The following is a 46,439-nucleotide window of genomic DNA, read 5'->3' on the forward strand; positions in this document are numbered from 1 at the left end:
CCCCGCTGTGGTGTGCTTTTCTCGGTGGCTTTCGTTCTTGCCCCCTTCCCCCCCCCCCCCCCCCCCCCCCCCCCCCCCCCCCCCCCCCCCCCGCCGGGGGAGTGAACCCCGGCCCCCGCGGCGGCGTTTTGCCCAGTCGTGACGCGTGCCGAGGACTGCCGACCGCCCCGCGGGTGTTTACGTGGTGACGACATTCCGGGATTCCTCGTCACGGAGGTGTGCACCATGTCGGACGCCGCGCCGCGGCTGAAGGGCCTCTTCGAACAGCTGCTGGACGCCCCCCTCCCCGTGCGCGTCCGCGCCTGGGACGGATCGCAGGCCGGCCCCCCGGGCGCGCCGGTCCTGATCGTGCGCAACCGGCGCGCCCTGCGCCACCTGCTGTGGAAGCCGGGCGAACTCGGCCTCGCCCGCGCCTGGGTGGCCGGCGACCTCGCCGTCGACGGCGACCTGTACACCGCCCTCGACCTGCTCTCCGGCCTCGTCTGGGAGCGCGGCGACGACGCCCGCACCCTCGCCCAGAGCCTGCGCGACCCCCGGTTCCGCTCCGCCGTCCGGGGGCTCTTCGTGCTCGCCGGCCCGCCGCTGCCGCCCGCCCCGCCCCCCGAGGAGGCCCGCCGCCCCCGCCGCGGGCTGCACACCCGGCACAGCGACCGGCGCGCCATCAGCCACCACTACGACGTCGGCAACGACTTCTACGAACTCGTCCTCGGCCCGTCCATGGTGTACTCCTGCGCCTACTGGTCGGCCCCGCCCCCGCGGGGCACCCTCGAACAGGCCCAGCACGACAAGCTCGAACTGGTCAGCCGGAAGCTCGCCCTGAAGCCCGGTCAGCGCCTGCTGGACGTCGGCTGCGGCTGGGGCTCCATGGCCGTCCACGCCGCCCGCGACCACGGGGTGGACGTCGTCGGCATCACCCTCTCCCAGGAGCAGGCCGCCCACGCCCGCAAGCGCGTCGCCGAGGAGGGCCTGACCGACCGCGTCGAGATCCGCGTACAGGACTACCGGGACGTCGCGGACGGGCCGTACGACGCCGTCTCCTCCATCGGCATGGCCGAGCACGTCGGCTCCGAGCGCTACCTGGAGTACGCCACCGCCCTGCACCGCCTCCTCAGGCCCGGCGGACGGCTGCTGAACCACCAGATCGGCCGGCGCCCGCAGCGGGACGAGTCGGCGTACGACCTGGACCCGTTCATCGACGCCTACGTCTTCCCCGACGGGGAGCTCGCCCCCCTGGGCACCACGGTGTCCCTGCTGGAGCGCTCCGGGTTCGAGGTGCGCGACGTGGAGTCGCTCCGCGAGCACTACGCGCTCACCCTGCGCCGCTGGGTGGCGAACCTGGAGGCCGGCTGGGACCGCGCGGTGGGCCTCGCCGGTGCCGGCCGGGCCCGCGTCTGGCTGCTGTACATGGCCGCCTGCGCGCTGGCCTTCGAACGCGGCGGCATCGGCGTCAACCAGGTCCTGGCCGTGAAGATCCCCGAGTCCGGCGCCTCCGGCCTCCCCCTGCGCACCCGCACCTGGAACTGACGGCGCACCACCCGCGCGGCCCACGGCCCCGCCGCACGCCGACGGGCCCCGTTCCGTCCACCGGAACGGGGCCCGTACCGTCCCCGGGCGCGCGCGTGCGCCGCCGCGCCGCTACTCCGCCTTGATCGCCTGCAGCATGTTCAGCCGGGCCGCCCGCCGGGCCGGCCACAGCGCGGCCAGGACGCCCACCAGCGCGGCCAGCAGCAGGAAGACCGCCATCCGGCCCCACGGCAGGACCAGTTCGTACGTCTCCATCCTGGTCCCCAGCAGCTCACCGGCGGCCCAGCCGAAGAACACGCCCAGGCCGATGCCGAGCACCCCGCCGAACAGGGAGATCACCAGGGACTCCAGGCGGACCATCCGCTTCACGCCCCGGCGGTCCAGACCGATCGCGCGCAGCATGCCGATCTCCTGCGAACGCTCGAACACCGACATGGCCAGGGTGTTGACGACACCGAGGACCGCGACGACCACCGCCATCGCCAGCAGGCCGTAGACCATGTTCAGGATCAGGGTGAACATCTGCGCGATCTCGTTGGAGAGGTCCTTCTTGTCCTGGACCTTGATCGCCGGGTTGGTGCCGAGTGCCTTCTCCAGCCGGTCCTGGACCGCGTCGGAGGCGCCGCCGGAGGTCTTCACCATGACCAGCATGTCGGCCGGCTCCGGGTTGTGCGGGGCGAGGGTCGCGAGGTCGATCAGGATGCCGCGGAACATCTCGTTGGACTCGTAGACCCCGGCGACCGTCAGCTCCTGCTTCTGCCCGTCCTCGTAGGCGACGGTGAAGTCCGAGCCGGCCTTCCAGCCGTACGAGGTCGCGGTGTCCCGGTCCACGACGACCCGGGTGCCGCCGATCTCGAAGGCGCCGTCCTCGACCTCCAGCTCGGTCAGCTCGCCGAACGTGCCGCCGTCGACGCCGGTCAGGAACTCGGTCTCGCCGTCGATGCGGGAGGGCGCGTTGCGCATCGGGCTGGTGGCGGTGACGTCGCCGGCCTCCTTCAGCTTCCGCTCGACGTCCGGCGAGAGCTGGTTGCCGTTCGCCATGGTGACCACGTAGTCGGCCTCGATCGCGGCGGCCGCCATCTTGTCGATGGACTTCTGCAGGCTGCCCGCCATCACGGTCATCCCGGTGATCAGGGTGAGGCCGATCATCAGCGCGGACGCGGTCGCCGCGGTGCGGCGCGGGTTGCGCACCGCGTTCTGCCGGGCCAGCTTGCCGGAGACCCCGAAGAGGCGCAGCACCGGGGCCGCCGCCGCGATCAGCGGGCGGGACAGCAGCGGGGTCAGGACGAACACGCCGATGATCAGCAGTACCGCGCCGAGGCCCATGGGGGCCTGGCCGTCGGAGCCGTCCATCCCCGTGGCCGCGAGGACCACCGCGACACCGGCCGCCGAGAACAGCGCGCCCAGCGTGTTGCGCAGCACCAGCGACTTGGTGGTCGCCCGGGCGTGCACGGCGCTCATCGCCGCCACCGGCGGGATCTTCGCGGCCCGCCGGCCGGGCAGCCACGCGGCGAGCATGGTGACCAGGATGCCGACGGCGAACGCGGTGGCGACGGTGCCGGGCGAGATCACCAGCGGCCCGTCGGGCACGGTCGCCTCCAGCGCCCCCATCAGCGAGCGCAGTCCGGCGCCGATGCCGATGCCGGCGACCAGTCCGGCCACGGCGGCGACCGCGCCGACCACGAACGCCTCGATCAGCACCGACCGCGTCACCTGCCGGCGGGAGGCGCCGACCGCCCGCATCAGCGCCAGCTCCCGGGTGCGCTGGGCGACCAGCATGGTGAAGGTGTTGGTGATGATGAAGGTGCCGACGAACAGCGCGATCCCGGCGAACACCAGCAGGCCCTGCTTCATGCCGCTCATCGAGGAGGCGATCATCCGCGCCTGGTCGTCGGCGAGCTGCTGCCCGGTGGTGGTCTCGACGGTGTCGGAGGGCAGCGCCTTCTCCAGCTGCGCCCGCAGCTCGGCCTCGCTGACGCCGTCCTTCGCCTCGACGGCGATCTCGTCGAAGGCGTCCGCCTTGCCGAACAGCTTCTGCGCGGTCGCCGTGTCGAACAGGGTGAGGCTGCCGCCGGCCGCGACGTTGCCGTCGTCCGTGGTGAAGACGCCCGTGACGACCGGCTCCAGGACGGGGCCGTCGACCGAGAGCCGCACGGTGTCGCCGACCTCGTAGCCGGCGCGCTCCGCGGTCTCGGAGTCGATGAGGATCTCGCCCTCGCCCTTGGGCGCGCGGCCCTCGACCAGCGGGTAGCGGGGGTCCTCGGCGCCCCAGTAGTTGCCGCCCTGCGACTGGAAGCCGCCGCCGACGAGCTTGCCGTCCTTGTCGGCCATGGCGGTGAAGCCGGTGACCACCCCGATGGCCCGCGCGGCGCCCGGCACCCGGGCGCTCTCCTCGACCAGGGCGGGGGTCAGCGCGTGGTACGCGCCGACCCGGTCGCCCTCGGCGTCCTTCCACCGGGGGGTGACGGCGACGTCGACGTGGTCGAAGCCCTTGGCGGACTGCTTCTGCAGGGCGTCGGAGAGGGTGTTGGTGAAGACCAGGGTTCCCGACACGAAGGCCACGCCGAGCATCACGGCGAGCACGGTCATCAGGAGCCGGGCCTTGTGCGCGAACACGTTGCGCAAGGCGGTACGGAGCATGGGTGTCTTCTCGAGTCCAGACGTGGGAGGGGGAACGGCCGCGGAGGGGGCCGTGGTGGGGGCCGGGGAGGGGTCAGCTGGTGCGGCCCTTGGCGTCGAACCGCTTCATCCGGTCGAGCACCGAGTCGGCCGTGGGGCCGTCCATCTCGTCCACGATCCGGCCGTCCGCCAGGAAGACCACCCGGTCCGCGTAGGCGGCGGCCACCGGGTCGTGGGTCACCATGACCACCGTCTGCCCCAGCTCGCGCACGGAGTTGCGCAGGAAGCCCAGCACCTCGGCGCCGGAGCGGGAGTCGAGGTTCCCGGTGGGCTCGTCGCCGAAGACGATGTCCGGGCGGGACGCCAGCGCCCGGGCCACCGCGACCCGCTGCTGCTGGCCGCCGGACAGCTGCGCGGGCCGGTGGCTCAGCCGGTCCGACAGCCCGACCATCCGGATCACGGTGTCCAGCCACTGCCGGTCCGGCCTGCGGCCCGCGATGTCCATCGGGAGGGTGATGTTCTCCAGCGCCGTCAGCGTCGGGAGCAGGTTGAACGCCTGGAAGATGAAGCCGATCTTGTCCCGGCGCAGCCTGGTCAGCTGCTTGTCCTTCAGCGGGCCCAGCTCCGTGTCGCCGATGCGCACGGAGCCGGAGGAGAAGGTGTCCAGGCCGGCCACGCAGTGCATCAGGGTGGACTTGCCGGAGCCGGAGGGGCCCATGATCGCGGTGAACTCGGCCTGCCGGAAGTCGACGGAGACCCGGTCCAGGGCGACCACCTGGGTCTCGCCCTGGCCGTAGATCTTCGACAGGTCCGTGGCGCGCGCGGCCACGGCGGTGGTCCGGTCGGCGGTGGGTGCGGTGGTCACGGGATGGGTGCTCCTGTCAGGACGGCGTGTGCTCGGAAGGGCTCCCGCGGGAGCTCCCGGAGGAACTCGCGGAGGAGTTCCCGGAGGCGCTCGCGGAGGAGTTCTCGGGGGACGTGCACCATCGTTCCGTCCGTTTGCCGCCGTGCAGTCAGCCGCTGCTCCGGTTCCGGGGGGAGACTTCGGGCGGACCGCCGGGGGGCGTGTCATACCTGGGGATGAGGGCGGACCCCGAGTGCCGCGGTGGCGGGAACGGGTGGAGTGCCCTTGTTCGGACGGTGAAATTCCGTCAATCCGCGTGCGCGGACGGTCACCGCACGCAAGGCTGTCGGTACGCGCTGACGGCGCGTTCCCGGTGCTGATGCTCCCTCAGGAGCCAATAAAATAAGACAAGATCGGTCCATCCCGCCGCCGCGCGGCGAGGGGCCCCGATAGGCTCGGAAGCTCGAAGCGGAGCCCATGGCCTGCCCGGATGGTGGAATGCAGACACGGCGAGCTTAAACCTCGCTGCCCCTGAGCGGGCGTGCCGGTTCAAGTCCGGCTCCGGGCACCACCACGCCTCCCGTCCCTGATCACCGACGACGTCCCGGCCGCGGCCCGGGCGCGCGTCGCTCTTCACGCGTGCACACGCCCGGCTGCCGGCCCGCCCTTCCGGACGACGGCACGGGCCGGCCGTCCCGCACGGGCGGCCGCGGACCGTCCCCTCCCCGCCCGTGACCGGCCCCGCGCAGGCCCCGACCGCCGCGCCCGCCCGCGGGACGACCGGGAGCCGACCGCCCCGCCGGTCACGGGGGCGCCCCGCTGCCCGGACGCCCGGAGCGGACCGGGAGCGGCGCGAGCCCCGAGCCGTCCCGGGGCGGGGCGGGGCGCCGCCGTGCTGTCGCCGTCCGGGCGCGGCGAGGCGGACCGGACCGAGCCGTGCGCGGGCGCCGGCGCGTCCCCGGGCAGGGGGCCTCCGCCCGGCCGGTGCGCGCCCCCCGCCCGGCCCGGCGCCGGACGTCCCGGGCCCTCGCGCGGTCGTCCGGTCGGGTGAGGGGCCGGCAGGACGTGCCGCCGGCCGGGCGGCCGGCCCCACCGGGCCGGACGGGTGGTCTCCGCCCGGTACCGGACGGGTACCGGACCGGTCATGGTTCGGTGCCCGCTGATGAGGGGAATCACGAAGCCGCGTAGCGTGTTGCGCAGCACCACGAGGGAAAGATCCTCCCCAAGCATTAGGGTCATTCCTTTGCCTACCCATTACTCTTGAGCCAAGGCCGCACTGTGCGGCCATGGAGGAGTGAAATGAGGAGCAGAAACCCGGTCTTCTCGCGACGGGGGTTCAGCCGCGACAACGGCTACGCGGGCTTCAACACCGCGCCGCAGGCCGGGGGCCCCGCTGTCGCCACCCAGGGCAACCCGTACGCGCAGCCGGCGGCGGGCAACCCCTACGCGCAGAACCCGTACGCGCAGAACCCGTACGCGCAGCAGGATCTGCAGCACGGCGCGCCGCCGCAGGCCCCGGCCACCACCGGCCGGATGACCATCGACGACGTCATCGTGCGCACGGCGAGCACGCTCGGCCTGCTCGTCCTGACCGCCGCGCTCTCCTGGGCGCTGCTGCCGGTCGACGACGCCAACATCGGCCGGTCCTACGGCATCGCCATCGGCGCCGCGCTGATCGGCATGGTCCTGGCGCTCGTCCAGTCCTTCAAGCGCAAGCCCTCGCCGGCGCTGATCCTGACGTACGCGGCGTTCGAGGGCGTCTTCCTCGGCGTCGTCTCCAACGTCGTCGACAACCGCATCGCCGACGGCGCGGCCATGCAGGCGGTGCTCGGCACCATGGCGGTCTTCGCCGGTGTGCTGGTGGCCTACAAGGCGGGCTGGATCCGCGTCAACCGCCGCTTCTACGGCTTCGTGATGGCGGCCGCGCTCGGCTTCATCCTGCTGATGGCCGTGAACCTGCTGTTCGCGGTGTTCGGCGGCGGTGACGGCCTCGGCTTCCGCAGCGGCCCGCTCGGCATCGTCTTCGGCGTCGTCGGCATCATCCTCGGCGCCTGCTTCCTCGCCCTGGACTTCAAGCAGGTCGAGGACGGCATCGCCTACGGTGCCCCGCGCGAGGAGGCCTGGTTCGCGGCCTTCGGCCTGACGCTGACGCTGGTCTGGCTCTACCTGGAGTTCCTGAGGCTCATCGCGATCCTCAACAGCAACGACTAGCCGGCCGCACGGCGGGCGCCGACACGCGCGAGGGCCCCGGGTTCGCCCGGGGCCCTTCGTCGTGCCCGGCGGGCGGAGCGAGCGCGCCCGGCGCCGCGACCGGAAGGTTCGCGCGCGGCCCCGCGCGGGTCGTGCGCGTGGACGATCGCCCCGGCGTGCCCGGGCGCGCGCGTGTTGGCGACAGTCCCGCCGGGCCGCGTACGCTCGCCGCGTGGTTGATACGACGCCCCTCACCCGTGCCGTGGATCATTTCGCCGACCGCCTGCGGGCCGCGCCGCAGAGCCGGCTGCAGCGGGGCGCGGCCGCCGAGGCGCTCGCCCTGGCCAGGGAGCTGGCGCGGTGGACGCAGCGCGTCGAGGAGCCGGGCACCGAGCCCCGCGAGATGCCCGACGCCGGGATGTTCGCCTCCGCCGACCAGATCACCGTCGCCGGCCACGACCTGGCCCTCGTCCTGACGTCCGAGGACGAGGTGGAGGAGGCGACGCGGCTGGTGGAGGAGGCACAGAAACGCGCCGGCGTCTGACGGCGTCCGGCACGTGAGCGGCCGGGCGGGGACGGGGCGGCGGGGGCCCGGGCCCCGGACGGGTCCCTAGAGGGACGCGATGACGCGGTCCGCCAGGATGTAGACGTTCCCCCCGCCGCAGGAGAAGGTCAGCGCGTACGCCCCCGAGACGCCCGAGCCGCCCAGCAGGAACGGGGTCTCGCCCGCCCGCAGGGCCGCGGCCAGGCGTTCGGCGGTCTCACGGTGGCCCGGGGTCATGCACAGCGTCGTCCCGTCGGCGAACACGTAGACGTCCAGCGTGCCCAGCGGACCGGGGCGGACGTCGGTCAGTTCCACCCGGGAGGCGGCCAGCTCCTCCAGCACGGCCACCGTGCGCTCGTGGTCGTCCACCACCGGCGACGGGTTCGGCACGAAGTCCGGGTGCGAGGGGTGGCGGCGGCGGGCCGCGGCCAGCTCCGGGGAGTCCCCGGGGTGCTCGTCGGTGTCGGCGGCCGGCTCGCCCACCGGCTCCAGGCCCGCGAAGTCGGACTGACGGGGCAGGAACAGCTCACTGTCGGGCAGGCCCAGCAGGGAGGAGGGCGCGTCGGACGCCTCCCGGGCCTCCTGCGCGGCCCAGAAGGCCCGCGCCTCGGCGAGTTCCCGCTCCCGCTCCTCGGCGAGCGCATCCGCCACGGCCGCGCGTATCTCGTCGGTGCCGGCGCGGGCGGAGGGAACGAGCCCGCGCGCCGCGGCGGCGCGGTGCTCGGTCAGCTCGGTGTGCAGGGCCGCGACCTGTCGGCGCAGCACCATGATGCTGCGCAGGACCGCGACGCCCACGGCGCCGGTGGCGGCCGTGGTGATCAGCAGGGCGATCGGCATGGCGCTCACTGACGTACTCCCGGTTCAAAGTCGACCCCCCGACTTCCTACATCAGCTTGAAGGGCGGACTAACCATCTGTCAGTGCGTAACGTCACCAAACGGACGGGGGTGTGGCGCCGGGCGCGGCGAGCGGACGTCCCTGACCTGCGGGGATCCCCCCGGCGGGGGAGATAGGTCACATCCTGGGGGAGATTGGATCACGGAACGGCCCGGACCCCCGGAACGACCGGGAGCCCGGGCCCACGCCTCACGGACCGTGCCGCGACGGCTACGGTGCGGCCGGGGGCGGTCAGCTCAGGCGCTCGATGACCATCGCCATGCCCTGGCCGCCGCCGACGCACATCGTCTCCAGGCCGAACTGCTTGTCGTGGAACTGGAGGGAGTTGATCAGCGTGGCGGTGATCCGGGCGCCGGTCATGCCGAAGGGGTGGCCGACGGCGATGGCGCCGCCGTTGACGTTCACCTTCTCCAGCGGGATGCCGAGGTCGCGGTAGGAGGGGATCACCTGGGCGGCGAACGCCTCGTTGATCTCGACCAGGTCGATGTCGTCGACGGTCAGGCCGGCGCGGGACAGCGCCTGCTTGCTCGCCTCGACCGGGCCGAGGCCCATGATCTCCGGGGAGAGGCCCGAGACGCCGGTGGACACGATCCGGGCCAGCGGGGTCAGGCCGAGCTCGCGGGCCTTGGTGTCGCTCATGATGACGAGCGCGGCGGCACCGTCGTTGAGCGGGCAGCAGTTGCCGGCGGTGACCAGGCCGTCGGGGCGGAAGACGGGCTTCAGGCCGGCCACGCCCTCCATGGTGACGCCGGGGCGGGGGCCGTCGTCCTTGCTGATCACGGTGGAGTCGGGGAGCGTCACCGGGGTGATCTCGCGCTCCCAGAAGCCGTTCTTGAGGGCCTCCTCGGCGAGGTTCTGCGAGCGGACGCCGAACTCGTCCATCTCCTGGCGGGTGACGCCCTTGAGGCGGGCCAGGTTCTCGGCGGTCTGGCCCATCGCGATGTACGGGTCGGGCAGCAGGCCGTCCTCGCGCGGGTCGTGCCAGGTGGAGCCCTCCGACTCGGCGACGGCGGCGGTGCGGGCCTCGGCCTCGGCGAACAGCGGGTTGCGCGTGTCCGGGAGGCTGTCGGAGTTGCCCTTGGCGTAGCGGGAGACCGTCTCGACGCCGGCCGAGACGAAGACGTCGCCCTCGCCCGCCTTGATGGCGTGCAGGGCCATCCGGGAGGTCTGCAGCGAGGACGAGCAGTAGCGGGTGACGGTGCAGCCCGGGAGGTGGTCCATGCCCATCTGCACGGCGACGATCCGGCCGAGGTTGTTGCCCTGCTCGCCGCCGGGCAGACCGCAGCCGAGCATCAGGTCGTCGATGTCCTTCGGGTCCAGCTCGGGGACCTTGGCGAGGGCGGCCCGGACGATCGTGGCGGTCAGGTCGTCCGGGCGCACGTCCTTCAGGGAGCCCTTGAAGGCGCGGCCGATGGGGGAGCGGGCGGCTGAGACGATCACGGCTTCGGGCATCACGGCTCCTGAGGGAGGGGGCGGCGCGCAGCGCCTCGTCGGGGGGTGGTGACCGGGCGACGGGGCGCACCGGGTCGGACAGGGCTGCTTGGGAAGTTACCCGTACGTATGCACGGGGTCACGGGTCCGTCGGTGTGAGATGGGCCGCAACTTTCTAAGCGCTTGCTTTCCCGTGCCGCCGGGCGGGCGGGACCACCCGGCGGCACGGCTCCCCGCGGCTACGACGGCTGCGTCGAGGGCTCCGGCTCCGGCACCGGCAGCCGGCGGCGCCTGCGGCGCTTGAGCAGGGCCCATGGGCCGCGCGGCCCCGCGGGCATCGCGGCGGTGACCTCCGTGCCGGCCTCCGACGCGGCCTCGGCCGCCGCCCGCGCGACCGGGAGGAAGCCCTCGCGGCGGGCGGCGTCGGGACGCTCCTCCTCGGCCGGCCACAGGCCGAGGGCGGCGCAGACGGTCGGCAGCACCGCCATCGCGGCCGTGGCGTACCCCTCCGCGGAGGGGTGGTAGTTGTCCGGGCCGAAGAGCTCGCGCGGGTTGGCGGCGAACTCCGGACCCAGCAGGTCGCCCAGCGACACCGTGCGCCCGCCCTGCTCGACCACGCCGATCGTCTGGGCCGCCGCCAGCTGGCGGGAGGCCCGGCGGGCCAGCCAGCGCAGCGGCTGCCGGACGGGCTCGATCGTGCCGAGGTCGGGGCAGGTGCCGACGACGACCTCCGCGCCGGCGGTGCGCAGCCGACGGACCGCCGAGGCCAGGTGGCGCACCGAGCGGGTGGGCGGCATGCGGTGGGTGACGTCGTTGGCGCCGATCATGATCACGCAGATGTCGGGCACCCGGGACGGGTCCGCGAGGGCCAGGGTCACCTGGCGGTCCAGGTCGTCGGAGCACGCCCCCGGCAGCGCGACCGTGCTCAGCCCCACGGGCCGTTCCGCGAGCGCGGCGACGCCCGACGCCAGCAGCGCGCCCGGCGTCTGCCCGGCCCGGTGCACGCCCTGGCCCGCGGCCGTGGAGTCGCCCAGCATCGTCAGCCGCAGCGCCGGCTCGCCGGGCACCGTGTAGGCGGCGCCGTACAGCCCGTCCGCGTTCGGTACGTGAGGAGCCACGCCGTTGCCCACCCGGCGCCGCGCCAGCTGGGCCTGGGCGACCAGCAGGCCCACGGTGGCCGCGCCGGCCAGCCCGATGCCCCCGCCGCCGTACGCCGCGCCGGCCGCGATCCGCCGGGCCGTCCTCGCCCTCGCCATGCTCGTCATGCCTCGCCGCCACCTCCTCGGAGCCGTACACCCAGTGCTTGCCCCGTACGGACCGTGCTCCAATCTCGACGGGCGGTGAACGACCCCGGCCGGGGCGGGGGCGGGAGGGCCTAGGCTGGCGTCAACGTCATCACCACATCCTTTGCGGTTTCCGGAGACAACGGTGCAATTCCACGACTCGATGATCAGCCTCGTCGGCAACACCCCGCTGGTGCGGCTCAACAGCGTGACCAAGGGCATCAGGGCGACCGTCCTGGCCAAGGTCGAGTACTTCAACCCCGGCGGTTCCGTGAAGGACCGCATCGCCCTGCGCATGATCGAGGCGGCGGAACGGAGCGGCGAGCTGAAACCGGGCGGCACCATCGTCGAGCCGACCAGCGGCAACACCGGTGTCGGGCTCGCCATCGTGGCCCAGCAGAAGGGCTACAAGTGCATCTTCGTGTGCCCCGACAAGGTCTCCACGGACAAGATCAACGTGCTGCGGGCCTACGGGGCCGAGGTCGTGGTCTGCCCGACCGCCGTGGCGCCCGAGCACCCCGACTCCTACTACAACGTCTCCGACCGGCTGGTCCGTGAGACGCCGGGCGCCTGGAAGCCGGACCAGTACTCCAACCCCCACAACCCCCTCTCCCACTACCACTCCACCGGCCCCGAGCTGTGGGAGCAGACGGAGGGGAGGATCACCCACTTCGTGGCGGGCGTCGGCACCGGCGGCACCATCTCCGGGACCGGGCGCTACCTGAAGGAGGCCAGCGAGGGCCGGGTGAAGGTCATCGGCGCCGACCCCGAGGGGTCGGTGTACTCGGGCGGCTCCGGGCGGCCGTACCTGGTGGAGGGCGTCGGCGAGGACTTCTGGCCGACCGCCTACGACCGCACCGTCGCGGACGAGATCGTCGCCGTGTCCGACAAGGACTCCTTCCAGATGACCCGGCGCCTGGCCAAGGAGGAGGGCCTGCTGGTCGGCGGCTCCTGCGGCATGGCGGTCGCGGCGGCCCTGAAGGTGGCCGAGCGGCTCGGCGAGGACGACGTCGTGGTGGTGCTGCTGCCGGACGGCGGGCGCGGCTACCTCAGCAAGATCTTCAACGACGAGTGGATGGCCGACTACGGCTTCCTGGAGGACGAGGGCCCCAGCGCCCGCGTCGCCGACGTGCTCGACCACAAGGAGGGCGGCTCCATCCCCTCCCTCGTCCACATGCACCCCGAGGAGACGGTCGGCCAGGCCATCGAGGTGCTGCGCGAGTACGGCGTCTCGCAGATGCCGGTCGTCAAGCCCGGCGCCGGTCACCCGGACGTGATGGCCGCCGAGGTCGTCGGCTCGGTGGTGGAGCGCGAACTGCTGGACGCGCTGTTCAGCAAGAGTGCCTCGCTCGACGACCCGCTGGAGAAGCACATGTCCGCGCCGCTGCCGCAGGTCGGCTCCGGCGAGCCCGTGGCCGACCTGATGGCCGTCCTGGGCGGGGCGGACGCGGCGATCGTCCTCGTCGAGGGCAAGCCGACCGGGGTGGTCAGCCGCCAGGACCTGCTGTCCTTCCTGGCCAAGGGCGGCAAGTGACCGCCGGGCCGGGCGCGGCCGCCGCGGTTCCCGCGGACTTCGCGGCCCCCGCGGACTTCGCGGAAGCGGTACGCGCGCGTCACGTCCGCGCAGCACGCGCTTAACACGCGTCCGGCACATTGGTGGGTGTCGGCGGAACGGCGGAGGCACCTCCCGGGCGCTCGTCCCGGGAAGACTCCCCGTCCCGGCCGGCGACCCAGCGGCGTCGAGGACCTCCGGAGCGGCTCCCGGACCTCCACGGACGCCCCGGACGCGCACCCCGGCCCCGGCCGGCCCGCGTCCCCCGCGGGGACCGCCGTCGTCCCGCCCCCCGGTGACGGGGGTGCGGCGGTCCCCGCGCACGAACCCCCTCGCGCCCACGCCGCTCCCGCGGGTGCGGCCGCCCGCCGCCGCGGTTCCCCGGTCACGGGGCGCGGCCGCCCTGGTGCGCGGGCGCGGTTCAGTCCCCCTCCCAGCCGTCGCCCCCTCCGGCCCCGCGGCGGCCGAACAGGCCCGGGTTGGTGCGGGCGGCCTGCACGACGTTGACGCCGACGATGCCCGCCCAGGCGACCAGCAGGCCGCGCAGGCCGGCCACGCCCCCGCCGATCGCGGACAGCGGCACCGCGAGGACCAGCGAGACGATCCCGAAGCCGAAGCGTTCGCCCCAGGTGTCCGTGGCCCCCGGCGACCGCGCGTCCCGGGCCACCGTCATCCGCTGCTCGGCGAGCTGCCGGCGGACCCGGCGCTCCACCGCGCCGTCGATGCGCTGGTCGACCTTCTCCAGGAACGAGTCGACCAGCGCGGACTCGTACTCCTCGCCCAGTTCCCTGCGGGTCCGCAAGGTGGCGTCGAGTTCCTTCTTCAGGTCGGCGTCCCGCGCGTCCATTCCGGTCATGCGGCCCACGGTAGGCGGGCGGGGCGCCGGGGGCACTGGGGTTAGCCCCCCTCCCGTTCCTCGGGTTCGCCCGGGGCCGGGACCGCCGGGACCGGTCGAGGTCGTGCGCGCCCGCGTGCGCCTGTATAACGGCATGCAGGGACGACGACGGGTGAATGGGTCGAGGGGGAGTCACGTCATGGGTGTCACCGACAGCCCTGCGGCGCGCCTGCAGGCGCTCTTCGAGGGGCACCGGCTGACGCCGACCCAGCGGCGCATCGCGCACAGCATGGTGCGGCGCGCCGCCGACGTGCCGTTCCTGTCCAGCGTGGAGCTGGCCGAGCTGGCCGGGGTCAGCCAGCCCTCGGTGACCCGGTTCGCCGTCGCCCTCGGCTTCGACGGCTACCCCGCCCTGCGCCGGCGCCTGCGCGAGGTCATGCCCCCCGAACCGGCCGTGCCGGCCGGAGCGCACAACGCGTACCAGCGGGCCGTCGAGGCCGAGATCGAGAACCTGCGGCAGCTCGCCCGGGCGCTGGCCGATCCCGAGCCCGTGCGACGGGCGGGCGGGATCCTCGCGGACAGCCGGCCGCTCCCCGTGCTCGGGCTGCGGGCGGCGGCGGCCCAGGCGCGCGGCTTCGCCTATTTCGCCGCCAAGGTCCACCCCGACGTGCGGCTGCTCGACGAGGGCGGCACGATGCTCCACGACCGCGTCGACGCCGCCGTCCGCGCGGGGGCGAGCGCCCTGCTGTGCTTCGCGCTGCCCCGGCACCCCCGGGAGACCGTCGACGCCCTCGCCCACGCCAAGGAGGCCGGGCTGACCGTCGTCACCGTCGCCGACTCCGCGTTCGCGCCGGTCGCCAAGGTGTCCGACCTGCTGCTGCTCGCCGCCGTCGGGACCGGCCTCGCCTTCGACACGGCGTGCGCGCCGATGCTGCTGGGACGGGTGCTGCTGGAGGCGGTGTGCGACGGCCTGCCCGAGGCCCAGGCGCGGCTCGAGGAGTTCGACGCGCGGGCGGCGGCGCGCGGGCTGTTCGTGGAGTGACGCGGCGGGGCGGGCGGTGCGGGTCCGCCGGGCCGGCCGCGCTTTCTCAGAATCGTCTCACCTTGCGTCACTACCGTGGGCCCGCGGTGTCCTTCGGCCGAGCGCCGGGCACCGTTCGGACGCTCCACTGACGACGTGAGACGGGAGGCTGGACGTGACACGCGGAGGACAGGGGCTGGCTCGGGTGGCCGTCGTCGTACGGGCCGGGGCCGCGCCGCTGTGGTGGCTGGGAGTGTGCGCGGCGGGCGTCGGGCTGCTGGTGCCCGGGCTGACCGGACGCCGGATCGGCGTCCTGGCCGGGGCCGCGGTGTTCCTCGTGGCGGCGGCCGTCGTCGGGTACGGGCGGCGGGGCCGGTACCGCGCCCTGGCCCGCGCGGCGGCCCGGGCGGGCCGGTACGACGTGCTCCAGGACCGCGCCGTGACCGTGCGCAACTGGCGCCGCGGGCACCGCTGGCGGCTGCTGCTCGCCTTCCTCGCCGCCCTGGGCAGCGCGCTCGCGGCGCCGGCCGTCGCCGGTCTGCTGCTCGCCGGGTGCGGCGCCGGCCTGTGGCTGAAGGCGGCCTGGGTCGGCCGCCTGGAGCAGGCCGAGGAGGTGCTGCTGTGGGTGCGCGTCGACTGGCTGGACGGGGGCGCGGGCCGTCCGGCCGGCAAGGCGGTCAAGGCCTACCGCACCACCGGCATCGCGGCGGGCGACGCGGCCCCGGGCGGCGCGCGGCGCCGGACCCCGGCCCTGGTCTGAGGCTCCCGGACCGCCGGCCACCCTGCGGAGCGGCTCCCGGGAGCGGGCCGCCGGCGGGGCGGGCGCCCCGCCGGCCGGTCCTCAGGAGGAAAGGCCCGACGTCAGCGCGTCGGCGTGGTCGCCGCCCGACTCGGCCACGATCTCCTCGACCGTCTGGGCGCGCCGGACGACCGCGAAGGAGACCCCGCCCGACCCGTCCGGGACGAAGCCGTACACGCCCGGGCGGGGGAGCGAGTTGTACGCGTAGTGGTGGGCGAAGTAGTACGCGCCCGTGTCCAGCACCGCCGCGTGGTCCCCCTGCTCCAGCAGCGGCAGGGCCTGCTCCCGGGCGAGCAGGTCGCCCGCGAAGCAGGCCGGCCCCGCCACGTCCTGCACGACCGCGGGCCCCTCCTTGGGGCGCCCCTCGGCGTCGTAGGCGGCGATCCGCAGCGGCCACGCCCCCGGCGCGTACACGGTCCGCGCCGCCACCTGCACGCCCGCGTGCGTCACCGCGACCGGCCGCCCGCCCGCGCTCTTGGCGTACTCCACGCGCGCGACCATCGTGCCGTGCCTGGCCAGCAGCGACCGGCCGAACTCGGTGACCAGCCCGTACCGCCCGTCGAACAGCCCCGGCACCGTCTCGCTCAGCAGCCGCGCGTACCGCGCGTACGTCGGGCCGGCCGCGTCGGAGGCGAAGTCGACCGGCAGTCCGCCGCCGATGTCGAGGGTGTCGATCCGCTGCCGTCCGGCGCGCCGGTTGACCTCCTCCGCCAGCGCGTACGCCTCGGCCACCCCGCGCGCCATCAGGGACAGCGCGATGCCCTGGGAGCCGGTGTGGACGTGCAGCCGGGTCAGCCACGGCCGGTCCAGGTACGCCCGCACGACCCACTCCCGCGCCCCCTCGTCGCGCAGCGCCACCCCGAACTTCGAGGTCGCCGTGGCCGTGGACAGCGCCTCGATGGAACCGCCGCCGATCTGCGGGTTGACCCGGATGCCGACGGGCGAGCGGGTCCCGGCCGACCGCATCAGGGCGTCCAGGCGCGCCAGCTCCTGCGGGTTGTCCGCGTTGACGGCGACGCCCAGCGCCAGCGCCCGGCGCAGCTCGTCCGGTGTCTTGGCGGGCGAGTCGAGGACCATCCGCTCCGGCTCCACGCCCGCGGCCCGCGCCAGCGCCAGCTCGCCCGGGCTCGCCACCTCCGCGCCGATGCCCTCCTCGCGCAGCAGCCGCAGCACCGGCACCAGCGGGGAGGCCTTCACGGCGAAGGCGTGCAGCACGGGCGTGCCGGGCGGCGTCACCGCCTCGAACGCCGCCCGCAGCTCGGCCGCCGACGCGCGGATGCCGGTGACGTCGAGCAGGGCCACCAGGGGGCTCTCGGGACCGAGCAGCCCCTGCTCCACGGCGGCCCGCACCGCCCGGTCCCGCCGTGCCGCCCGTTCCGCGCCCCGCGGGTCCCTCCCGCCCGTCGGGCCGTCGCCGTGCACGGCCGTCTCCCCCGTCCCGCCGGTGTTCTCCGTGACCGGGCTGACCGGGCCGGCGGAGTCGGCCGAGGTGACCGAGTCGGCCGGGGTGTCCGAGATGTTCGAGGTGTTCGAGGTGTTCGAGGTGTTCGCGCCCATGCGTCCAGCCAAGCATCCGCGGGACGCCCGCGCCGACACCCCCGGTATTGACTAGCCCTATTCAGAGGGCAAGGATGTGAATATCTGCAGTAACCGTGGGGCCGCCCGGTCCACGGCACGAGCCGGGAGCACGCACCAGGAGGCAGACCATGTCCGGACCCCGCACCGTCCGAGCCGCGCGCGGCACACGGCCGAGCGCCCGGGGATGGCCGCAGGAGGCCGCCCTGCGGATGCTGCAGAACAACCTCGACCCGGAGGTCGCCGAGCACCCCGAGCGGCTCGTCGTCTACGGCGGCACCGGCAAGGCGGCCCGCGACTGGCGCTCCTTCGACGCCATGGTCCGCACGCTGCGGACCCTGGAGCAGGACGAGACGATGCTGGTCCAGTCCGGCCGCCCGGTCGGCGTCCTGCGGACCCACGAGTGGGCCCCGCGCGTCCTCATCGCCAACTCGAACCTCGTCGGCGACTGGGCCACCTGGGAGGAGTTCCGCCGCCTGGAGGCCCTCGGCCTGACCATGTACGGGCAGATGACCGCCGGCTCCTGGATCTACATCGGCACCCAGGGCATCCTCCAGGGCACCTACGAGACCTTCGCCGCCGTCGCCGCGAAGCGGTTCGGCGGCACCCTCGCCGGCACCCTCACCCTGACCGCCGGGCTCGGCGGCATGGGCGGCGCCCAGCCCCTCGCCGTCACCATGAACGGCGGCGTCGCGCTCTGCGTCGACTGCGACCCGCGCGCCCTCGACCGCCGGATCGAGCACCGCTACCTCGACGTGCGGGCCGACTCCCTCGACCACGCCCTGCGCCTCGCCGTCGAGGCCCGCGACGCCCGCCGCCCGCTGTCGGTCGGCGTCCTCGGCAACGCCGCCGAGGTCGTCCCGCGGCTGCTCGCCCTGGGCGCCCCCGTGGACGTCGTCACCGACCAGACCTCCGCCCACGACCCGCTGGCGTACCTGCCCGTCGGGACGGCCTTCGAGGAGATGGCCGAGGCCGCCGCGAAGGACCCGGCCGGCTTCACCGCCCGCGCCCGCGAGTCCATGGCCCGGCACGTCGAGGCGATGGTCGGCTTCCAGGACGCCGGCGCCGAGGTCTTCGACTACGGCAACTCGATCCGCGGCGAGGCGCGGCTCGCCGGGTACGGCCGCGCCTTCGACTTCCCCGGCTTCGTCCCCGCCTACATCCGCCCGCTGTTCTGCGAGGGCAAGGGGCCCTTCCGCTGGGCCGCCCTGTCCGGCGACCCCGCCGACATCGCGAGGACCGACCGCGCGGTCCTCGACCTCTTCCCGGAGAACGAGTCCCTGGCCCGCTGGATCCGCCTGGCCGGGGAGCGCGTCCGCTTCCAGGGCCTGCCCGCCCGCATCTGCTGGCTCGGCTACGGCGAGCGGGACAAGGCGGGCGAGCGCTTCAACGACATGGTCGCGAGCGGGGAGCTGTCCGCACCGGTCGTCATCGGACGCGACCACCTCGACTGCGGCTCCGTCGCCTCCCCCTACCGGGAGACCGAGGCGATGCTCGACGGCTCCGACGCGATCGCCGACTGGCCGCTGCTGAACGCCATGGTGAACGTGGCCTCCGGGGCGTCCTGGGTCTCCGTCCACCACGGCGGCGGGGTCGGCATGGGCCGCTCCCTGCACGCCGGGCAGGTGACCGTGGCCGACGGCACCGCGCTGGCCGGCGAGAAGATCCGCCGGGTGCTGACCAACGACCCCGGCATGGGCGTCATCCGGCACGTGGACGCCGGGTACGGCCTCGCGGAGTCGGTGGCCGCCGAGCGCGGCGTGCGGGTGCCGATGCACGAGGGTGAGCGGGCGTGACCTTCCACCGCATGTGGACGGAGCTGCTGCCGGTCGGCCGCAGCTCCGCCTCCGGCGGCTACCGCCGCTTCGCCTGGACACCGGCCGACGCCGACTGCCGGGCCTGGTTCGCGCAGCAGGCCGCCGCGCGCGGGCTGCGGCTCGAGACGGACCGCAACGGCAACCAGTGGGCCTGGCTGGGGGACCCGGCCGACGGGGACGCCGTCGTCACCGGGTCGCACCTGGACTCCGTGCCGGACGGCGGCGCCTTCGACGGCCCCCTCGGGGTGGTCTCCGCCTTCGCCGCCCTCGACGAACTGCGCGGCCGGGGAGCGCGGTTCGCCAAGCCCCTCGGCATCGTCAACTTCGGCGACGAGGAGGGCGCCCGCTTCGGGCTCGCCTGCGTCGGCTCCCGGCTCACCGCCGGGCTGCTCACCCGCGAGCAGGCGCACCGGCTCACCGACGACGACGGGATCACCCTGCCCCGGGCGATGGAGGCCGCCGGGTACGACCCCGACGCCCTCGGCCCCGACCCCGAACGGCTCGCCCGGATCGGCGCCTTCGTCGAACTGCACATCGAGCAGGGCCGCGCCCTCGACCTGTCCGGCGACCGGGTCGGCGTCGCCCGCGCCATCTGGCCGCACGGCCGCTGGCGCTTCGACTTCACCGGCGAGGCCAACCACGCCGGCACCACCCGCCTCGCCGACCGCCGCGACCCCATGCTCCCGTACGCCGAGACCGTGCTCGCCGCCCGCCGGGAGGCCGAACTCGCCGGCGCCGTCGCCACCTTCGGGAAGACCGCCGTCGAGCCGAACGGCGTCAACGCCGTCCCCTCCCTGGTGCGCGGCTGGCTCGACTCCCGCGCCGCCGACCGGGCGAGCCTGGACCGGGTGGTCGCCGGGGTGGAGGAGGCGGCCCGCGCGCACGCCGACGCCCACGGGGTCGGCCTGGACGTGGTCCGGGAGTCGTTCACCCCGGTCGTCGAGTTCGACCGCGACCTGCGCGGCGAACTCGCCCGCATCCTGGGCCGGGACGCCGGCCTGAAGGTGCCCGTCCTGGGCACCGGCGCCGGACACGACGCCGGGATCCTCTCCGGACGCGTCCCGACCGCCATGCTGTTCGTGCGCAACCCCACCGGCGTCTCGCACTCCCCGGCCGAGTCCGCCACCGAGGACGACTGCGCGGCCGGGGTGACCGCGCTCGCCGACGTACTGGAAGGACTGGCGTGCACGTGACGCGGGACGGCACCACACGGACGTACTGGCTGGAGCACGCCTGGACCGGCACCTCCCCCCGGGCTCCCGGCTCCGCCCGGGCGGGGGGGACCCCCGTCGAGCCGGGCGTCGCCGTGGACGTCCGGGACGGCCGCGTCGCCGCCGTCCGCCCGGACACCCCCGCCCCGCCGCCCGGCGCCGAGATCCTGCGCGGACTGACCCTGCCCGGGCTGGCGAACGCCCACAGCCACGCCTTCCACCGCGCCCTGCGCTCCACCGTCCAGGTGGGCTCCGGCACCTTCTGGACCTGGCGCGAGGTCATGTACGCCACGGCCGGCCGGCTCACGCCGGACACCTACCACGCCCTCGCCCGGGCCGTGTACGCCGAGATGGCGCTGGCGGGCGTCACGACGGTCGGTGAGTTCCACTACGTCCACCACGCCCCCGGCGGCACGCCCTACGCGGACCCCAACGCCATGGGGGAGGCGCTCGTCGCGGCGGCCGCCGAGGCCGGGATCCGGATCACCCTCCTCGACACCGCCTACCTCTCCTCCGGCTTCGGCCGGCCGCCCACCGCCCACCAGCTCCGTTTCTCCGACGGCGACGCGGACGCCTGGGCCGAACGCTGCTCACTGCTCGAGGAACGGGAGCACGCGCGGATCGGGGCGGCGATCCACTCCGTCCGGGCCGTACCGGCGGAGCAGCTGGCGACCGTGGCGCGGTGGGCCGGGGAACGGCGGGCCCCGCTCCACGTGCACCTGTCCGAGCAGACCGCCGAGAACGACGCCTGCCGCGCGGCACACGGATGCACCCCGACCCAGCTCCTGGCCGCGCACGGGGTCCTCGGACCGCGCACCACCGGCGTCCACAACACCCACCTCACCGCCGGGGACGTCTCGCTCATCGGCGGCAGCGGCACCGGCACCTGCATGTGCCCGACGACCGAACGGGACCTCGCCGACGGCATCGGCCCCGCCGCGGCCCTGCAGGACGCGGGCTCCCCGCTCTCCCTCGGCTCCGACAGCCACGCCGTGATCGACCTGTTCGAGGAGGCGCGCGCGATGGAGCTGAACGAGCGGCTGCGCACCCGCACCCGGGGCCACTGGACGGCCGCCGCCCTGCTGCGGGCCGCCTCCGCCGACGGTCACGCCGCCCTCGGCTGGGACGGCACCGGCAGCATCGAGCCCGGGGCGCGCGCCGACCTCGTCACGATCGCCCTCGACTCGGTCAGGACGGCGGGGCCGCCGCCCCGGCTCGGCGCCGAGACGGCCGTGTTCGCGGCGACGGCGGCGGACGTCCGCCACACGATCGTGGGAGGCCGGCACGTCGTGCGCGACGGGGCGCACACGCTCGTCCCCGACGTGCCCGGAGCCCTCGCGCAGGCAGTCGAGGCACTGCGCGCCTGACGACCCCCCGTGAGGACACCATGAGCAGCACCGTCATCAGCAACATCGCCACGCTGGTCACCAACGACCCCTCCCCGGGCGGCCGTTCCCCCCTCGGCCCGGTCCGGGACGCGGCCGTCGTCATCGAGGGCGACCGCGTCGTGTGGACCGGTGCGTCGAGCGGCGCACCCGCCGCCGACGACCGGGTCGACGCCGGGGGCCGGACGGTGCTCCCGGGCTTCGTCGACTCCCACTCCCACCTGGTCTTCGCCGGCGACCGCACCGAGGAGTTCAACGCCCGCATGTCCGGCCGCCCCTACGGCGCGGGCGGCATCCGCACCACCGTCGCCGCCACCCGGGCCGCCACCGACGCGGAGCTGGAGGAGAACCTCACCCGCCTGTTCGCCGAGGCGCTCCGCCAGGGCACCACGACCCTGGAGACCAAGTCCGGCTACGGCCTGACCACCGAGGACGAGGTCCGCGCCCTGCGGCTGGCCGCCCGCCACACCGACGAGGTCACCTACCTCGGCGCCCACGTCGTCGCCCCCGAGTACGCCGAGGACCCGGCCGGCTACGTGGACCTCGTCACCGGCGCGATGCTCGACGCCTGCGCCCCGCACGCCCGCTGGATCGACGTCTTCTGCGAACAGGGTGCCTTCGACGGCGACCAGGCCCGCGCGATCCTGACCGCGGGCCGGGCGAAGGGCCTGCACCCGCGCGTCCACGCCAACCAGCTCTCCCACGGCCCCGGCGTCCGGCTCGCCGTGGAGCTCGACGCGGCCAGCGCCGACCACTGCACCCACCTCACCGACGCCGACGTGGACGCGCTGGCGAGCGGCGCGACCGTCGCCACGCTGCTCCCCGGCGCCGAGTTCTCCACCCGGGCCGCGTGGCCCGACGCGCGCCGGCTGCTCGACGCGGGGGTCACCGTCGCGCTGTCCACGGACTGCAATCCGGGGTCGTCCTTCACCTCCTCGATGCCGTTCTGCATCGCCCTGGCCGTCCGGGACATGGGCATGACGCCGGACGAGGCCGTCTGGTCGGCCACCGCGGGCGGCGCGGCGGCCCTGCGCCGCACCGACGTCGGCCGCCTCGTCCCCGGAGCCCGCGCCGACCTGGTCCTCCTCGACGCCCCGAGCCACGTCCACCTGGCCTACCGCCCCGGCGTCCCGCTGGTCGCGGGAGTCTGGCGGGGCGGCGTCCGCGTGGTCTGAGCCGGAGTCTCAGGCCGCCCCCGCCCGCCACCGCTGGTCCGCCCGCCCCGTCTCCCCGGCGAGGGCGAGCGCGTCGCCGCCGGCCGGCGTCACGGCGTGGTCCGGCGCGATGGCCGGGCGGATCACCCCGCGGGAGTCGACGGCGAACCGCAGGTTCTGCCCGTTGCGCCCGTCCACCGAGTCGCACTCCCAGATGCCGAGGCCCCGGTCCACCGCGCCGCGGCTGTCCAGGCAGTAGTCCGGGTCGGCGGACGACCGCAGCACGCCCAGCGCGGCGTCGAACCGCCACCGCTGGGCGGGTGAGGAGGTGCAGCGGGCGGTGACCACGTCCGTCCGTTTCTCCAGGGGGCCGTCGATGCTCAGGCACAGGCCCGAGGCGAGGTTCACCACCTGCGCGGAGGTGCCGCCCGGCGGCCGAGGGGGCGGCGCGGCGCGGGTGGGGGACGGGTGGGCGGTGCGCGACGGGCCGGGCTCCTCGGCCGCCGGGGACGAGGGGGGAGGGGACTGTCGTGTCGGGGACGCGGTGGGCACCGGGGACGGCGTGGCCGTCACCGTCACCGGCGGGGGGACGGACGGGGACGCGGGCGGCCGCTCGGCCCGTCCGGACGGTGCGTCCGCCGGGGACAGCAGGAGGAACAGCAGCGGCACCACGGCCACGCCGAGCGCCGCCGAGGCCAGCGCCAGGCGCCGCGACCGGAGCCGGGGCCGGGCAGCGGTCGCGGAGCGGGCGGCCGGCCCGGCCGCGACCGGATCCGGGGCGGCGGCGTAGGCCGCGCCCGCCCAGGGCAGCAGGCCCTCGGCGAGTGCGGTGCGCGGGTCGTCCCACAGCGCGCGCTGTTCCTCGTACGCCGCGGTGCAGTGCGCGCAGCGCGCCCGGTGCGTGTGCAGGTCGGCGCTCTCCCGGGGGCTGCCGGGCCGTACGGCCTCCTCGATGAGCCGGCGGAAGTCGCCGCACCGCGGGTCGTCCGAGGCGGCCAGCCGGGACCGCAGGCAGGCCCGGCCCAGCGCCCGCAGCGCGGAGTCCGCGCCGTGGACCACGTCCTCGCGGGTGAGGCCGAGGAACGCCGCCGTCCGCTGCGCGGGCTCCTGTTCCACGGTCCCGTACCAGAGGATCCCCTGGGCCCGGTACGGCAGCGTCCGGAAGGCGGCGAGCAGGGGCGGGACCGGGCCGCCGGGCCCGGCGGAGCTGAGGACGAGGTGCAGCGCGGGATCGAGCCCGCCGGCCCGTCCGTCCGCGGCCCAGGACGCGGCGGCCCGGACGGTCAGCATCAGCAGGTGGTGGCGCAGGGGACCGCCGGGGTCGGTGCCGCGCGCGGTCTGGCGGGCGGCGAGCGTGAGGGCCTGCGCGGCGAGCTGACGCGCCGTGGACTCGCCGGTGGCACACCTGCGCGCATAGGCGAGCACCGAGGGGCCGTGCCGGGCGCGGAGTTCCCGCAGGGCCGCGTACGCGGCCGAGGTGTCGGCGCGCAGCGCCTCCGTCAGCCGGAGGTCGGACGCCCCGGCGTACATGTCTGACGGGTCGTCACCGGCCGTGTCGCCACCGGCGATCTCCTCACCCCGAGCCATCCACCACCTCCTGGCGCCCCGGGCGCGGTGCGGCGCCCGGTCCGGCTTCCCGACCCACCGGTCGGTTCGGCGTGCCCATGGTGGAGGAGGAAAGCGTCCGGGGAAAGGGGTGACCGCGGGTAACGAAACGCGTCCCGCACCCGGCCGGCACCCGGCGCCCGGAAGGGCGTCCGGCACCGGCCGGGCGCGGGACGCGCCCGGCGTCACTCCTCGACGGTCAGCCCCTTGCGCAGCTTCACCAGCGTCCGCGACAGCAGGCGCGAGACGTGCATCTGGGAGATGCCCAGCTCCTCGCCGATCTCCGACTGCGTCATGCCCGCGACGAAACGCAGGGAGAGGATCTTCCGGTCCCGCGGCGGCAGTTCGGCGATCAGCGGCTTCAACGACTCGATGTACTCGATGCCTTCGAGCCCGTGGTCCTCGTACCCGATCCGGTCGGCCAGCGCGCCCTCGGCGTCGTCCTCCTCCGGCTGGGCGTCCAGCGAGGAGGCGGTGTAGGCGTTCGACGCCGCCATGCCCTCGACGACCTCGTCGTCGGTGATGCCCAGGCGCTCGGCCAGCTCGGCCACCGTCGGCGCGCGGTCGAGCTGCTGGGCCAGCTCGTCGCCGGCCTTGGCCAGGTCGAGCCGGAGTTCCTGCAGCCGGCGCGGAACGCGCACGGACCACGAGGTGTCACGGAAGAAGCGCTTGATCTCGCCGATGATGGTCGGCATCGCGAAAGTGGGGAACTCCACACCGCGCGACAGTTCGAAGCGGTCGATCGCCTTGATCAGGCCGATGGTGCCGACCTGGATGATGTCCTCCATCGGCTCGCTGCGCGAGCGGAAGCGGGAGGCGGCGAACTTGACCAGGGCGAGGTTGAGTTCGACGAGCGTGTTGCGTACGTACGAGTATTCGGAGGTGCCTTCGTCCAGCGACTCCAGGCGCTCGAAGAGGGTCCTGGACAGGGCCCGTGCGTCGACCGGGCCCACCTCGTCGTACGGGGGGATGTCCGGAAGTCCGGCGAGTAGGTCGTCGGGGACGACGCTCATGTCGTCCTGCTCGATGGGATCCAGATGTTCCGGAGGGAGTGTCGACGTCGCTTTCGGGGTACGCGATGCGTCGAGCCGGGGTGACATGATGTCCTCCATCGTTCTCGGCATATGGCTGCCGAAGCCGATACGTGCACTGCGGTGTGCGGCGCCTCCAAAGCCGGCCGTGTCGGGTACGTGTTCTTACTAGGCCTACCCGCTCCCCCGAGCCCACCGCAAGTGCGTTCCGTTCGGATATGTCCGTTTGTGCGCGATTGTTCGGGTGTCGAAGCGCGGCCGGAGGGCGTAATGTTCGAGGTCGTCAGCAAGCAGCCACGACGTCGGGAGAGAGAGACGGCATGGACCGCGGGACGGTCGGCAGCGCACAGTCGGGCCGGCTTCTGGTCGAGGTGCGAGAAGAGGGCCCCAGTGCCGTCGTGACTCCGGCGGGTGAGTTGGACCACCACACCGCCGACCTGTTGCGTGAGCCACTGGAGGAATGCCTCGCCAAGGGATTCAAGCGGCTTGTCATCGACTGCTCCCGGCTGGAGTTCTGCGACTCCACGGGACTGAACGTGCTGCTCGGTGCCCGACTGAAGGCCGAGGACGCCGGTGGCGGGGTACACCTCGTGGGGATGCAGCCCGTGGTCGCGCGCGTATTCGAGATCACGGGGGCGGACGCGGTGTTCGCCGTCCACGACACGCTCGAGGAGGCCCTGGCCGACGATTCCGCGTGACCCGCGCGGAGGGGGCGCCGGGGTGGGTCCCGGTCCGCCCCGCGGCCGGTCCCCCTTCCTCGGGCCCCCCGGGCTTTTCGTTCGAACACGGGGGTGTCCCGCCGGTCCGCTCGGGCAGGAGACAACCTGGGTGCGCCGGTCGGGTTGGTCGCCGGGGAGTCGAGAACCGAACGCGCCGCGCGCGCGTGACTGAACTGCGTACCGAACTTTTTGGATTGTGAACTGGTGAATCGGTGAGGTGAAGCGCTGATGAGCACCACCCGGCCCTTCCCGCCGGGCGACCGTGGTCCGGAGCCCAGCGGCGCTTCCGGGGTGCCCGGGGGCGGCGTGCCGACGGCGAGTGCGCCCGACACGGGCGTGGGCGTGACCGCGCCGTCCGGGTTGCCCGCGCCGGCGGAAGGCGATCGGGTCCGCCGGCTGAGCTTCGACGACCAGAGCGGCGTCGTCCCGCTCGCCCGCGACTTCACCCGTCAGGCGCTGTACGCGTGGGGCTGGCTGCCCGCGGACACCGCCGACCAGCGGGCCGCCGCGGAGGACGTCCTGCTCGTCGTCTCCGAGCTGGTCACCAACGCCTGCCTGCACGCCGAGGGGCCGGACCACCTGGCCATCACCCGCAACAACAAGGCGATCCGGATCGAGGTCACCGACCGGGGCGCGGGCCAGCCCGCTCCGCGCACCCCGCACCGGGCGGGCCGGCCCGGCGGCCACGGCATGTTCATCGTGCAGCGGCTCTGCCTCGACTGGGGGGTCGTACGGGCCCCGGGCGTCGCGGGCAAAACGGTCTGGGCGGACCTCGGGGCCCCCGCCTAGGGCCTTTGGCCCGGATCGGGCCGGACCCCGCGAGCCCGGCCCGATCCGAACGAGGGGTCCTGGCCCTCCGCGTGCTCCCCGCGGGCTCGCAGCCCTCCACGCGCCGGATCGACGGATCCGGCGCGCCGTGCCGTCCCCGCCTGCCGCTGCCCCGGCAGGCGGCGTGGCCCCGTCGCGGCGCCGGCACGCTCCCCGGGCCCCGCGGGCCGGGGCACACCCCAGGACCCCAGGACCCCGCTCCCGACGGGCGGACACCGCCCCCCGGCACCCCCCTCTCGCCCGGCGCCCCGTCCGGGAACGCGCGAGGGCCCGCGTCCGGTCGGACGCGGGCCCTCGGCCGACGCGCGGTGCCGCCGGAGCGGCGGGGCTCAGCGGACGTCGCCCATGAGGCTCTTGACCTTGCCGCGGTACATCCACACCGCGACACCGGCGACCACGGCGAGGGTGGCCTCCAACGCGACGATGCCCGTCCTGTTCAGGTCGACGCCGGCGATGGAGAGCAGGCCGGTCGTGGCGTCACCGGCGGTGACGGCCAGGAACCAGACGCCCATCATCTGCGAGGCGTACTTCGCGGGCGCCATCTTCGTGGTGACCGACAGGCCGACGGGGGAGAGCAGCAGCTCACCGACGGTCTGCGTGAAGTAGATCGCCACCAGCCACATCGCCGCCGCCTTGTGACCGCCCTCGGCGATGGTCAGCGGGGCCAGGAAGAGGAAGAAGGACGCGCCGACCAGCACCAGGCCGGAACCGAACTTCACGATGGTGCTGGGCTCCTTGCCGCGCCGGTTCAGCGCCAGCCAGAACCAGGCGAAGACCGGGGCCAGGGCCATGATCAGGACCGGGTTGACCGACTGGTACCAGGAGACCGGGAAGTCCCAGCCGAGGATGCTGTTGTCGGCCGACGAGTTGGCGAAGATCGACAGGGTCGAACCGCCCTGGTCGTAGATCATCCAGAACACGGCCGCGGCCACGAAGAACCAGATGTACGCGGACATCTTCGACTGCTCGGCCTGGTCGAGGTCCCGGTCGCGCTTGATCCGGACCAGCACCAGCACCGGGATGATCACGCCGAGCAGCGTCAGCGGGACCAGGACCCAGTTCAGCGTGTAGTGGCCGGAGAAGCCGAGCGTGGCGTAGGCGACGACGGCGATGCCGGCCCAGAGGGCGGCCTTGCGCAGGGTGGAGGACTTCTCCGCGGCGGACAGCGGCTTGGGCACGATGCTGGAGTGCGCGGCGAGGTGACGGCTGCCCAGCAGGAACTGGAGCACGCCGAGCCCCATGCCGGCCGCGGCGAGCGCGAAGCCCAGGTGCCAGTTGACGCTCTCGCCGACGGTGCCGATGATCAGCGGCGCGAAGAAGGCACCGAGGTTGATGCCCATGTAGAAGACGGTGAAGCCGCCGTCGCGGCGCGGGTCGTCCGGACCGGCGTAGAGCTGGCCGACCATCGTGGAGATGTTGGCCTTCAGCAGACCGGAACCGATGGCGACCAGCCCGAGGCCCGCGTAGAAGGTGCCGGAGGACGGCAGGGCCAGCGTCAGGTGGCCCAGCATGATGATCCCGCCGGCGACGGCGACGGTCTTGCGCGGTCCCCAGACACGGTCGCCGAACCAGCCGCCCGGCATCGTGAGCAGGTACACCAGCGACAGGTACACCGAGTAGATCGCCGTCGCCGTGCCGGCGCTCAGACCCATGCCGCCCGGGGCGACGAGGTACAGCGGGAGCAGGGCCCTCATGCCGTAGTAGGAGAAGCGCTCCCACATCTCGGTCATGAAGAGTGTGGCCAGTCCTCGGGGGTGGCCGAAGAAGGTCTTCTCGGAGCCGGGGGTGCCCGGTGAGACCGAGTCCTTCGTCAGGCTGGACGCCATGGTCGTTCCTTGCTGGTCGGGACGCGTCGCGCGAGCGTGCACGCGCCCGGTGGGGGGCGGCCGGCACCGGCGGGCCGTGCCGTCCACCCCACGCCCCGGGGATGCCGCCCCGGATCACGGGACGGCGCACGGTGACCACCGGGATCCACGCCTCCCGGCGCGTCGGCGCGCGGGGAGACCCGGCCAAAGGTCATTCCTTCCGGGACCGGTCGGAACCGGTCCGCACACGCAAAAGACCCCCAGCGTCAACTGCCGCCGAAGGTCCCCGCGGTGCAACAGGCGTTGGTTCACCATACGACAGGACACTGCCGGATATGGAAGGACTTGAGACGAGGATCACAGGTTTCCATGGAACTGCGGTCACCCATTCGAAGGTCTTTCCAGGGTCGCACCTCAGAGAGTCAGGTCCGTACCAGGGGGGCGAAGGTGAGAGGCGGGTGAGCGGGAGGTAAGAACCGGGGCGCGCGATCACACCCCTGCCCGCGGTGCGGCGGGACTACCATCACTGGCATGACCCGTGTACTGCTCGCCGAGGACGACGCGTCCATCTCGGAGCCGCTGGCCCGCGCCCTGCGCCGGGAGGGCTACGAAGTCGAGGTGCGTGAGGACGGCCCCGGCGCGCTGGAGGCCGGGGTGCAGGGCGGCATCGACCTGGTGGTGCTGGACCTCGGGCTGCCCGGCATGGACGGTCTGGAGGTCGCCCGCCGGCTCCGCGCCGAGGGCCACACGGTCCCCCTGCTGATCCTGACCGCCCGCGCCGACGAGGTGGACACGGTCGTCGGCCTCGACGCGGGCGCCGACGACTACGTCACCAAGCCGTTCCGCCTCGCCGAACTGCTCGCCCGGGTGCGCGCCCTGCTGCGGCGCGGCGCCGTCGAGCCGCAGCAGGCGCCGGCCACCCACGGGGTGCGCATCGACGTCGAGTCGCACCGGGCGTGGATGGGCGACGAGGAGCTCCAGCTCACCGCCAAGGAGTTCGACCTGCTGCGGGTCCTGGTCCGGGACGCGGGCCGGGTCGTCACCCGCGACCAGCTGATGCGCGAGGTCTGGGACACCACCTGGTGGTCGTCCACCAAGACCCTCGACATGCACATCTCCTGGCTGCGCAAGAAGCTCGGCGACGACGCCGCCAATCCCCGCTACATCGCGACCGTGCGGGGCGTGGGCTTCCGCTTCGAGAAGAGCTGAGCCCCGCCCGGGGTCCGTCGTGGGTAAGAGGACATGCGCCGTCGCCTGATCCAGTCCACGCTCGCCGTGGTGCTCGTCGTGATCGCCGTCTTCGGCGTCTCCCTGGTGATCGTCGAGACCCGCACGATCAGCGACACCGCCCGGGAGCGGGTGGAGTCCGAGGCGGTGCGGCTGGCCAGCATCGTCGACAGCCGGCTGATCGTCGACGAGAAGGTCACCGCCGAGTTCCTGCGCGGCCAGATCGCCGGGGACCGCTACGCCGTCATCCGCATCCCCGGCGAGCCGCCCATAGAGGTCGGCGGCAAGCCGGAGGGCGACGTCATCAGCGCCACGGCACCGGGCGAGGAGGGCGAGACGGTCACCGTCCAGGAGCCGCGCTCCTCGGTGACCCGGGAGGTCGGCCGCACCCTGCTGATCATCGGCCTGGTGGCGCTGCTGGCGGTGGTCGCGGCGGTGCTGCTGGCGATCCGCCAGGCCAACCGGCTCGCCTCCCCGCTGACCGACCTCGCGGAGACCGCCGAACGCCTCGGCTCCGGCGATCCGCGCCCCCGGCACCGGCGCTACGGCGTCCCCGAGCTGGACCGGGTCGCGGACGTGCTGGACGCCTCCGCCGAGCGCATCGCCCGCATGCTGACCGCCGAACGGCGCCTGGCCGCCGACGCCTCCCACCAGCTGCGCACCCCCCTCACCGCCCTGTCCATGCGCCTGGAGGAGATCACCCTCACCGACGACCCGGACACGGTGAAGGAGGAGGCGACCATCGCGCTGACGCAGGTGGAGCGGCTGACGGACGTGGTGGAGCGGCTGCTGACGAACTCCCGCGACCCGCGCACCGGCTCCGCGGTCACCTTCGACCTCGACGACGTCATCCAGCAGCAGCTCGCCGAGTGGCGCCCCGCCTACCGCAGCGCGGGCCGCGCGATCGTCAGCTCGGGCAAGCGGCACCTGCAGGCGGTGGGGACGCCGGGCGCCGTCGCCCAGGTGCTGGCGGCGTTGATCGAGAACTCCCTCATGCACGGCGGCGGCACGGTCGCCCTGCGCACCCGGGTCACCGGCAACCAGGTCGTCGTCGAGGTCACCGACGAGGGCCCCGGCGTCCCCGCCGAGCTGGGCTCGCGGATCTTCGAACGGGCGATCAGCGGCCACAACTCCACCGGCATCGGCCTGGCGGTCGCCCGGGACCTGGCGGAGGCGGACGGCGGCCGCCTGGAGATGCTGCAGGCGAAGCCGGCGGTGTTCGGCCTGTTCCTCTCCCGCACGCCCCCGCAGAAGTCCCGGGAGGACGGGGGCCGGCAGACGATCCGGTAGCCGGCCCGGCCGTCGGGCACGCCCGCGCCGGGACGGCCGCGGCCCGCGCCGCCCGGGCGGCTACGGCACGTGCTGCCGGGGGCGGGGCCCGGTCCGGCCGGACCGCGCGACCGTCTCCTGCGCCGGTTCCCGGACCGGCAGCGCGCGGAACACCCAGGTGCGGTAGGACCAGAAGCGGAACAGGGTGGCGACGCCGATGCCGAGGAACTTGAAGAGGTTGCTCTGCAGCGGGCCGTCCCAGCCGAAGCCGTACGTCGCCGTGTACAGCACGCCGTTCTCGATCACCAGGCCGACCGCGCTGAACAGCAGGAACAGGGACATCTCCCGGGTCCGCCGGGTCTTGTCGCGGTCGCGGTAGGTGAAGTAGCGGAAGCCCACGTAGTTGAAGACGATGGCGACGACCGTCGCGATGACGCTCGCCCGCACCACCGGGAGGTCGGTGACGTGCCGGACCAGGTTGAACACGCCCAGGTTGACCAGTACACCGGCCCCACCCACCGCGCCGAACTTGGCCACTTCCCGGTAGAGCCGCCGGAACCCCGGGGAACCGCGTTCCATCGCCTGCAGGCTCCCGTCCGTCGGTTGCGTCAACCCAGCCATGCTAACCACCCCCGCGCGCGATCTTCCTGCGGACACAGCGGGGAACCGCGGGGCGCCCCGCGCGACGGAGGGGAAACCGGCCACCGTGACGCGGCCGATACCCTGGGGGCGTGACGTTCCCGGTAGTCGGCATGGTCGGCGGTGGACAGCTCGCTCGTATGACACACGAGGCGGGCATCCCGCTCGGCATCAGGTTCAAGCTCCTCAGTGACACTCCGCAGGACTCCGCGGCGCAGGTCGTCGGCGACGTCGTCGTCGGCGACTACCGCGACCTGGACACGCTGCGCGCGTTCGCGCGCGGCTGCGACGTGATCACCTTCGACCACGAGCACGTGCCCACCGAGCACCTCAGGGCCCTGGAGGCCGACGGCATCCCCGTCCGGCCCGGCCCCGACGCGCTGGTGCACGCCCAGGACAAGGGCGTGATGCGCGCGCGGCTCGACGCGATCGGCGTGCCCTGCCCGCGGCACCGCATCGTCGCCGACCCCGCGGACGTGGCGGCGTTCGCGGCCGAACTCGAAGGGGGCGGGCCCGAAGGGCCCTCCGGCGAGGGCGGCGGCGGACGACGGGCGGGCGGCTTCCCGGTCGTCCTCAAGACCGTCCGCGGCGGCTACGACGGCAAGGGCGTGTGGGTCGTCGACTCCGTGGAGGAGGCCGCCGAGCCCTTCAAGGCGGGCGTGCCCGTCCTCGCCGAGGAGAAGGTCGACTTCGTGCGCGAGCTGGCCGCCAACGTGGTCCGCTCCCCGCACGGCCAGGCCGTCGCCTACCCGGTCGTGGAGTCCCGGCAGGTGAACGGCGTCTGCGACACGGTCATCGCGCCCGCGCCCGGCCTCGACGAGGAGCTCGCCCTGCGGGCCGAGGAGATGGCGCTGAACATCGCCGAGGAACTCGGCGTCGTCGGCCACCTCGCGGTCGAGCTGTTCCAGACCCGCGACGGCCGCATCCTCGTCAACGAACTCGCGATGCGCCCGCACAACTCCGGCCACTGGTCCATGGACGGCGCGATCACCTCGCAGTTCGCCAACCACGTCCGCGCCGTCCTCGACCTCCCGCTCGGCGACCCGCGCCCGCGCGCCAGGTGGACGGTCATGGTCAACGTCCTCGGCGGCGACTACCCGGACATGTACTCGGCGTACCTGCACTGCATGGCCCGCGACCCCCGGCTGAAGATCCACATGTACGGCAAGGACGTGAAGCCCGGCCGCAAGGTCGGACACGTCAACACCTACGGCGACGACCTGGACGACGTGCTGGAGCGCGCCCGTCACGCAGCCGGCTACCTGAGAGGCACGATCACCGAATGAGCCCGGCCCACCCGTCGCCCGACCACGGCCCCTCCACGAGCGCCGACGCGCGCCCCCTGCCCCAGGTGGGCATCGTCATGGGGTCGGACTCCGACTGGCCCGTCATGGAGGCCGCGGCCCAGGCCCTCGACGAGTTCGAGATCGGCCACGAGGTCGACGTCGTCTCCGCGCACCGCATGCCCCGCGAGATGATCGCCTACGGCGAGCAGGCCGCCGACCGGGGACTCAAGGTGATCATCGCGGGCGCGGGCGGCGCCGCCCACCTGCCCGGCATGCTGGCCTCGGTCACCCCGCTGCCGGTCATCGGCGTGCCCGTGCCGCTGAAGCACCTCGACGGCATGGACAGCCTGCTGTCCATCGTGCAGATGCCGGCCGGCGTCCCGGTCGCCACCGTCTCCGTGGCCGGCGCGCGCAACGCGGGCCTGCTCGCGGTCCGCATTCTCGCCGCCCACGACGAGGAACTCCGCGGCCGGATGCGGGAGTTCCAGCAGGACCTCAACGACCAGGCCACCGAGAAGGGCAAGCGGCTGCGCGCCAAGGTCGAGGGGTCCGCGAACGGCTTCGGCTTCGGGAAGTGAGCCCCGTGACGTCCCTCGAAGAGGCCCGCGCGCTGCTGGCCGAGTTCCCCGTCGTCGACGGGCACAACGACCTGCCCTGGGAGCTGCGCGAACAGGTCCGCTACGACCTCGACGCCCGCGACATCGCCGCCGACCAGTCCGCCCACCTGCACACCGACCTCCCCCGGCTGCGCGCGGGCGGCGTCGGCGCGCAGTTCTGGTCGGTGTACGTCCGCGCGGACCTGCCCGACCCGGTGCCCGCCACGCTGGAGCAGATCGACTGCGTGCGGCGGCTGGTGGACCGCCACCCGCAGGACCTCGAGCTCGCGCTGACCGCCGCGGACATGGAGGCCGCGCGCGGGCGGGGCCGCATCGCCTCCCTCATGGGCGCGGAGGGCGGCCACTGCATCGCGAACTCCCTCGGCACCCTGCGCGGGCTGTACGGCCTGGGCGTGCGCTACCTGACCCTCACCCACAACTCCAACGTGGCGTGGGCGGACTCGGCGACCGACGAGCCCGGCGTGGGCGGTCTGTCGGCCTTCGGCCGCGAGGTGGTGCGGGAGATGAACCGGCTCGGCATGCTGGTCGACCTCTCCCACGTCGCCGCCACGACCATGCGGGACGCGCTGGACACCAGCGCCGCGCCGGTGATCTTCTCCCACTCCTCCGCCCGCGCGGTCTGCGACCACCCCCGCAACATCCCGGACGACGTGCTGGAGCGGCTGGCCGCGGGCGGCGGCGTCGCGATGGTGACGTTCGTGCCGAAGTTCGTGCTCCAGGCGGCGGTCGACTGGACGGCCGCCGCCGACGAGAACCTGCGCGCCCACGGCTTCCACCCCCTCGACACCACCGCCGAGGCGATGAAGGTGCACCGCGCCTTCGAGGAGGCCCACCCGCGTCCGGTCGCCACCGTGGCCACGGTGGCGGACCACCTGGACCACATGCGCGAGGTCGCCGGCGTCGACCACCTCGGCATCGGCGGCGACTACGACGGCACGGCCTTCACCCCGGACGGCCTCGACGACGTCTCCGGTTACCCGAACCTGATCGCGGAGCTGTCGGACCGCGGCTGGTCGAGGGCCGACCTGGCCAAGCTGACCTGGCAGAACGCGGTACGGGTGCTGGGCGCCGCCGAGGACGTGGCCCGCGGCCTCCGGGCCACCCGGGCCCCCTCCCACGCCACGATCGAATCGCTCGACGGCCGGTCCCCCGACCCGGGGGACTAGGTGTGCTGTCCCGGGACGTCGGTGACACGCGTGCCGGGTGCTTGAACGGATGAGGGCCTTCCGGGTCCGGTGTGGATTGCGACGTCTGCACCGCAGCTCGGGAGGCCCTCGTGTCCCACCGTCATGCCCCGCTGACGCCGACCGGCCGGCGGCGCCCGTCGGCAGGAGCTCGACGACGTCTCCCGCTCCCCGAGGCTGATCGCCGGACTGCTGCGACGCGGCCGGGACGGGTCCCGGGGGGGGCGCCGCCGACCCGGGGCGGCGTCCAGCGGGTGCCGCGGTGCCGGCCGCGTCGCAGCAGTCCGGCGCGGCGCCGCCCGCCGCCGGCGGCGACGCCCGCGGACCCGGACCGCCGGGGCCGGCGCCCGGACCACCGCCGGGGCCCGGGCCCGGGGGAGATCCGGGGCCCGGGAGGATCCTCAGGGCTGGTCGATCCGGCACAGGCAGAACGGGTGCCCGGCCGGGTCGGCGTACACCCGGAAGCCCTTCGCCGCGTCGTCCTCCCGGTCCAGCACCTCCGCCCCCAGCGCCAGCACCTTCCGCTCGGCCTCGTCGACCTCCTCCCAGGTGCCCCCGGCGTCGAAGTCCAGGTGGAACTGCTGGGAGTCGCGGTCGGCCCGCGGCCAGTCGGGCGGGGCGTACCCCTCGGCCCGCTGGAAGGCCAGCCGCGGCCCCGCGGGGACCTGGAGCACCACCCAGTCCGCGTCCTCCTCCTCGGGGACGCCGCCGGCGACGGCCGCGTAGAAGCGGGCCAGCTCACGCGGCTCGGGGCAGTCGAGGACGACGGAACGCAGACGTGCCACGGCGGCCATGGGTCCTCCCGGTGTCGGCGTGCTCGGCGGGGACGGCGCTGTCAGGGGTCGGAGGGCGGGGCCGGAGGCCGGGGTGTCAGCAGGCGCACAGGCAGAACGGGTGCCCGGCCGGGTCGGCGTAAACCCGGAAGGTCCGCGAGCGGTCCTCGGCGTCCAGCGGCTCCGCGCCGAGCGCCAGCACCTCCTTCTCCGCCGCGTCCAGGTCCTCGACGGTCAGGTCCAGGTGGAACTGCTGCGAGCGGTCGGGCGCCGGCCACCGCGGCGGCACGTACCCCGGGGCCGCCTGGAAGGCCAGCGCCGGACCGCCGGGCACCCTCAGGTCCACCCACTCGCCCTGGTCCTCCACGGAGCCGCCGAGCAGCCGGGCGTAGAACCCGGCCAGCGCGCGCGGGTCGGGACAGTCCAGGACCACGGCACCCACCTTGGCGACGGACATGGCTTCCTCCTCGTCGTCACCGCCTCCTTGTTACCGTTGAAGGCGGTCATCTGGTAACTGCTACCGCATGCTGCCGCATGAGGGGGGACGTCGCAAGGGGAAACGCGAGGTACCGTCCGGACATGAGCGAGAGAACGGCTCCGCCCGGAGGACTGGCCCTGATCCAGGCCCTGGTCAACACGCTGGACGTCGAGACGGGCCGCGACGCGCTGGACACCCCGCAGGGCCGCGCCCCCTTCGGGCTCACCGAGGACGGCGTCGCATCCGCCCGCGCCCTGCGCGAGTCGCTGCGCGCGGCCCTGCTCGCCCACGCCGGCCACCCGCCGCACCGCACGGTCACCCCGCTCGGCGACCTGCTCGCGCGGGCCCCGCTGGTGGTCACCGTCGACCCGGCGGACGGCTCCGCCGCCCTCGCCCCCGTCCACGACGGCCCCCTGCTGTCCCGGATCGCCGCGGCCGTGGCGGAAGCGGTCACCGCGGGCACCTGGAACCGGCTGAAGGCCTGCGAGGCCGCCGACTGCCACTGGGCGTACTACGACCGCAGCCCCGCCGGACGCGGCCGCTGGTGCTCGATGCAGGTGTGCGGGGCGCGGGCGAAGATGCGCCGGTACCGGGCCAAGGGGGCGTGACGGGACGCGGCGCACACCGGATTTCCCCGGCCGGCGGCGCACCCGGTGGGGCAGAATGCAACGGACGCCGGTTCGGCCGACTGAGCCTCGGCCGAACCGGCGTCCCCGGGGCCCCGGCGGAGACCCGCCGGAAGGGCCCCGGCCGCCTCAGGCGGTGGGGCGCCCCATCGCGCGGTAGCGCCAACCGGCCTTCCGCCAGGTCTCCGGGTCGAGCGCGTTGCGCCCGTCGAGGATCAGCCGCTGCGCCACCGCCTCGCCCAGCGCCTCCGCGTCCAGCTCGCGGAACTCCCGCCACTCCGTCAGGTGCAGCACCAGGTCCGCGCCCCGCACCGCCTCCAGCGCCGAGTCGGCGTACCCCAGCGTCGGGAAGACACGGCGGGCGTTGTCCATGCCCTTCGGGTCGTACACCGTGACCTGGCCGCCCTGGAGGTGTATCTGCCCGGCCACGTTCAGCGCCGGCGAGTCCCGCACGTCGTCCGAGTCCGGCTTGAAGGTCGCCCCGAGCACCGCCACCCGCCGGCCCAGGAACGGCCCGCCGCCCAGCTCCTGCCGGGCCAGCTCCACCAGACGGCCGCGCTGGCGCATGTTGATCGAGTCGATCTCCCGCAGGAACGTCAGCGCCTGGTCCGCGCCCAGCTCGCCCGCGCGCGCCATGAACGCCCGGATGTCCTTCGGCAGGCACCCGCCGCCGAAGCCGATCCCGGCCCGCAGGAACTTCCGGCCGATCCGGTCGTCGTACCCGATGGCCTCCGCCAGCCTGGCGACGTCACCGCCCGCGGCCTCGCACACCTCGGCCATCGCGTTGATGAACGAGATCTTGGTGGCCAGGAAGGAGTTCGCGGAGGTCTTCACCAGCTCCGCGGTCGGGAAGTCGGTCACCACGAACGGGGAGCCCTCCGCGATCGGCGTGGCGTACACCTCCCGCAGCAGCTTCTCCGCCCGCTCGCTGCGGACCCCCACCACGATCCGGTCCGGGTGCAGCGTGTCCTCGACGGCGAACCCCTCGCGCAGGAACTCCGGGTTCCAGGCCAGCTCGGCGTCCGCCCCGGCCGGCGCGTGCCCGGCCAGGTAGGCGGCCAGCCGGTCGGCCGAGCCGACGGGCACCGTCGACTTGCCGACCACCAGCGCCGGACCCTTCAGGTGCGGCGCGAGCGAGGCGAACGCGGCGTCCACGTACGACATGTCGCAGGCGTACTCGCCGTGCCGCTGCGGAGTGTTCACGCACACGAAGTGCACGTCGCCGAACTCCCCGGCCTCGGCCCAGTCCATCGTGAACCGCAGCCGCCCGCTGGACCCCTCGATCCCGGCGACGTGCCGGCGCAGCAGCTCCTCCAGCCCCGGCTCGTACATCGGGACCTCGCCGCGCCGGAGCTTGTCGATCTTCTCCGGCACGACGTCGAGGCCCAGCACCTCGAACCCGAGCTCGGCCATGGCCGCCGCGTGCGTCGCGCCGAGATAACCGGTGCCGATCACGGTGATCTTGAGGGCCATGGGTGCTCCAGGGGTATACGCCAGGCAGTGCGGGCCCGAGCATAACCGGGGCCGCGGAGCGCTCCGCACGGGGCGATCCGGCCCGTTGTCACCAAACTCACTTACACCCGCACGCACCAGCCCTCTAAAATTCGAGTTACTTAACGGTAATTAGCATCCATCCGAGCGTCGTGACCACCCTCTTCGTTCGCCCGTTTGTCTTTGGAGTGAGAGACCTTGGCCGGATCGGCTGACTTCGACCTGTACCGCCCGTCCGAGGAGCACGACATGCTCCGCGACGCCGTCCGCTCGCTGGCCGAGGCGAAGATCGCGCCGTACGCCGCCGCGGTGGACGAGGAAGCCCGCTTCCCGCAGGAGGCGCACGACGCGCTCGTCGGAGGCGACCTGCACGCCGTCCACGTCCCCGAGGAGTACGGCGGCGCCGGCGCCGACGCCCTCGCGACGGTCATCGTGATCGAGGAGGTGGCCCGCGTCTGCGCGTCCTCCTCCCTCATCCCCGCCGTGAACAAGCTCGGCTCGCTGCCGGTCCTCCTCTCCGGCTCCGAGGAGCTGAAGAAGAAGTACATGGCCCCGCTCGCCAAGGGCGACGCGATGTTCTCGTACTGCCTCTCCGAGCCGGACGCCGGCTCCGACGCCGCCGGCATGAAGACCAGGGCGGTCCGCGACGGCGACACTTACGTCCTCAACGGCGTGAAGCGCTGGATCACCAACGCCGGCGTCAGCGAGTACTACACGGTCATGGCCGTCACCGACCCCACCAAGCGCTCCAAGGGCATCTCCGCCTTCGTCGTCGAGAAGTCCGACGAGGGCGTCTCCTTCGGCGCCCCGGAGAAGAAGCTCGGCATCAAGGGCTCGCCCACCCGCGAGGTGTACCTGGACAACGTCCGCATCCCCGCCGACCGCATGATCGGCGAGGAGGGCACCGGCTTCGCCACGGCGATGAAGACCCTGGACCACACCCGCATCACCATCGCCGCCCAGGCCCTCGGCATCGCCCAGGGCGCCCTCGACTACGCCAAGGGCTACGTCCGGGAGCGCAAGCAGTTCGGCAAGCCGATCGCCGACTTCCAGGGCATCCAGTTCATGCTCGCCGACATGGCCATGAAGATCGAGGCCGCCCGCCAGCTGACCTACGCGGCCGCCGCCAAGTCCGAGCGGGGGGACGCCGACCTGACCTTCCAGGGCGCCGCCGCCAAGTGCTTCGCCTCCGACGTCGCCATGGAGGTCACCACGGACGCCGTCCAGCTCCTCGGCGGCTACGGCTACACCCGCGACTACCCGGTCGAGCGGATGATGCGGGACGCGAAGATCACGCAGATCTACGAGGGGACCAACCAGGTCCAGCGGATCGTCATGGCCCGCAACCTGCCGTAACACCGTCTCCCGGGCCCGGGCGCCCGGTCCGCGAAGTCCTTTGGCCCCCGGCGCCCCCTCGCGCCGGGGGCCGTGCGCGTCCGCCGCTACAGGAAGCGGCGGATCGGGGCGACCGCGGCCTCGACGAGGCGCTCGGACAGGGGGCGCCGCCTCCAGCGGGAGGGGTCGACGGGCTCGCTCAGTTTCCGGTCGGCGTCGAAGTCGGCGTCGAGCGCGGCGGTGAAGTCCTCGTCGAGGACGGCCAGCATGACCTCCTCGTCGTGCTCCATGGAGCGGCGGTTGAAGTTGGTGGAGCCGATGAGGGAGCAGACCCCGTCCACGGTGATGATCTTCGTGTGGAGCATGGTCGGCTGGTACTCCCGCACGTCCACGCCCGCGTCGACGAGGGTCTGGTAGTGCTGCCGCCCGGCCAGCAGGCAGGCCCGCTGGTCCGTGTGCGGCCCGGGCAGCAGGATCTCGACGCGGACCCCGCGGCGGGCGGCGGCGGCCAGGAGGCCGACGAAGTAGGGGTCGGGGGCGAAGTAGGCCGTGGACAGCCGCAGGCGCTCGCGCGCCGAGGTGATCACGACGCGCAGCAGGGTCTGCATGTCCTGCCAGCCGAAGCCGGCCGAGCCCCGCACCACCTGGACCGTGGCCCGTCCGGGCTGCTCCTGCGGGGTGAAGCGGTCGCGGTCGTCGTACAGGTCGTCGTGGCACTCGGCCCAGTTCTGGGCGAAGGCCGCGGCGATCCCGTCCACGGCGGGCCCGCGGACCCGTACGTGGGTGTCGCGCCACTCGTCCGGGGTGCGGGCGTCGCCGCACCACTCCTGCGCTATGCCGACGCCTCCGGTGAAGGCGGTGTGCTCGTCGGTGACCAGGACCTTGCGGTGGCAGCGGTGGTTCTGCCGCATCGGCGACAGGTGCGCCGGCTTGCGGAACCAGGCCACCTGGACGCCGGCCTCGTCCATGGCGTCCAGCAGGTCCGGCTCGATCTCCTTGGCGCCGAAGCCGTCCAGCAGCAGCCGCACCCGGACCCCGGCGCGGGCCCGGTCGGACAGGGCCTCGGCGAACTCCCGCGCGATGTCGCCCCGCCAGTACACGAACGTCATCATGTCGACGGTGTGCCGCGCGGCGCGGACGGCCGCCAGCATGGCGGGGAAGATCTCGTCGCCGTTGCGCAGCGGCAGGAGTTCGTTGCCCTCGGTCGCGGCGATGCCGAGCAGCCGCTCCAGCCGTCTGCGCAGCCGCTGCCTCTCCTGCGCCGGCCCGTCCGGCTCCGACGCGCGTTGTCCGCCCTCCGTCCGCTGTGCCATCTGGGGCCCCTCCCCGGCTGCCGTGGGGTGCCGCGCGGCTCCCGCCCGCGCGGCACCGGGTGCCTCGGGCACCCGAACACCTTTTTGCCGTCGTGAGGGCTTTCAAGCGGGTGCCGGACGCGTGTCGTGTCCCACACCGGGGCGGGGCGGGGTCCCCTGTGGTGGTCATGGAGCGACAGGCGTAGGACGGAGGGGCGGGGGTCGAACCCCCGGCCCTCGCGGTCCCCCGGGAGGAACCATGACCCAGCAGTCAGCCGCCGCGACCTCGATGAGCAAGGAGATGCAGGACTGCATCCAGGCGTGCATGTCCTGCCACGGCGTGTGCGAGGAGACCATGAGCTCGTGCCTGCAGAAGGGCGACCAGGCCCGGATGCCGATCATGCGGGCGCTCATGGACTGTTCGGAGATGACCCGGATGTGCGCCGACATGATGATGCGCCGTTCGCCGCTCGCGGGCGAGATGTGCGCGACGTGCGCGCGGGCCTGTGACATGTGCGCCGAGGCGTGTATGTCCATGCCGGACGACGACCAGATGACGCGCTGTGCGGAGTCCTGCCGCCGTTGCGCCGAGACCTGCCGTGCCATGGCGGGCGCCACGACGTGACGGACGCCGCACCGGACCGGGGCGCCCCGCGGGGCGCCCCGGCCGTGCGCCGGGTCAGTCGCCGGAGACGGTGACCTTCTCGTCGTTCTTCAGCTGCTCGACCAGCTTCTTCACCTTCGGCATGTCCCACCGCAGGTTGCCGTTGCCCGCGCTGCCCGCGATCGGCATGTTCATCGACTTGCCCTCGCCGCCGCTGACGCCCTTCATCGCCCAGAACATCCCGGCCAGGTCGAACAGCCCCATCTCCTCGTCGACGACCAGGGCGTCCAGGCCCGCGCCCATGGTCAGGTAGAGCTTGAAGGGGTTGAGGACCGTGCTCGGGGTGGCCACCTGGTTGGCGAGGGCGGAGAGGAACTTCTGCTGGTTCTTCGTGCGGTCGAGGTCGGAGCCCTCCAACGCGTACCGGGTGCGGACGAAGGCGAGGGCCTCCTCGCCGTTCAGGGTCTGCCGGCCCTTCTTGAGGTCGGCGCCGGACTTGGTGTCCTTGATGTCCTGCGGGATGTCCATCTCCACGCCGCCGACCGCGTCCACGATGTTCGCGAAGCCGGCGAAGCCGATCTCGACGTAGTGGTCGATGTGCAGGCCGGTGTTGAACTCCACGGTGCGCACCAGCAGCGTCGGGCCGTCGATGGAGTAGGCGGCGTTCAGCTTGTTGGCGCCCATGGCGGGCCTGGTCTTGCCGGACTCGGAGCCCTTGAACTCCGGGATCGTGACCTGGGAGTCACGGGGGAGGGAGATCAGGGTCGGGCCGTTGTCGCCGGTGTGCAGGATCATCATCGAGTCCGTGCGCTTGCCCTCGGCGGACCCGGTGCGCAGCCTCTTCTTGTCCTCGTCCGACATCCCGGCCCGGCTGTCGGAGCCGACGATGAGGTAGTTGGTGCCCTCGCCCTTCTCCGGCCGGTCGATGACCGTCGAGAGGTCGACGTCGCGGTTGAGCTTGGAGTCGGCCCAGAAGTAGGTGCCGACGGTGGTCACGACCAGCACCGTCGCCGTGGTGATCGCCGTGAGCTTGATGCGGCGGCGCCAGTCCGGCGCGGGGCCCGGGGGCCGGCCGGCGTCACCGCCCGGCCGGCCGGTCCCGCCGTAGACCTGGCCGGTGTTGTACCCGCTGTCGTAGCCGCCGTGGCCGCGGCCGTCCACGTACGACGGCTGGTGCGGGACCCCGCCGTACGCGCCCTGCCCGGCAGGGGCCGCCGGGCCGCGGCGGACCTGCCGCATGACGCGGGCACTCTCGGGCTGTGCGCTCGCGCTTCCGCGTCCGTAGCGGCTGCCGCGGTCGTCGTCGGACCATGCCTCGGGCCAATCGTTCATGCGCAACAGTGTGCAGGCCCGGGTGCCGGGTCAGACACGGGTCGTCGGAAATAGGGGCGCCGCTGTTGCGAAGCTGACACAGATTTCCCGGTCGGCGGCTCGGCATAGGGTAGAGGTCATGACAGATCAGGCCCCGGCCGCACGGACGGACGCTCCGGACATCCCGGGCAAGTCCATCGTGGCCTCCCGCACGACCCTCAGCCACATCATGACCCACAACGACACCAACCTCCTGGGCACGGTGCACGGTGGGGTGATCATGAAGCTCGTCGACGACGCGGCGGGCGCCGTCGCCGGACGGCACTCCGGAGGGCCCGCCGTCACCGCCTCCATGGACGAGATGGCCTTCCTCGAGCCGGTCCGCGTCGGTGATCTGGTCCATGTGAAGGCCCAGGTCAACTGGACCGGCCGGACCTCCATGGAGGTGGGCGTGAAGGTGCTGGCCGAGCGCTGGAACGAGTCCGCCCCGCCCACCCACGTCGGCTCGGCGTACCTCGTCTTCGCGGCCGTCGACGCCGACGGCAGGCCGCGCCGGGTGCCGCCGGTGATACCGGAGACCGAGCAGGACCGGCGCCGCTACCAGGAGGCCCAGATCCGCCGCACCCACCGCCTGGCCCGCCGTCGGGCGATCATGGAGCTACGGGAGAAGCGGGCGGCCGAGGGATACGAGGACTGAGAGGTCCCCGGGCCTCCAGCCCCCGGGCTCCCCGGACCTCCAGCCCCCGGCTCCCCGGCCCTCCCGGGTCCTCAGTCCTTGGGCCCCCAGGCCCCCAGGTCCTCCAGCCCCGGGTCCGCCGGGGCTCCGGGCCGCGGGAGCCCCGGCGGGCCTGGAGCCCCCGGGGGGACGGGAGGGCGCGCGGGGGTGGTGGTGTCAGGGGCACTTCACCTCGTCGCCCCGCACCACCCCGGCCTCGCCCCGGCCCGGGTCCGCCCCCCGGACCTCGCGGACCTCCTCGAAGTCGGTTCCCGCGATCACCTTCAGCGTGGGGCCCTGGCCCGTCACGGCGCGCAGTTCGCTGCCCGGCAGGGCCGCCGCCAGGGACTTCGCGGAACGGTCCCAGCGGGGGTCGTAGGCGACGACCGTCCGCCGCACGTCCTGCCGCGCCGCGTTGACCGGGGCGCGGGTGGTGGCGAAACCGGTGGCGGCCAGGGCCGTGTCCACCCGCCGGCCCAGGCCCGCGGTCCGGGTGCCGTTCTCGACCTGGACGCGGATCCGCCGGGGGTCCACCGGCACGAGGAGCGCCGTGTCGCGCGGGCGGTGCGCGGAGAGCGGCCGGTCCCGGCGGAGCGCCTCGAAGAGGGACTCGGCCTCCTCGGCGTCCCACTTCAGGGTGGAGCCGACGCCCCGCACGTGGTGCCCCGTCCTCTCGACCGGCACCGTGGTGAACTCCGAGGAGGAGGGCGAGAAGTCGCGCATCGCCCGCCCGAGGTCCAGCAGTTCGCCGGTCCCGAAACCCTTGTCCGCGCGGACCGAGCCGAGCACCGCCCGCGTCACGTCCCGGAACCTCATCGGGTTCAGCAGGATCCCGGAGGAGGTGGCCCGCTCCACCAGGGCGGCCATGAACCGCTGCTGACGCCTCATCCGGCCGAGGTCGGCGGCGCCGTCGACGTGCCGGGCCCGGACGTACTGCAGGGCCTGCCCGCCCTCGAGGGTGTGCCGGCCGGGCGGCAGGTCGAGGCCGGTGCGGCTGTCCTTCAGGGGCTCGTCGGTGCAGATCTCGACGCCGCCGACCACGTCCACGGTCTTCATGAAGCTGGTGAAGTCGACCTCCAGGTAGTGGTCGATCTTCACCCGGGTCATCTTCTCCACCGTCCGCACGGTGAGTTCGGGTCCGCCCTCCGCGTAGGCCGCGTTGAGCTTGAGGGGGTGCCCCCGGTGCTCCTCGCCGCTCACGCGGTCGCGGTGCGGGGGCGTCTCGGCGTAGGAGTCGCGGGGCAGGCCGACCACGCTGGCCCGCTCCCGGTCCTCCGAGATGTGCACGATCATGATCGTGTCGGTGCAGTTGCAGGGCGCCCCGCCGAGCCGGTACTTCTCCCGCTCCTCCCTGCCGACCCCGTCGCGGCCGTCGGTGCCGACGAGCAGGATGTTCACGCCGTGGCCGGCTTCCGGGCGGTTCTTCATGTCGCGGAACGGGTCGACCCGGTCGATGTCGGCGTCGAGGCCGCCGAGCACCGCGTGCCCGATCCCGGCGGAGGCGAGCACCACGACCGACAGGGTGGTCACGACCCGCACCGCCCACCGCGGTCTGCGGCGCGCGGGCGGCCCGGGGGCCCGGTGGGGCGGTCGCGGGGGGCGCCGGGGAGCGGGACGGGGCCGGGGGGACCGCGGCGGCGTGGGCAAGGGGACACCTCCGGACGACGGCCGTGCGCGGGATCGTGAGCACCGTAGGCCGATACGATCTGCGGCCCGGCGCATCGCCCCCGGGGCGCGCACCGGTGTCCCCCGTTCGCGGTAACGTGAGCCTCCTATGAACGCCAATCCCGACGTGCGGCTCCCCGCCGTTTCCGTGATCATGCCCGTCCTCAACGAGGAGCGGCATCTGCGCGGCGCGGTCCGCGCGATCCTCGCCCAGGAGTACGACGGCGAGATGGAGGTCGTGATCGCCCTCGGTCCGTCCACGGACCGCACGGACGAGATCGCCGCCGAGCTCGTGGCCGAGGACCCGCGCGTGCGCACCGTGCCCAACCCGACCGGCCGCACCCCGGCCGCCCTCAACGCGGCGATCAAGGCCTCGCGCCATCCGGTCGTCGTCCGCGTCGACGGGCACGGGATGCTCTCCCCGAACTACATCGCGACCGCCGTGCGGCTCCTCGAGGAGACCGGCGCGCAGAACGTCGGCGGCATCATGCACGCCGAGGGGGAGAACGACTGGGAGCACGCGGTCGCCGCCGCGATGACGTCGAGGATCGGCGTGGGCAACGCCGCCTTCCACACCGGCGGCGAGGCGGGCCCCGCCGAGACCGTCTACCTCGGTGTCTTCCGGCGCGAGGCGCTGGAGCGGCAGGGCGGCTACAACGTGGAGTTCATCCGCGCCCAGGACTGGGAGCTGAACTACCGCATCCGCGAGGCGGGCGGGCTGATCTGGTTCTCGCCGGAGCTGAGGGTGTCCTACCGGCCCCGGCCGAGCGTGCGGGCGCTGGCCAAGCAGTACAAGGACTACGGCCGCTGGCGGCACGTCGTCGCCCGCTACCACGCCGGCTCCATCAACCTGCGCTACCTCGCCCCGCCGGCCGCGGTGTGCGCGATCGCGGCCGGGACCCTGGTGGGCGCGGTGCTCACGCCGTGGGGCTTCGTGGTGCCCGGCGGTTACCTCGCGGCGATCGTGCTCGGGTCCATACCCGCGGGCAAGGGGCTGCCGCTGAAGGCGCGGCTGCAGATCCCGGTGGCGCTGGCCACCATGCACATGTCGTGGGGCTGGGGCTTTTTGACCAGTCCGCGCTCGCTGGCGAAGAAGGTCATCGCCTCGCGGCGGCCCGCGGTCCACGCGGACACGCAGGCCGCCTGACCGGTCCGGCCCGGGGGGGGGGGGGGGGGGGGGGGGGGGGGGGGGGGGGGGGGGGGGGGGGGGGGGGGGGGGGGGGGGGGGGGGGGGGGGGTGTTTTTTCTTTTTTTTTTTT

At 73.9% G+C, this 46,439-nt stretch carries 39 protein-coding genes and 1 tRNA gene; 23 read left to right on the plus strand and 17 right to left on the minus strand.

All coding sequences use genetic code 11. The annotated features are described in order from the left end of the window. Window positions 1–225 precede the first annotated feature (225 nt). The gene (locus tag ACZ56B_RS15580) at window positions 226–1,524 is read left to right on the plus strand and encodes a class I SAM-dependent methyltransferase (RefSeq protein WP_468790083.1); all 1,299 of its coding nucleotides are present in this window, start codon (window positions 226–228) and stop codon (window positions 1,522–1,524) included. Between the two features lie 111 nt (window positions 1,525–1,635). Here the strand turns inward: ACZ56B_RS15580 and ACZ56B_RS15585 are convergent, their stop codons facing one another. Then, window positions 1,636–4,164: an ABC transporter permease gene (locus tag ACZ56B_RS15585; protein ID WP_468790085.1), complete on the minus strand. Its 2,529-nt coding sequence runs from the start codon at window positions 4,162–4,164 to the stop codon at window positions 1,636–1,638. A 73-nt stretch (window positions 4,165–4,237) separates the two neighbouring features. Next, window positions 4,238–5,008: an ABC transporter ATP-binding protein gene (locus ACZ56B_RS15590; RefSeq protein WP_468790087.1), complete on the minus strand. Its 771-nt coding sequence runs from the start codon at window positions 5,006–5,008 to the stop codon at window positions 4,238–4,240. Window positions 5,009–5,471: 463 nt separating this feature from the next. On the opposite strand from ACZ56B_RS15590, the gene ACZ56B_RS15595 reads away from it, so the two are divergent. The 3 genes from ACZ56B_RS15595 to ACZ56B_RS15605 all read left to right on the plus strand — a co-directional run bounded on the left by ACZ56B_RS15595 (window position 5,472) and on the right by ACZ56B_RS15605 (window position 7,721). Further along, window positions 5,472–5,558 (plus strand) — tRNA-Leu (locus ACZ56B_RS15595). Window positions 5,559–6,286: 728 nt separating this feature from the next. Then, window positions 6,287–7,198 (plus strand): Bax inhibitor-1/YccA family protein, encoded by a 912-nt coding sequence (locus tag ACZ56B_RS15600; protein WP_468790089.1) that lies wholly within the window; start codon window positions 6,287–6,289, stop codon window positions 7,196–7,198. Window positions 7,199–7,409: 211 nt separating this feature from the next. Beyond that, window positions 7,410–7,721 carry a hypothetical protein gene (locus tag ACZ56B_RS15605; RefSeq protein WP_468790091.1) on the plus strand — a complete coding sequence of 104 codons (312 nt, stop codon included), beginning with the start codon at window positions 7,410–7,412 and terminating at the stop codon, window positions 7,719–7,721. A gap of 66 nt (window positions 7,722–7,787) precedes the next feature. On the opposite strand, the gene ACZ56B_RS15610 is transcribed toward ACZ56B_RS15605, so the two are convergent. The 3 genes from ACZ56B_RS15610 to ACZ56B_RS15620 form a co-directional block, all read right to left on the minus strand. Next, window positions 7,788–8,567 carry a hypothetical protein gene (locus ACZ56B_RS15610; RefSeq protein ID WP_468790093.1) on the minus strand — a complete coding sequence of 260 codons (780 nt, stop codon included), beginning with the start codon at window positions 8,565–8,567 and terminating at the stop codon, window positions 7,788–7,790. Between the two features lie 281 nt (window positions 8,568–8,848). After that, on the minus strand, window positions 8,849–10,069 hold the full coding sequence (locus ACZ56B_RS15615; protein WP_468790095.1) for an acetyl-CoA C-acetyltransferase: 1,221 nt from the start codon (window positions 10,067–10,069) through the stop codon (window positions 8,849–8,851). A gap of 218 nt (window positions 10,070–10,287) precedes the next feature. Then, the gene (locus ACZ56B_RS15620) at window positions 10,288–11,313 is read right to left on the minus strand and encodes an SGNH/GDSL hydrolase family protein (RefSeq protein WP_468790097.1); all 1,026 of its coding nucleotides are present in this window, start codon (window positions 11,311–11,313) and stop codon (window positions 10,288–10,290) included. Window positions 11,314–11,476: 163 nt separating this feature from the next. On the opposite strand from ACZ56B_RS15620, the gene ACZ56B_RS15625 reads away from it, so the two are divergent. Beyond that, window positions 11,477–12,865, plus strand: a complete 1,389-nt coding sequence (locus ACZ56B_RS15625) for a cystathionine beta-synthase (protein ID WP_468790099.1) — start codon at window positions 11,477–11,479, stop codon at window positions 12,863–12,865. Between the two features lie 439 nt (window positions 12,866–13,304). Here the strand turns inward: ACZ56B_RS15625 and ACZ56B_RS15630 are convergent, their stop codons facing one another. Beyond that, window positions 13,305–13,730 (minus strand): hypothetical protein, encoded by a 426-nt coding sequence (locus ACZ56B_RS15630; protein ID WP_468790193.1) that lies wholly within the window; start codon window positions 13,728–13,730, stop codon window positions 13,305–13,307. Window positions 13,731–13,917: 187 nt separating this feature from the next. Here ACZ56B_RS15630 and ACZ56B_RS15635 point away from each other — a divergent pair, with 187 nt between their 5' ends. Continuing rightward, entirely contained in the window at window positions 13,918–14,760 is an 843-nt protein-coding gene (locus tag ACZ56B_RS15635; protein ID WP_468790101.1) for a MurR/RpiR family transcriptional regulator, read from the plus strand. A gap of 154 nt (window positions 14,761–14,914) precedes the next feature. Continuing rightward, the gene (locus ACZ56B_RS15640; RefSeq protein ID WP_468790103.1) at window positions 14,915–15,499 is read left to right on the plus strand and encodes a hypothetical protein; all 585 of its coding nucleotides are present in this window, start codon (window positions 14,915–14,917) and stop codon (window positions 15,497–15,499) included. 81 nt (window positions 15,500–15,580) lie between these two features. Here ACZ56B_RS15640 and ACZ56B_RS15645 read toward each other — a convergent pair whose 3' ends face one another. Further along, the gene (locus tag ACZ56B_RS15645) at window positions 15,581–17,095 is read right to left on the minus strand and encodes a type III PLP-dependent enzyme domain-containing protein (protein WP_468790105.1); all 1,515 of its coding nucleotides are present in this window, start codon (window positions 17,093–17,095) and stop codon (window positions 15,581–15,583) included. 149 nt (window positions 17,096–17,244) lie between these two features. On the opposite strand from ACZ56B_RS15645, the gene hutU reads away from it, so the two are divergent. From hutU to hutI, 4 genes are read left to right on the plus strand one after another with little or no spacing between them, the layout of a single operon-like run. Beyond that, window positions 17,245–18,909: a urocanate hydratase gene (hutU, locus tag ACZ56B_RS15650; RefSeq protein WP_468790107.1), complete on the plus strand. Its 1,665-nt coding sequence runs from the start codon at window positions 17,245–17,247 to the stop codon at window positions 18,907–18,909. Next, window positions 18,906–20,123, plus strand: a complete 1,218-nt coding sequence (locus ACZ56B_RS15655) for an allantoate amidohydrolase (protein ID WP_468790109.1) — start codon at window positions 18,906–18,908, stop codon at window positions 20,121–20,123. The genes hutU and ACZ56B_RS15655 overlap by 4 nt, the downstream gene beginning before the upstream one ends. Then, window positions 20,114–21,508 (plus strand): formimidoylglutamate deiminase, encoded by a 1,395-nt coding sequence (locus ACZ56B_RS15660; protein WP_468790111.1) that lies wholly within the window; start codon window positions 20,114–20,116, stop codon window positions 21,506–21,508. Before ACZ56B_RS15655 ends, ACZ56B_RS15660 begins: the two co-directional genes overlap by 10 nt. A 20-nt stretch (window positions 21,509–21,528) precedes the next feature. Next, window positions 21,529–22,701, plus strand: a complete 1,173-nt coding sequence (hutI, locus tag ACZ56B_RS15665; RefSeq protein WP_468790113.1) for an imidazolonepropionase — start codon at window positions 21,529–21,531, stop codon at window positions 22,699–22,701. Window positions 22,702–22,710: 9 nt separating this feature from the next. Here the strand turns inward: hutI and ACZ56B_RS15670 are convergent, their stop codons facing one another. Next, complete coding sequence (locus ACZ56B_RS15670; RefSeq protein WP_468790115.1) at window positions 22,711–24,267, minus strand: ricin-type beta-trefoil lectin domain protein; 1,557 nt, start codon at window positions 24,265–24,267, stop codon at window positions 22,711–22,713. Window positions 24,268–24,470: 203 nt separating this feature from the next. Further along, window positions 24,471–25,397, minus strand: a complete 927-nt coding sequence (locus tag ACZ56B_RS15675; protein WP_468790117.1) for an RNA polymerase sigma factor SigF — start codon at window positions 25,395–25,397, stop codon at window positions 24,471–24,473. Window positions 25,398–25,636: 239 nt separating this feature from the next. On the opposite strand from ACZ56B_RS15675, the gene ACZ56B_RS15680 reads away from it, so the two are divergent. Both ACZ56B_RS15680 and ACZ56B_RS15685 read left to right on the plus strand, forming a co-directional pair. Continuing rightward, complete coding sequence (locus ACZ56B_RS15680; RefSeq protein ID WP_468790119.1) at window positions 25,637–26,014, plus strand: STAS domain-containing protein; 378 nt, start codon at window positions 25,637–25,639, stop codon at window positions 26,012–26,014. 249 nt (window positions 26,015–26,263) lie between these two features. Beyond that, window positions 26,264–26,824: an ATP-binding protein gene (locus tag ACZ56B_RS15685; RefSeq protein WP_468790121.1), complete on the plus strand. Its 561-nt coding sequence runs from the start codon at window positions 26,264–26,266 to the stop codon at window positions 26,822–26,824. Between the two features lie 368 nt (window positions 26,825–27,192). Here the strand turns inward: ACZ56B_RS15685 and ACZ56B_RS15690 are convergent, their stop codons facing one another. Next, window positions 27,193–28,689, minus strand: coding sequence for an oligopeptide:H+ symporter (locus ACZ56B_RS15690; RefSeq protein ID WP_468790123.1), 1,497 nt, complete (start codon window positions 28,687–28,689; stop codon window positions 27,193–27,195). 510 nt (window positions 28,690–29,199) lie between these two features. Between ACZ56B_RS15690 and ACZ56B_RS15695 the strand changes: the two genes are divergently transcribed. Further along, entirely contained in the window at window positions 29,200–29,877 is a 678-nt protein-coding gene (locus ACZ56B_RS15695; RefSeq protein WP_468790125.1) for a response regulator transcription factor, read from the plus strand. Window positions 29,878–29,910: 33 nt separating this feature from the next. Then, window positions 29,911–31,185 carry an ATP-binding protein gene (locus tag ACZ56B_RS15700; RefSeq protein WP_468790127.1) on the plus strand — a complete coding sequence of 425 codons (1,275 nt, stop codon included), beginning with the start codon at window positions 29,911–29,913 and terminating at the stop codon, window positions 31,183–31,185. 60 nt (window positions 31,186–31,245) lie between these two features. Here the strand turns inward: ACZ56B_RS15700 and ACZ56B_RS15705 are convergent, their stop codons facing one another. Further along, window positions 31,246–31,743: a GtrA family protein gene (locus ACZ56B_RS15705; RefSeq protein ID WP_468790194.1), complete on the minus strand. Its 498-nt coding sequence runs from the start codon at window positions 31,741–31,743 to the stop codon at window positions 31,246–31,248. 152 nt (window positions 31,744–31,895) lie between these two features. Between ACZ56B_RS15705 and ACZ56B_RS15710 the strand changes: the two genes are divergently transcribed. The 3 genes from ACZ56B_RS15710 (at window position 31,896) to ACZ56B_RS15720 (ending at window position 34,872) form a co-directional block, all read left to right on the plus strand. After that, window positions 31,896–33,089 (plus strand): 5-(carboxyamino)imidazole ribonucleotide synthase, encoded by a 1,194-nt coding sequence (locus tag ACZ56B_RS15710; RefSeq protein ID WP_468790129.1) that lies wholly within the window; start codon window positions 31,896–31,898, stop codon window positions 33,087–33,089. Window positions 33,090–33,166: 77 nt separating this feature from the next. Then, on the plus strand, window positions 33,167–33,667 hold the full coding sequence (purE, locus tag ACZ56B_RS15715) for a 5-(carboxyamino)imidazole ribonucleotide mutase (protein ID WP_468790196.1): 501 nt from the start codon (window positions 33,167–33,169) through the stop codon (window positions 33,665–33,667). A gap of 5 nt (window positions 33,668–33,672) precedes the next feature. Continuing rightward, entirely contained in the window at window positions 33,673–34,872 is a 1,200-nt protein-coding gene (locus ACZ56B_RS15720; RefSeq protein ID WP_468790131.1) for a dipeptidase, read from the plus strand. A gap of 419 nt (window positions 34,873–35,291) precedes the next feature. On the opposite strand, the gene ACZ56B_RS15725 is transcribed toward ACZ56B_RS15720, so the two are convergent. Further along, window positions 35,292–35,684 carry a VOC family protein gene (locus tag ACZ56B_RS15725; protein WP_468790133.1) on the minus strand — a complete coding sequence of 131 codons (393 nt, stop codon included), beginning with the start codon at window positions 35,682–35,684 and terminating at the stop codon, window positions 35,292–35,294. A gap of 76 nt (window positions 35,685–35,760) precedes the next feature. After that, entirely contained in the window at window positions 35,761–36,120 is a 360-nt protein-coding gene (locus ACZ56B_RS15730) for a VOC family protein (RefSeq protein WP_468790135.1), read from the minus strand. A 122-nt stretch (window positions 36,121–36,242) separates the two neighbouring features. Here ACZ56B_RS15730 and ACZ56B_RS15735 point away from each other — a divergent pair, with 122 nt between their 5' ends. Next, window positions 36,243–36,749, plus strand: a complete 507-nt coding sequence (locus ACZ56B_RS15735; protein WP_468790137.1) for a CGNR zinc finger domain-containing protein — start codon at window positions 36,243–36,245, stop codon at window positions 36,747–36,749. Between the two features lie 147 nt (window positions 36,750–36,896). Here ACZ56B_RS15735 and ACZ56B_RS15740 read toward each other — a convergent pair whose 3' ends face one another. Beyond that, window positions 36,897–38,240 carry a UDP-glucose dehydrogenase family protein gene (locus ACZ56B_RS15740; protein WP_468790139.1) on the minus strand — a complete coding sequence of 448 codons (1,344 nt, stop codon included), beginning with the start codon at window positions 38,238–38,240 and terminating at the stop codon, window positions 36,897–36,899. A gap of 216 nt (window positions 38,241–38,456) precedes the next feature. Between ACZ56B_RS15740 and ACZ56B_RS15745 the strand changes: the two genes are divergently transcribed. Beyond that, window positions 38,457–39,614, plus strand: coding sequence for an acyl-CoA dehydrogenase (locus ACZ56B_RS15745; RefSeq protein ID WP_468790141.1), 1,158 nt, complete (start codon window positions 38,457–38,459; stop codon window positions 39,612–39,614). A gap of 86 nt (window positions 39,615–39,700) precedes the next feature. Here the strand turns inward: ACZ56B_RS15745 and ACZ56B_RS15750 are convergent, their stop codons facing one another. After that, window positions 39,701–40,906 carry a phospholipase D-like domain-containing protein gene (locus ACZ56B_RS15750; protein WP_468790143.1) on the minus strand — a complete coding sequence of 402 codons (1,206 nt, stop codon included), beginning with the start codon at window positions 40,904–40,906 and terminating at the stop codon, window positions 39,701–39,703. Between the two features lie 238 nt (window positions 40,907–41,144). On the opposite strand from ACZ56B_RS15750, the gene ACZ56B_RS15755 reads away from it, so the two are divergent. Then, window positions 41,145–41,510: a four-helix bundle copper-binding protein gene (locus ACZ56B_RS15755; RefSeq protein ID WP_468790145.1), complete on the plus strand. Its 366-nt coding sequence runs from the start codon at window positions 41,145–41,147 to the stop codon at window positions 41,508–41,510. A 54-nt stretch (window positions 41,511–41,564) separates the two neighbouring features. Here ACZ56B_RS15755 and ACZ56B_RS15760 read toward each other — a convergent pair whose 3' ends face one another. Further along, window positions 41,565–42,821, minus strand: a complete 1,257-nt coding sequence (locus ACZ56B_RS15760) for an LCP family protein (protein ID WP_468790147.1) — start codon at window positions 42,819–42,821, stop codon at window positions 41,565–41,567. Between the two features lie 118 nt (window positions 42,822–42,939). On the opposite strand from ACZ56B_RS15760, the gene ACZ56B_RS15765 reads away from it, so the two are divergent. Next, a complete protein-coding gene (locus ACZ56B_RS15765) occupies window positions 42,940–43,497 on the plus strand; it encodes an acyl-CoA thioesterase (RefSeq protein ID WP_468790149.1) in 558 nt (185 codons plus the stop codon). 195 nt (window positions 43,498–43,692) lie between these two features. On the opposite strand, the gene ACZ56B_RS15770 is transcribed toward ACZ56B_RS15765, so the two are convergent. Further along, a complete protein-coding gene (locus ACZ56B_RS15770; RefSeq protein WP_468790151.1) occupies window positions 43,693–45,162 on the minus strand; it encodes an LCP family protein in 1,470 nt (489 codons plus the stop codon). Between the two features lie 127 nt (window positions 45,163–45,289). On the opposite strand from ACZ56B_RS15770, the gene ACZ56B_RS15775 reads away from it, so the two are divergent. Then, window positions 45,290–46,327: a glycosyltransferase family 2 protein gene (locus ACZ56B_RS15775; protein ID WP_468790153.1), complete on the plus strand. Its 1,038-nt coding sequence runs from the start codon at window positions 45,290–45,292 to the stop codon at window positions 46,325–46,327. The last annotated feature ends 112 nt before the right edge of the window (window positions 46,328–46,439 follow it).

The sequence above is a fragment of the Streptomyces sp. NPDC034670 genome (assembly GCF_055574875.1).

Bases quoted from the DNA above. Each gene is read 5' to 3' on its own strand.
- ACZ56B_RS15580 (WP_468790083.1), top strand. From the start codon at position 226: ATGTCGGACGCCGCGCCGCGGCTGAAGGGCCTCTTCGAACAGCTGCTG.
- ACZ56B_RS15585 (WP_468790085.1), bottom strand. From the start codon at position 4,164: ATGCTCCGTACCGCCTTGCGCAACGTGTTCGCGCACAAGGCCCGGCTC.
- ACZ56B_RS15600 (WP_468790089.1), top strand. From the start codon at position 6,287: ATGAGGAGCAGAAACCCGGTCTTCTCGCGACGGGGGTTCAGCCGCGAC.
- ACZ56B_RS15615 (WP_468790095.1), bottom strand. From the start codon at position 10,069: ATGCCCGAAGCCGTGATCGTCTCAGCCGCCCGCTCCCCCATCGGCCGC.
- ACZ56B_RS15620 (WP_468790097.1), bottom strand. From the start codon at position 11,313: ATGACGAGCATGGCGAGGGCGAGGACGGCCCGGCGGATCGCGGCCGGC.
- ACZ56B_RS15630 (WP_468790193.1), bottom strand. From the start codon at position 13,730: ATGGACGCGCGGGACGCCGACCTGAAGAAGGAACTCGACGCCACCTTG.
- ACZ56B_RS15635 (WP_468790101.1), top strand. From the start codon at position 13,918: ATGGGTGTCACCGACAGCCCTGCGGCGCGCCTGCAGGCGCTCTTCGAG.
- ACZ56B_RS15645 (WP_468790105.1), bottom strand. From the start codon at position 17,095: ATGGGCGCGAACACCTCGAACACCTCGAACACCTCGAACATCTCGGAC.
- hutU (WP_468790107.1), top strand. From the start codon at position 17,245: ATGTCCGGACCCCGCACCGTCCGAGCCGCGCGCGGCACACGGCCGAGC.
- hutI (WP_468790113.1), top strand. From the start codon at position 21,529: ATGAGCAGCACCGTCATCAGCAACATCGCCACGCTGGTCACCAACGAC.
- ACZ56B_RS15670 (WP_468790115.1), bottom strand. From the start codon at position 24,267: ATGGCTCGGGGTGAGGAGATCGCCGGTGGCGACACGGCCGGTGACGAC.
- ACZ56B_RS15675 (WP_468790117.1), bottom strand. From the start codon at position 25,397: ATGGAGGACATCATGTCACCCCGGCTCGACGCATCGCGTACCCCGAAA.
- ACZ56B_RS15680 (WP_468790119.1), top strand. From the start codon at position 25,637: ATGGACCGCGGGACGGTCGGCAGCGCACAGTCGGGCCGGCTTCTGGTC.
- ACZ56B_RS15685 (WP_468790121.1), top strand. From the start codon at position 26,264: ATGAGCACCACCCGGCCCTTCCCGCCGGGCGACCGTGGTCCGGAGCCC.
- ACZ56B_RS15690 (WP_468790123.1), bottom strand. From the start codon at position 28,689: ATGGCGTCCAGCCTGACGAAGGACTCGGTCTCACCGGGCACCCCCGGC.
- ACZ56B_RS15695 (WP_468790125.1), top strand. From the start codon at position 29,200: ATGACCCGTGTACTGCTCGCCGAGGACGACGCGTCCATCTCGGAGCCG.
- ACZ56B_RS15700 (WP_468790127.1), top strand. From the start codon at position 29,911: ATGCGCCGTCGCCTGATCCAGTCCACGCTCGCCGTGGTGCTCGTCGTG.
- ACZ56B_RS15705 (WP_468790194.1), bottom strand. From the start codon at position 31,743: ATGGAACGCGGTTCCCCGGGGTTCCGGCGGCTCTACCGGGAAGTGGCC.
- purE (WP_468790196.1), top strand. From the start codon at position 33,167: ATGGGGTCGGACTCCGACTGGCCCGTCATGGAGGCCGCGGCCCAGGCC.
- ACZ56B_RS15725 (WP_468790133.1), bottom strand. From the start codon at position 35,684: ATGGCCGCCGTGGCACGTCTGCGTTCCGTCGTCCTCGACTGCCCCGAG.
- ACZ56B_RS15730 (WP_468790135.1), bottom strand. From the start codon at position 36,120: ATGTCCGTCGCCAAGGTGGGTGCCGTGGTCCTGGACTGTCCCGACCCG.
- ACZ56B_RS15735 (WP_468790137.1), top strand. From the start codon at position 36,243: ATGAGCGAGAGAACGGCTCCGCCCGGAGGACTGGCCCTGATCCAGGCC.
- ACZ56B_RS15740 (WP_468790139.1), bottom strand. From the start codon at position 38,240: ATGGCCCTCAAGATCACCGTGATCGGCACCGGTTATCTCGGCGCGACG.
- ACZ56B_RS15750 (WP_468790143.1), bottom strand. From the start codon at position 40,906: ATGGCACAGCGGACGGAGGGCGGACAACGCGCGTCGGAGCCGGACGGG.
- ACZ56B_RS15755 (WP_468790145.1), top strand. From the start codon at position 41,145: ATGACCCAGCAGTCAGCCGCCGCGACCTCGATGAGCAAGGAGATGCAG.
- ACZ56B_RS15760 (WP_468790147.1), bottom strand. From the start codon at position 42,821: ATGAACGATTGGCCCGAGGCATGGTCCGACGACGACCGCGGCAGCCGC.
- ACZ56B_RS15765 (WP_468790149.1), top strand. From the start codon at position 42,940: ATGACAGATCAGGCCCCGGCCGCACGGACGGACGCTCCGGACATCCCG.
- ACZ56B_RS15775 (WP_468790153.1), top strand. From the start codon at position 45,290: ATGAACGCCAATCCCGACGTGCGGCTCCCCGCCGTTTCCGTGATCATG.